We start from the raw sequence: 40,737 nt of genomic DNA on the forward strand, positions 1-40,737 counted from the left end.
TAGAGGGGAAGCCGCCTGTGCCCGCCTGGCGGCCCGTGGGCTCATGTGCCGTTGTGGCCTGATGAGGTTCTGACGGCGTGAGGAGGTGCGCTCGGGTGCCGTCGCGGCCGCCCCGGTGACCCGACCAACCGGCTCGCGCTATCGGTACGCCGCTGACGGCCGAATCGGGAGCCGTCGCCGAGCCCCGGTGGAGGCGCCCTGTCCAACGACGATCTCTGATGGTAGAAGTTGGCAGCGGCGTGTACTTGGGGGAAACGGCGTACCGGGGGGAGAGAAGTGGACGCATTACCGCAGGGCGGTGGCCAGAGGAGCGCGGACGGGGTGTCCGTGTCGCAGTATGTGCCGCCGCCGTCGGTCGTGCCGCACAACCAGTTCGACACCCGGACACCCCTGCAGCAGGTCTTCTACTGGACGCCGGAACAGTGGGAGCAGTTCACCTGCGAGTGGGTCCGCATGCGCAGGGGCGAGTTCGGCTACCTCGGCGTGGAAGTCCTGGGCGGGACCAACGACCGCGGCGCCGACGTCGTCGCCTTCATGAGCGAGCAGCGGCTGAACGGTGTCTGGCACTGCTACCAGTGCAAGCACTACACCGACGACCTCACGCTCGACGACGCGCTGCCCGAGATGATCAAACCGTTCGTGGCGACGCTGGAGACGAGCCGGACGCTCCCCGCCCGGTACATCTTCGTGGCACCTAAGATCCATCCTCGGCTCAAGGACATGGTGCTGACCCCGGCCGCGCTGAAGGACCGGTTTCTCACGTACCTGGACGGGCGGACCAAGCCGGTCGCCGCGTTGTCCCCACAGACCCGGGCGGCCGCGCGGGCGTTGGCGGAGAGCACGGACTTCTCGATGTTCTGGACCGTGAACCTGGACGAGGTCCTGGAGGTCTACAGCAAGTCGCCGCTGTTCGCCTCCCGCTTCAACCTGCCGCCCACCGGCAAGCCCCGCAAACTCCTTCCCCCTCCCGAGCCCCAGGTCAACGAAGCGCGCTACCTCCAGCAGCTCCTGGACGTTTACCAGGAGAGGTTCGGCGAGGACCTCGCCACCGTGCAGCACGCCTTCGAGCACCCCGATTCGGGAGAGCATCTTGGGCGGCAGCGAGTGGCGTTCTTCGACGCGGAGGCCCTACGCATGTATGCACGAGAGAGCATCGCGGGGGACACCTACGAGGAGCTACAGGACGACGTGCTGACCAACCTGATCGAGGTGGCCGCCATCGACTACCCCTCGGGATGGGATCGCCTCCAGCAGGTCCTCAAAGCTTCCGGGCAGATGACCCTCACCGGGTCGCCCCTGCTGCACCTGTTCCGCAACAGCCAGCGTCAGGGCATGTGCCACCAGCTGGCGAACGTCGACAAGCTGCACTGGTGCAAGGGAGGTTGCCGATGAACCCGCTCAACAGTCCGGTCGAAGTGGGGATGCGTACATTGGTCCTGCTGGCCCGCAGCCATCCTCACCCACTGGACCTCTCTTGGCTGGTGGTCCTGGACCACGCCATGCTGCACAGCAGCCAGTTCGACGGTCCTCCCAGCCTCCATCCACGCCTGCCCGCCCAGCCGGGCGAGCTCGGCATGAAGCGGCAGATGATGCAGGAAGGGCTGGAGGTGCTGCTGCGCGCCGGCCTGGCCACGGTCGAGGCGACCGAGGGTGGGATCGTCTACCAGGTGACCCCGCGCGGCTCGGGGTTCGTCGGCATCCTGGAGGCCCCGTACGTCGGCGAACTGCGTCAGCGCGCGCAGTGGGCCGTGGAGCAGTTCGCCTCGACCACGGACGCGGTGGCGGCCACACGCGACATAACGACCCGCTGGCACAACGAATTCACCACCGACATGCAGCACCTGGGGGTCGGCCGTGGCTGACTTCACCCTGACCCATCTGACGTACGCCGGTGCGGGCCTGCCGACGGCCAGCGTGGAGTTCGACCCCAAGTTCACGGTGGTCTACGGCTCCTCCAACACGGGCAAGACCTTCCTGGTCGACTCCATCGACTACATGCTCGGCGGTCATGTCCGTCCCTCGATCCCGCGCGCCGAAGGATACGGACAGATCCTGCTCGGCCTGCTGCTTCCCGACGGCAGGCCTCTCACACTGGTCCGCAAGCCCGGCGGCAAGAGCATTCACGTACACCAGGACGACCTGAGGGAGCTGTCCCACGCCACCCCCGACGCGATCGTCTCGGCCCGCAGGATCCGCAGCCGCCGTGACATCTCGCACTACCTGCTCAGCAAACTGGGACTGGACGACACCTACGTTCGCACCAACGAGGGCGGGAACACCGAACTGCTCAAACTTGCCGACCTGACCCACCTCACTGTGGTCACCGACACCCGCATGATCGATCCGAATCCGCCCTCGCAGCGCACCCGCGGCACCGCGGCCAGGACCACCGCACGCTCGGTCATGAAACTGATGCTGACCGGAGAGGACGAGCCCCCGGCGACCAAACTCCCCAATGCTGCTCAACGGCGCGTTCAGCGGGGCAAGATCAACCTGATCGATTCGCTGGCACTGGACCTGCACGCCAAACTCTCCCGCGACCAGACCCCCGACGAGCTGCGAGATCAGCTGGCCCGGTTAGAGGACAGCCTCAACGATATGGCCCGCTCGCTGGCCGGTGAGTCCGAGCAGCAGGCCCGCGCCGTCGCCGCCCGTGCACACCTGGCCGAGACGGACGCCGAGCTGGAGGCACGCCTGGGTGAGGTACTCGACCTGCTGGGGCGATTCGACACCCTGCGTCAGCAGTACGAAACAGACCTCGCTCGTCTGGAGATGGTCAGCGAGGCGGGCAATCTGCTGGGCTACTTCCAGGTCGGCCGCTGCGTCTTCTGCGGGGCGGACCCCGAACACCAGCAGGCTCAGCACGGCCATCAGGAGACCACCCAGCTGCACGAGGCCGTGCTCGTCGAGTCCGCCAAGACGCACTCTCTTCTCGCCGACCTCCGGCTGACCATTGAGGGGCTGGAGGGCCAGCGCGACGAGCTGGCCGAACGCCGCACCGCCCTGAGCGCGCAGGCGGCCGAGGCCGACCGGGCCCTGGCACAGATCGAAGCCCGACTGGCCCCTCTCCGCGAGGGGCTGGAGGACACTGTCGACGAGCGACTGCGTGTCGAACGCGACTTGGAACTGCGGGCCCGGCTCGATGAACTGGAAGAGCACCGCTCCCAGCTGGTGGCCCAGGGCGCCCTGCCGTCCAAGCGGCGGGAATCCCTGATCGCGGGCAGAATCCTGTCGTCGTTCGACGAGCTCTTCCAACGCACCCTGGATTCCTGGCGGATCCCCGACGTGGAAGGCGCTGGCTACGACCCCTACAGCGGGGACGTCAGTGCCGGCGGAACGGCGCGCGCCGGCCACGGCCGGGGCATGCGCGCTCTGCTGCACGCCGCGTTCTCCATCGCCCTGGCCCGCTACTGCCTGGACCGCAGACTCCCGCATCTCGGCTTCCTCGTCCTGGACTCGCCCCTGGTGACGTACAAAGAGCCGGACTTTGACGCCGACCGCATCCCCCCGAACGTGATCGACCATTTCTACCGCTCATTCCTGGCCTTCCCCGGCCAGGCCATCGTCGTCGAGAACGCGACGCCGCCCCCAGACGTCCTCGAGCATGCACGGATCGTCACTTTCAGCGGCAGCGGAGCTCGCCCCGGCTTTTTTCCCGCGCGTCCCAGCACCGCCAACCGGACCTGAGACGCACCGAACCCGCAGGGAGTGAAGCCCCGAATGGCCCGGCATGCCGATACCGTGCTGACCGGCTGGCCCCGAGGTGGAACGGCGGCATACCAGGTGCCCTCAGCGCCGCGAAGCCGTCACGGGCTTTCTGCCGACCACCACGCACGGAGAACAACGGGCAACCACCCGAGCGGCACGCTCACGGTAGCGGCCCTGGGTCCGGGGCCTTTCAGGCATCGGACCTTAGGCCGTCGCCCCGCGGTTGGAACCTCCACGCCTCCGTTGCTGCGGGGATGGGCGACCTCACCAACGGCCGACTCGCCCCCCTCGGCGGTGCTAAATGTTCCCTCTCGCTTGCGGGGGATCCTGAGGGCATGTGTCAGGCAACAAGCAGGTGGTCCATGAAGGACAAGTAGCGACCCACGTCTGCGGCCCCCTGTTCTCCAGACTTCGTTATGTCTCATGAGACACGAAAGGCCCTAGACGGGCCCATTGAGCGGCTGCGTAGCGCCCTGTACGCGGCCCTGTCGGGCGACTGCGTAACGACATGATCGCCAGGACCGCCCCGTGCGATGCGATCAGAGCTCCTGAGACACGTGGGCAATTCCGTATGATCGAGCGATAGGCAGATCGCTCCTGTGTTGCATTTTCGCAAGGGGCTCAGCAACGGGTAGGGCGGGGCCGCGGTGCCACGATCGGACGTTCTTGGGGTCTCCGCTGCCGATGCGGATCAGGCGGCAGCTGCACGCGGCTACGAGGTTTCCCCGTTCATGACGCGGACGGCCCAAGCCGCCGATGCGGTCTGCCCGTGGCAGCTGATCGGCTTTGCCGATGACGGTGGAACCGAGCGCGCCGCTGTGGCCTGGATCATCGCGGACGCGCTGATGTCCAATCGTGCCGGGCATTCACGCGCCTATCAGTGGTGGCGGGATGCAGTGCTTGCGGCCAAGCCGCTGTCGGGCGATGAAGCCCGCCTGGTCAAGCCCTTTGTGCAGCCGGTGTTCGGGCTGCCTCCCACGGGCACGGACGCCGACGATCACGTGCCCGGCCATGTCGGGGAGTGGCTGTGGTACCTGCTGACCCGCGAGGAGGACGTGACCGGCCATGAGCTGGCCCTGCTGGAGCCGCCCAGCTGGAGTGTGACCGAGGGAGGCGCGGACGGATTCGCCGTCCACCGGATCGCGGCCGCAACCGATACATCGTTGATCTTCAAATTGTGGGAGATCAAGAAATTCACGGGCAGCGGCTCGGTCAGCGGCACGATCACGTCGGCCGCAACCCAGCTGGCCCGGCGTGGAGAGGAGTACGTCGCGAAGATCTCGTGGGCGAACTCCGCCCTCCCCGGAGATCTCGGCCTGCTCATGAGCGAGCTGACCGAACTGTGGATGCGCGCCGATCCCCGCGGCGGGGCCGGCGTGAGCGTGTCGACCAATACGGCCAGTACACCAAAGCGCTCCGCCTTCTCCCAAGTGCCTACCTATCTCCCTAATCTGGTGCACCCAGGTCAGCTGCGCGGGTTGATCGTCGCGGTCGAGGACTTTGCCGCATTCGCCTCCCAGGTGAGGGGGTACCTATGGAGCGCACTCTGAACCTGCCCGCGCTGCGCGACGCACTCGGACCGCCCCAGCCCGATGCCCTGCCCAGCCCGGAGCAGCTGATCCGCCTCATCGCCGATATCGAGGTCGGGGCGATCATGAACCGCTTCGTCATCGACGACCAGGTGCTGACCACGGCCTGGTATCTCCACGGCGTGTGTGCCCTGTCCGAGGCGGCCGAGCTGTACACGCCCACCCGTCAGCGACACGCGTTCGCGGTGAGTGCCCACATCTTTGATCTCGCGCTCGCCGGTACGGCGCGAGCGCCCGCAGAGCAGCTCTCGCTCGCCTTTGCCGCGCAGGTGGGCTACCGGCGCGCCGGCCAGGACCCAAATGCGACGGCCGTCTTTCGCCGCGTGAGCCATCTGTGCCATGGCCGGGCCGAGCTGGCAGGGGTGGATCTCGGCGGTGAACCGCAGGTCACGGTCCGAGACTTCATCGAAACGCTGGCTCTTGAGGCGGGGGTCGCCTTCCTCGGTCTGCAGACCACCGCCGTGCGCACCCTGGTGCGCTACTGGCGGGACGAGCTTGCGTACCTTGCCGAAGAACTGCAGGAACCCGACCTGAGTGGAACGCTGTTCGGCCCGGCCGCAGCGGTGGTCGACGCGGTGGCTGCCATGGCCAACTTCCTTACCTACGGCGCCCGGAACCGGCTGGCCAGGGCCGAGACCGCCTTGCGCAGCGTGCTCAGCGGTGAGGCCGGCTCGGGCGACCTCAACGCCCGGTGGGTCGCGGCCCATCTTCTGCACTTGATCGGAGACCTTGCCGACGGCAGCCTGCACAGCCTTCTGCCCCCGGGTACCCCGCGTGCGGTGGCGCAGGCTTTCACCCTGACATCCCCGCCGGTGCTCACGCTGTGGCCGCCGCAGCGTGAACTGCTCACGCGGCCGGCCGCCAACCCGCTCGATCCCGCAACGGACCGCCTCCTGGTCAGCGTCCCCACCAGCGCTGGCAAGAGCCTCGTCTCGCAGCTCATCATGTGCACCCATCTGGCGACCGTGCCCGGTCGCGTGATCTATGTGTCACCCCTGCGGAGCCTGAGCCGTGAAATGCGCCGCTCGCTGCGCGACCGGCTGCGTGTCCTGGACCGCGAACTCGGCGTGGACACCCCGGACTTTCCCCTCTGGGGAGAGCCCGTCGCCGAGCAGGACGACGACGAGGCGGACATCGACGTGGTCACCCCCGAGCGCCTCATGCACGCCCTGCGCCACGACCCGCAGAACGCGCTGCGCGACGTGACGCTCATCGTGATCGACGAAGCCCACCACCTGGCCCAGGACCAGCGTGGATTCCTCCTCGAAGGCCTGCTGGCCTTCTGCCAGGCTCACCCCGACGCCCCGCGGCTGGTCCTGTTGTCGGCAGCCATCGGCAACGGCGCGGCGCTGGCTCAATGGCTCGACCCCGACGAGCCGGACGTCCTGTTCACCTCCCCATGGCGAGGACCGCGGCGCCTGCACGGACTGCTCACCACCAACCCCCTGTGGGATCAGAAGACAACCGTTGCCAGGCGGTCGAAGACCAAGCCCTGGACGACCCGGGTGCCCGTCTCGGTGCGCATCAGCATCCGTCCCGCACAAGCCGCGCGCATCGCCGAACTGACGACCAGCCACGACGACCCGCTCGGCGAACTCGTCTTCGGCCAGAGCGATCCGAAGGACTGGTCCTCCAAGGACGCAAGGAGCACCCCCGCCTACAAGATGTTCGCCCGCGCCGCGAACTACCTTCTGCCCGCGGGCCCGATGCTCGTGGTGACCAGCACCCGTCAGCTGGCACAGAACACCGCCCGGGCCATGGCAGACCATCTGCCCGAGCACGAGCCGGCCCACCCCCTGGCCGAGGAGCTCAGCGCCCAGCTCGGCGAAGCCCACCCGCTCATCGCTTGCACCCGTCACGGCGTCGCCTTCCACCATGCGGCCCTGCCCACCGACGTGCTGGAGGCTATCGAGGGTGCCCTGCGCAACGACTGCATCCGGGCCGTGGTCAGCACCACCACCCTCACCGACGGCGTCAACCTGCCGGTCCGCACCGTCGTCATCACCGCCGCCCTGAGCGAGGACCAGCGTTCACAGGCCAACGGCGTGCCGGGGCTGGACGCCGCGAAGCTGCTCAACGCCGTCGGTCGCGCCGGCCGCGCGGGCCAGGAAAGCGAAGGGTGGATCCTCCTCGCCCTCAACCGCAAGATAGACGCGAGCGACCACGACCTGTTTACGCCCACGGAGGCGGACCTGGAGGTCCAGTCCGCGCTGACCACCGAGCGGGCCCTGAACGCCCTTGCCGCAGCCGAGGAACTCATAGCCCAGAGCGCAGACGGCGTCCTGGCCGTCGCGCAGTCTCTGGCCAGCGACTTCATCTCCTACGTGTGGTTCGTGCTGGACGCCGATGAACAGCTCGCGGCAGGCAACCCGCTGCAGGCCATCGCCCGGCTCCTGGCCATGCAACAGCTCCCCGACGACCTCAAAACCCGATGGCAACACCTGGCGGAGCAGACCCACCAGCGGTACCTGACCACCTCGCCCACCGCACGCCGCCGGTGGACCACGACCGGCACCAGTCTCAAGAGCTCCCAGATGCTCGACCGGCTCGCCGGACAGCTTGCCGAACGCGTCCTGCGTGATATTGATCCGGAGTCGGTGAGCGCGTGGGACATCATCGAGCCCGACATCCTCACCCTGGCCCAAACGCTGCAGGTTCTGGACGAGGAGCGCGCCTTCGACGTTCTCCTTGAGCTACCCGAAAGACGCCAGGCCTGGGTCTTTCACGACCGGCGTGCCCCGCGTGGGCGCATCCGGGTGCAGGTCGATCTCCAGGAGGCGATGCACGCCTGGATCGACGGCACGCCCATCCCCGAACTCGCCCGCCAGTGGCTTCCCCAGGCCCCCGCCGACTGGGCCCTGGAGCAGACCGTTGCCAACATCAGCGAGACCTTCGAGCACTATCTGTCCTGGACGCTCGGGGCGCTCATCCATCTCACCAACGATCACCTGACCAAAGAGTCGGCTCCCGTGCGCCTGCGTCCCGACACCGCCTGGTGTCTGCGCTACGGCGTTGACACCGAGCAGGCCCTTCACCTTCTCACCTCGGGCATCCACTCACGCACCCTCGCGCACGCCATCGGCCGCCGGGCCGAGGTGGAAGGCGTCGCCCCCACCGGTCTTCGCCGGTGGCTCGCGGACCAGCACATCACCCAGTGGCGCACGCTGTATCAGGCAATTGATCTGGAAATCGACGACCTCATCGAATACGTCCGCACGCGCAGGCGAAGCCTGCTACGCGCCCTGCTGCAGGACTCCTCGGTGGAACTGGCCGTGGACGCGTACGACCGCGACGCCTACCTGCCATGGGAGGCGTTCGAATCCGAGGTGAGCCTGCACTGGCCCGAGTCCGGCCCCGCCGAAGAGATCGAAATCACCGACGCACCGGGAAATTCCCGTGGCCGGGTACGCGCCGGAGACCACGCCGACCTGGTTGCAGTGCTCCGCAGCGGACTGCCGCTCGCCTTCACGCTCCAAGGAGATCAACTCTCCATCTCCCAAGCGGATGTTGAATAGCAGCCAGTGCAGTCACCCGTCTTCCTGCGGCACTTTGGGGTGTCCGCTGGGTCAGCGAGCCTTCCTGCCTGGTGAGTTGACTGCACTGACTCAGTTGACGGGCTCGACTCAGCGAGTCACGGGCCCCTCGGTGTGGCCCGGTGATGCTGGAGACCATCGCCCACCGGGCCACACCCGACGGATCAGCTTTCGTCGTCGTCCGAAATCTTCACCAGGGAGTGCGGCGCGGTCTTGAGCGCGCAGCCCCGGATGTGTTCGGGCAGAGCGCTGAAGGCCTGTGGGTCGTCGGGATAGTTGTTGTAGAGCACGGCGAGGAAGGCTTCCAGGGTGTCCTCGCGGTCCGGCTCCGCCCATCCGGTGCGCTCTGCGATGCGGCGCCCGACGCGATGGCTGATGCCGGAGTGCTGCGTGCCGTCGACCATCTCGTTCCTTCCGATCAGACCGTCCAGGTGTTCCTTGGCCTTCGGGGTGACGAACGCCTCGACGTCCTTGTAGGTGCGGGCCTGGACGTAGGTGCGGATCCGGTCGGGGGAGATGCGATTGTCCTGCAGGTGCGCCACGGTCGTGCCGATCATCAGGTGGAAGTGCTCCAGCGCGTCGGTCAGCCGGTACAGCGCGATTCGTGCCCATTCCGCGTAGGTGTCCGCGTGGTAGCCGTGCATCAACACCTCGCAGAAGTAGCGGTTGATCTCGCTGATGTGGTGGCGCACGAGCAGCGGGAGTTCCGCGGGCAGCGGATCGTCCGCCTTGAGCTTGTCGGGCACGAACTCCTCGTGCTCGACGCGATCGAGGTGCTCCAGACGTTCACGCCGGACGTCGGCGAGATGCGCGGCATACCGGCGGCCGTCCGCCTCGCGGCGGGCCTTCGCCGCCTGCTTGTCACGGTGGTTGGGGTTCATGATGCTCGTATCCCTTCACGCCGCGCACACTGTCCCGTGACCTGGTGCGCGTCGAGGTACGAGCCGGCACCGGTGATCTGCGTCGCTGCCCTGCCACTTTCGGCGCTTGACCGTGTGTCCTGCTCACGGGGCAGAACACACTGGAACCGGGGCCGACGCAGACGGCGGCCCGCATCTGAGCAACGAGCCAGAGCTCCGGGTGTCACGCCCGCGCAGCAAGAGCCCTGCCGGTGGGATGACAGCGCGTCCGATCGGGTGCGGGCGGCGCGGTTTGGAATGTCGGACACCGATCCGCGCTACGAGGCGGCGTAGCGTCCCGCTCGACGCAGCCGCGGAGACCGGCTGCCGGTCGAAGGGCCCACCCCGGACGGGCCCGCCACGGGCCAAAGGGTGCGATACCCAGTCTCCTCGCGAGAGCACCACACCCATGACGGCTTCCCCCTTGTGCTGACCCGGGCAGCGAACACCCACAGGGAGAACTGCCATGCCCTACGTCCGCGACAAGGCCCACCGCACCGCCTGTCGCCAGCTGCTCGGCCTGTCACACAACGATCTCACCCTGGTCCTCGACCACAGCGGCCGCATCGTCCTGGACACCCCGGATGAGGGGCAGCGGGCCTTCCAGGCGATGCTGCACACCTGCCTGTTCAGCCACGACCGAGAGCATCCCTTTGACCGCATGGAGGGCCGGAGCTTTCCCGACCTTCTGCTCTATTTCGACGGCCTCATGCCCCGGCCGGATCGCCTCGTCCTTCGGATGAGCTGCGCCGCCCGCATCGCCCGCTTCCTGCTGCCCACCCAGCGCACCGACGAGGACGGCACGATGGAGCTCACCGGCCTGCCCGGGCTGAGGCTGGAGTCCGTCGGCAAGCGCAGCCTCGTCCTGCGCCATCTGCCGACCGGATCGCTCCTCGAACTCTGTGACACGAGCGGTCAGTTGGGCCGATGGGACCTTGCTCTGTTGGACGAGCCGTTCGAGCGACAGCTCCTCAAGAACGCCCCACTACTCACGCCCACCGAGACGAACCTCGCCCACTACTGGACCCCCGCTGCCTGCACACCTCTGCGCAGTGCCCTGCTGACACGGGCGTATCTGTGGTGGGGCTGCTGGGGCCATGAAGGCGCCACCACCCCGGCCCACCGGCCTGATGGCCGATACTGCGTGCGCTGGGCCAAGGGCCGCACCACCAACGAGATCGGCACGCTGCTCACGGACTCGCCCATCGCCATCACCGGCTCCACCTACACCCCACCGGCTGCCCGAGGCGACCGGGGGGTGCTGCGCCTGGGTGACGGCCTTGTCGAGCTCGACGGCCCCGGCACACGCCCAGACGGCAGGTAGCCGACCCGGTCGGTGCCTCGCCTATCCTTCGCCTGCTCGGGGCCCACGGGTACTGGCAAGGACCCGGCCCCGCAGGTACCTGCCGCCGGACCGTGTGTCGTCTGCGGCCTGGCGCCCGGAACCGTCCGCTCATGAACCAGCTGGAGTTCAGGATCGAGGGCGAGGCGCGATCTGCAGCGCCGTCAGGGTGCTCAGAGCGGTTGCGGTGTAGGGGCACAGGAACACTGGATCGCGCAGCACATCCCGCTCGGGGAGGTGTCCGGTGTGGAGCTTCTTCGGCGCGGTGATCCAGCCGAGCAGGGGAACGTGGCTGGCGTCCATGTCGGCGGACACGGCGTCAAAGAAGTCCGGGTCGGCGGCGCGGGCATCGCCCGGACCGCAGCAGATCAGGCCGTGTACCGGCATGTTGTACTGGTACGGCATGTCCTCGCAGTCGTAGAAGGCCTGCAGATGGCGCTCGCGCAGGAGGGCCGCACTCTGCCGGGGATGCAGCGGCACCTCCCGCGGGACCCTGCCGGAGTCGCCCGCCCGCAGTCGGCGTTCGAGACGGGGCAAGTCCTCGGTGTGGGAGATGGCCAGGAGGGCCTGCGCTGTGGAATGCGGCCGCCACCAACCGGTGTTCAGCGACGGCGGGATACGCACGATGATGTCGAAGTCGCCGCGTACGCGGCCCAGGAGACTCTGCACGGGCTCGTCGATGTAGACGCACTCCACGAGGTGTCCGTGCTCCCGTCCCCGTTCATGCCGCCACAGCTCAACGGAATGCGTGCCCGGCGACGCCGCAGCAGGGCTGACCGCCTGGCCCCCGCCCAGACGCTCACGGCGGACACTTCTGAGGTGGGCCTCACCCATGCGCGTGATCATCACGCGCAGCCCTGCATGCGCCCAGGCCGCGGCGATGGCACCGATGCTGTGGACGGGAAGCGTCACATCGGTGGTGACGAACTGGAGGACCAGCGCCTGGGCGGGTTCGGCAGTACGGCGCCGACGCAGCGCGGCGGTGTATTTGGCGCCATGTCGGGCTTCACCACGTGCGTGCTGAGCATTGGTTGACGACTTGATCGGCATGGCGTTCTCCCGCTGGCAGAGCCACGCCTCTGCCAGCACAACGTCAGGCCGAAATGTCAGGGGGATGCGCGGGCATCGTAAGGCCTTGACCGTCGGCATCCACCCGGCCGCGTGGTGCCGGTGGGGACAGTGAGCGGCAGTACGCGCCTGGCCGCGAGTGAGAAGCTGTTGTCTTTCCGGGCTTGAGGACTTCGTTTCGGCTGGTCAGGCATAGGCTGGTGCCCTTGTGGGAGTGGTGACCTGTCGTGTCGCCGTTCCCGTGGAGGTCGTGGATGCCGTCGGTCGTGGGGCTGCTTGAACAGCGCGAGCTCGTTGCTCGGCGTCGGGTGGACGAGCTGCGGGAGGAGGCCGACCGGATCCAGGCGGAGCTGGCCCTGGCCGAGCGGGACTGGAAGGAATGGGCCATCGCCCGCTCGCGGGTCGGAGAGGTGCTGGACCCGGTCGAGGAGACCGAGCAGGGCCACGACCAGGTCGGCCGGACGGCGCCGAGGGCCGGCGGACGGGGCGAGCAGACGTCGTCAGGGGCGGGAGCCGCGAAGCCCAGGTCACAGGTTCCGGTATGGCGTGAGGGGCTGGACCGGTCGGTGCTGTCGGTGGACTATCAGCGCATTCTTGAGGCCCTCGGGGACCGGCACCGGCTCCATCAAGGGCCGCTGACCTGCCAGGAATTGGCCGTGATGTTCGGCCTGGACGCGGTGCCGGCCAAGGTGGAGGCGCTGCGGTCGGAAGGCGAAACGCCTGGTTGCGCGGGGCTGGCTGGCCGAGCGGCAGGCGGGCCGGTTCACCCTCGCCCAGGGCCCGGCCGGGCAAGGCGGCGCGTCATGAGCAGGGTCATCGACCAGTAGACCATTGCTTCGGCGCTGGTGGTGCGGCGTTCGAAGTCGCGCACCAGACGGCGGGTGCGCATCAGGTGGGCGAAGAGGCGCTCGACGATCCACCGTTTGGGCAGCACCACGAATCCGCGCATGTCGTCGCTGCGTTTGACGATCGCCAGGACCAGCGCGAACGCGGCCAGGCAGTGCTCGACGAGGCTGCCGGTGTAGCCGCCGTCGGCCCAGACCAGTTCCAGCCGGTGGTGCACATCGGCGACCTGCCCGAGCAGCACCTGGGCGGCGATGCGGTCGCCGGTGTCCGCGGCGGTGACCATCACACCCAGCAACAGGCCGAACGTGTCGACCACGACGTGCCGCTTGCGGCCGTTGACGAGTTTGCCGCCGTCGAAGCCCCGGCTGTCCGCCCCGACGACGGCGTCCGCCTTGACCGACTGCGAGTCGATCACACCGGCCGTCGCTGCCGCGTCGCGGCCCAGCATTTCGCGGACCTGTCCGCGCAGCCGGTCATGGAACTCCCTGACCAGGCCGTGATCGCGCCATCGGCGGAAGAACGCATACACCCGGTCCCAGGGCGGGAAGTCCGCGGGCATGGCCCGCCACTTGATGCCGTTGTCCACGAGATACCGGATCGCATCGAGTACCGCCCGGTGGCAGTACGCCTCCGGCCGGCCGCCGCGGCCCCGCAGCCAGGACGGCACCGGCAGCAACGGCCGGACCCGGGCCCACTCCGCGTCCGTCATGTCCGAGGGATACCGCCGAACACGTTCCGGATGATCGGCCGCGTTCCCGAACCGGTGAGCGGCACAATCACACTCCGGTGCAACCGAGTTGAACTCCACCGGCGCGAGCACGTACAACTGCGGCAACAGGGTCTCCTGGATCTCGGTTGGCTTCGCAACCCCGAGCTACCAAGAGGCCCTGTACTCATGCGCGCAGCCAGCTTCGACCACCCGAACGAGACTCCCGTTCGACGCACACACCTCAAGATCGGCACGACAACAGCCACTAAGACTTCGTGAGGGCCTGCCACCGGAAACGCCGGGGGCAGATGGAGCTGACCGTCTGCGCTGGGGATTTCGTGTACGAGCTCGGCGGTCAGGGCCCCTCGCCGGCTACCCCGGCCTGTCAGACGGCATGAGGATGTCAGCACACGGCGAAGCGAGAGTGCCGGTGATACCGCCTTCTCCGCTCCGGGCCTGCGCGGTGCCAGCCCGGAGCGGAGAAGAGGGGAGCGGGAGGACTCAGTTCCAGGTGATGAGGACAGCGCCGTCCTGGCCGGCCTGGCCAGCCTCGCCGCCGGAGCCCGAGGCGCCGGCTTCGCCGTCGACGCCACGGCCGCCGGCGCTGCCATTGCCACCCTGGCCTTGCGGGCTGCCCGGCGTAGTGTTGGCGCCACGGCCGCCCTTACCGCCGTCCCCGCCCTTGCCGAAGCTCATGCCCTGGGCGTGATGGCCGGGTGCACCGGCGGTCGTGCTGGCAGTGCCGGCTGTGCCGGGCAGTCCGCCCGGACCGGCACCGCTGCTGGTGGCTTTACGGCCGTTGGCCCCATCCTCTCCGGCCCCTCCGTTGTTGCCGGTGGGACCGTGTGCACCCTTCACGACCGTGACCGCGCCGACGCTGTAGTTGGTGTTGCAATGGCCCACGCGCCGCTTGCCCTGGTCGCCGGGTGCGGCGCCTCCTGCCCCGCCCTTGCCGCCCGCGCCGCCGTCTCCGCCGCTGCCATGCGAGGAGCCGTAGCTGCCGGCGTTGCGCTCGGTTGGCCCCTTACTACCGCCGCCCCCGCTGTTCCCGTCAAAGGCGGGCACGTTCCAGTAGCCGTTGCTGACCACGGAGTACCCCGTAGGGTCGAGGAGATCGCGGGTGGCGCCGTCCTTGCCGTTGCTGCCGGGGCGACCGGCTGTCCCGTCGCTGCCGGAGTTGTCATATGCGCCGCCAGCGCCACCCGCGCCGCCGGCACCGCCTTGCTCACCGCCTCCACCGGCCCGGCCCGTCCCCACCCAGATCTTCAACTGGTGGCCGCCATCGCCTTGCAGTTTGAGGGTGCAGCTGACGAAGGAACCGGCATCGCCGCCCCCACCGCTGCCGCCCCCACCGCCGCCGCCTCCACCGCCGCCCCCACCGCCGGCGTGGTGCCTGCCTCCGCCTCCGCCTCCACCGCCGCCTGCGCCTCCGGTGCCGCTGCCGCCGGCACCGCCGCCGCCCCCACCGCCGGGCCCCCAGACATAGACGGTGACCGCGGTCATCCCGTCCGGAACCGCGAACGTGTGCTGGCCAGGTTTCGTGAAGAGCTCGCTGCCCGCGGCGTGCGCGGGAGGACTGACCACCCCGGTCAGCGCCAAGGCCATGCCGGTACTGACCGCGATGCTCCTGATCCGATGGCTGGACATCTTCACAGGCCACCCCCCATTCCTGCGTCATGGAACGCTCTGTTCCGCTGCCATTACAGAGGGCGCTGTGAGCTGCGGGAACGGCAGGCGGGCGAGGTTCACTCGATGGAGCACATGGGCGGCTGTCATAAGCCAAGCCGATGTCTATATCCGGCCAAGCGGCATGACCGGAGCCGAAGCCCTGGTGGTAAGGACGGCTATTCGTGAGGGGCGAATAGGCCGCCGCCTGAGGCCCGGCGCCGATCCGCTCGGAGGGACGAGCTGACGAGGCCAGCATCACCCTTCTGTTCCCGGGCCCGGCTAGGGTTCGGGCTGTGCGCAACGGAGCATCGGCCCCAACGACATCGCAGGCCATCAAGAGCATCAGGATCGTGTCACCCCATCAGGGACGGCATGCCCGAATAGCTCGCCTCAGCTGGGCGAAGGATCCCCAGTCCGACGATGCGAGCCTCTACATCGAGCCGTACATAGGCGCCGGCTGGAGCGCAATGGGGCATTCCGCCGCCGAGCTCGCCCCGAGCGCGACGACAAGCCTGACCGCGCAGCGGGTCTATCCCAACGCGAAGTTCGGCGATGCCCAGCTCTCGTTGCACCACAGCGGGCAGACCCACGTCTATGCCGGCCCGCATCGTCGGGAGTTCCGCCTTCCACCGGTGCAGGGTGCCCGTCTCGACGACCCAGCGGGCGGCCACGTTGCCACCATCAGCTGGGCGACCTTGGACGGACTCCCAATGCCTGACCGCCCGCTGGTCTTCACCGGGCCGAATATCGACCTGGTGGTGCCGGCTGACCCGCACGCCGCCAGGATGTCCGTCGTCCTCTACTCCGGGACCGACCAGGACGCGATGGAGGGCCGGCATTCGTTTCTCAAGAACAATCCGCTGCTGCGGATGGACCGCCTGGGGATGCCCACTCCGTTGCACTTCGGCTTCCGCTGCCGTGTCATTCCCGGCCAGCGCCAGGACCCCCCGGGAGTATTTGTTGCTGGCGGATGGGGGCCTGGTGCCTCACAGGAGGACGCCGTGCCTACCGCGGCGGTGTGGGTCGGCCTGTAGGTGAGCCCTGCACCAGGGCATCGCATGCTGCATGGCGGGACGAATTTCCTTGAAATGGCTGGTACTGGCAGTGATTCAGGAGAGACGAGTAGCTTTCCGGCATGTGGATCAGGCTCGGCGTGGCCGGTAAGACGAGGATGCTGGATAAGGTGTCGATGCATTTCCTTGCGCCAGTTGGTCAGCCTGCTCTCCCTATTCCCGATGGTCTTTCCCACCGTCACCACCCGTGTGGTGGTTTCGAGCGGTAATCACTTTCCCCGCGGTGCCAGGGTAGACGGCGGGCTGGTGGGTCGACTGGTGGGTACTTGTGAGTGGGGGCGGCAGCACCGGTTCTGTATGGGTGTACAACACAGTGGCGAAGATGCTGGTACCGGTTTCTTTACTTGAGGAACAGTTGCAGACCACCAAACCGCAGTCAGGAGAATGAGACCGGCTGCTACTACGAGAAGAGTTGCAACCTTGTATAGAGTGAATCGGAGGGGGATCTTATTCGGCTTCCCCGTGGTCTGCCCGCCGTTCTTCAGAAACTCGCGTCTTGCCAGCGCGTAGTCAGCCGCGCTCCATGACAAGCCAAGGAAGAGGCCGGCAAGTACCGCACAGGTCACGAATGCTGCCCGCAAGTAGCGAGAGCTTTCAGTAAAGGAATCCTTGGCGATGTCTCCAAAGAGAATTAGCCCACCCAGGGTGCCAAATGCGCCCAACGCCAGTGCAGCCAGGCGTTTGTCCGCGAACTGCTTGGCATCCTGCTGAGGAGCGGCCATCACGCCTCAACCTTGAGGCCAGAAGTGCCACGCACTGTTCATGAAACCCACAAAGAAGTCCACCGCATCTTTGACCTCAGACCAATCAAGCTCGGGTTCTCGGAATTGCACTCGCGCCCCCGCCGCAATTGCCACGTTGGCAATGAAGAGCTCAACTGCGTGGTCTGGGGCGCCCTCCCTGCCCCGTTTTTGGTCGACGGCACGCACCGCCAACTCGATCGTTGGGTAAATCTCCTCAGCGGCAACTTCAAATCCGACCCGGCTGAGAAATTCCAAGCCGCCTTGAAGTCCGCGAGCCACTGGTTCTCTCCCCGAGAATGCCTCGGACATCACTCCTCCAGCGCTTTATATTACTTCTCTCCCTTGAACCTTCTGTTCCAGCCTATGCATGCGGCACAGGGTTTCACGATCGACACAAGGAGTTGCGTCCGATTGGATGTCCACCTGGGATGTGCCTGTCCCATGCGAACGGCGGGCAATGCTGCCTGTTCGAGTCTGCACTTGGGATCGCTCTCGCTGTCGGTAGCTACAGGTGTTTATGAGGAGTTGAGTAGCCCCTGGGGCGTCGTAGCCGGGGGGTGATGCCGATAATGACGGCTATTCGCCAGGTGTGAGTGGTCCGTCAGGATGTTTCAGAGGGGCGTAGGCGAGGTAGTCGGTGCCAGCGCGCTCCGCGTAGCGACTCGCTGTCTTCGGGCTGATACCCAAGGCGTCCGCGAGGACAGATGGCGGGGCCTCGCGGACCATCTGCAGCCAGGAGCGTGACCGGGTGGCCAGGGGGCGGATTCCAAGGGCGCGGAGTCTGTTCGAGACGCTGTAGATGTGCATCGGGCGGCCGGGCATGAAGCCGGGGAACAGCAGTTGAGAGGTCGGGTTCGCAGCAGTGTTGAGGCCGGGGCGGGCCGCCAGATGGACGCGAATCACGGTTGCTGCCGGCTCGGGGACGTTCAACCATTCAGAACCGAAGGTGACCTGGAGCCCGTCGGGGCCATCGCGTAGTTGGTCGGTGCGAAGTTTGACGATTTGTGCGAGCGGCTGACCGAAGAGTACGAGCATTAGGCCGATAGCTCGGTGGGAGGCGGGCAGGGTGTCATGGAGCAAGAGTGTCCGCAGAGCGGTTAGGTGCTCTTCCTCGCTGGTCAGCGGGCTGTTTCGGTTCGTTGTGACTGGAACGGCGATGTGGCGGACGAGCCGTTGTCTGATGGCCCAGTAGAGGAAGTTGTTGGCGTGCTGGCGGGTGGTGGTGCCAGCACCGAACCACGCGTCAACGTCATGTTGCGTGCACTCGCGGAGCTGGCGTCCTCGTTGACCGAGCCAGTCGAGGAACTGGATGGCGACGGTGGTGTGTTGCTTCGCCCGGAGGAAGGCGCCCGCGGTCACGGGCGCCGTGCGGGACTGATCTTCCAGCCGCCGCTTCAGGTGCCAGCGTATGTAGCGTTCGATGAGCCGACGGTGGCCGACGTCCTCGATCGCGTTGAGCTTGGGTATGGTCCAGAGGTTGAAGGCCGCAAGGTGCTCGTCCCGTGGGGGCAAGCAGCCATGAGTGACTAGCAGGCCGCGGATGTATTGGACCGTCCGTGAAGAGGGCAGGCCGTCGAGGGCCTGGTGGCTGAGGTCAACGGTGCCGTGGGCCAGGGATCGCAATAGCTCCCGGACACGGGGGTTCTGGTAGAGCCAGGTACAGCCGCTGTTGGGGCGTGGCATGTCGATGATGGCCCGGGCCAGCGGTTGCAGGAGTTCGGGAATGGAGCCGTCCGGGCCAGCGAGGAGGGTGTGGACGGCGTCGCTGAGCAAGCATCGCCAGCACACGGCTTGGTCAGTGGTCATGGCCTCTTGGCCGCAGCGTTTGCACCGGACATCGAGGGGGACGTCGCAGCATCGGACGCAAACGGGCTGACCCGCCGTGTCGAGGCCAGGGAGGATTCCCTGGTGGTCACACTGAGCGCAGGTGCCCTGCCGCAGGCGTGCGGCTCGGACACAGTAGAGACAGACGGTTCCCTCGGGCCACTTCGCGGAGCGCGGGTAGCACTGGCCGCATCGGACGCAGGCGGGCCACCGGCTCGGGTCGGAGACGTGCTTGCGTGGCCGGGCCACGGTCAGTCCTCCAGGATGCGGGCCCGCTCGGGCCTGAAGTCCGGCTTGAGGTCGATGACGGCGGCCTCATCAGCGGTCCACTTGCGTCGGTCGGCCTCGACGTAGGGCTCGATGAGGTCCCCGGGTGAGCAGGCGAGGATGTCGCAGAGGGCGGCGAGGACGGGTAGGGAGAGCCGTTCAGGACGGTCGGTGACCAGTCGGTAGACCTGGGCGGTGGACAGGTTGACGCCACGCTCGCGCAGGAGCGGGATCAGCTCGGTGGTCTTCCAAATGTTGTGGGCGGCCATGATCCGCCGCAGGTGCCAGTGGTAGCTCAGCCGTCGGACCATCAGATGCCCTCCTTGCCGGTGGCGTCGAGTGCCCGGCCGATCGTCCCGTCAAGCACCCGGCGCAGGGTGCGGGTGCGGAAGTCGGAGGACACTGAGGTGTAGAGCGAGGTGGTGGAGGCGTAGGAGTGCCCGACCTGCTGCTGGACGAACAGCGGGTCGTAGCCGGCCTCGATGAGGTGCGTGACGTAGGAGTGCCGCAAGCAGTGCAGGCTGAGTTCGGCGGGCAGACCAAGCGCGTCCCGGTAGGTTGCGAAGCGGTCGCTAAGGGCGCCCATGTCCAGCTGGCGGGAGCGCTCGCTCGGCCACAAGGCTGTGCTTCCCGCGGCCGTGTCAAACAGCTCCCGGTAGCCGTCGAGCCACTGCTGCATGACCTTCACCGACCAGGGAAAGACGGTGAGGACGCTGCGGCGCTTGGGCGCGGAGCCTTTGGATGCTTTGCCCCAACGGACGTAGACGACGCCCAGGTCGCCGAACTCGGGGGCGTGCGGGTTGCGGCCGAAGTCGGCCAGTTCCAGTTTGATCACTTCGCGGCGGCGCAGTCCCCATGCATAGGCGGCCTTCAATGCCACCGCGTCGCGCATGGCGGTCAGCCAGCCCTTGCGGCCTGAAGCCCGGGCGGCGGCCACCTGGTCGTCCGCGTAGTCGAAGAGCCGCTGCAGTTCTGCCTTGGTAAGCGCTCGGCGTTGCGGCCTGCCCTCATAGTCGGCGGCGTGGACCGCGGTGTTCCACTCGAAGAACACCTGGGCGGGGTGGGTTCCGAACAGCCGCTCGCTGACGGTCGTCCACTGATAGCGGGGGTCGGCCGCGTACTCCAGGAAGAGGCGCACGTGACCCTGGTAGCTGCGAATGGTGGACAGGGCCCGGTCCTGGCCATCGCTGCGGAGGTGGGCGGTGAACTCCTCGACATCCTGAGGCCGCCAGGTCCACGGCCACTCATTGGTGAACCGCTGGAAGCGGCGTACCGCCGCCAAGCGATCCTCAACTGTGGTCTTGGCCAGGCTCCGGGCCAGTTGCTGATCACGCCAACCCGCGAGCATGGCCTCGAAGGCCTGTGCTTCCGGGTGCAGTAGCGGTGTACCGCCCACCACGAACAGCGACGGCGCTGCACCAGGCACATTCCAAGACGAACCGCTCACCACCAGCCCCCAATACGCCGCGAGTAGAGCGAACGAATCGTTCATTAGATGAGAACGAGCGGGGGCACGGGCAGGTCACGCTGCCTGCTGGAGCACGCTGACCTCAAGCTTCAGCCGGCCGCCAACTCGGCCATCAACCGGAACTCGCCTGCTCACCAGCGCCCTCGCCCGGGAGACCGAGTTCTCGCAGCAGATGCAACTCACGGCCGTTTCTCTCGGATACAGCCGCATATCCGCGCCGAGTTGCCGCCAGGGGGCGAGGCGCGACCGTCAAGTAACAACCCGAGAGCCGCCGCCCAGCACCATGCAACCGAAGGTCTTGCCCTCGCACGGATGGTCAACCTCGGTGCCCCCGGCCGCGATCACCCGATCGGGACTCCCGTTCGACGAACACCGCTCAAGATCGGAAAGACAACAGCCACTGACACCGTAGCGGCAGATGTGCCGTCCACCGGGGATGCGTGATCAGCAGGCGCGGCGCGCGCCAGCGCTGCGTCGTCTTCGGCGGTCTGCCGGGTGAGGCTGCGGCGTGCACCGGGGAGTTGGGGCTCACGGTTCAGGCCGGGTTGTCGGGGTGCTGGTTGATCCAGGCCAGGCCGATGGGGTCCAGGTGGTGGCGGGCCCGGGTGACGGCGACGTACGCCAGGCGGGCTTCTGCCTCATCGACGGGCTGGGGAACGGGGTGGCCCTGGGCGTCGACCTCATCGGTGTCGGCGGGCGGCGTGAAGTCGGGTGCGATGCGTACCCGGGCCCATTCCCGGCCCTTGGCCTTGTGGGCGGTGGAGACGGTGACTTCGGCCGCGTCTTCGGGAACGAGTCGGTCGACGGTTTGCAGGATGGCCTCCGGGCCGTGCTCGTCGACGAGGTTGGCGAAGGGCTGCAGGTCGCTGCCGGCGGGGTCGTGCTCGGCGTAGTCGCGCAGCGCCGTCCAGGTGGTGAACAGCACGAGTTCGGGGTGGTGGGCGCGGCGTCCCTGGATGAGGTCGCGGGCGGCCCATGCCAGGGCGCGCAGGGAGTCACCCCCGCCGACCAGCGCCGTTGCGATGCCGGCGGCGATGAGTGCGAGGACCTCGGTCATCGCGCCGATGTTGGTCCGACACAGGACTGCATCCGGGCGCCCGGCGCCGGATCCGATCGTGGTGGGAATGTCGGATGTCCCGGTCAGCCGGATGGGAGCGTTGCTGAGGGTGAGCCAGCGGTTGGCCTCCGTGGCGAGCGTGGGGCCGAAGCGGAAGGAGCGGGTGAGCGTGAGGTGCTGGCCGGTGAATCGCGCCATCACATCCCGGGCGCCGCGCCAGCCGTAGATGGCCTGTGCCGAGTCACCGACCATGACGATCTGAGTGCGGTCCTGCTGGGCCAGGACGATCTGCTCGAGGACGGGGTTGGTGTCCTGGGCCTCGTCCAGCAGGAGGAAGTCGCCGTGCAGGACGGGCTCGGTCAGGGCCCACATCTTCAGGTAATGGTCGTGCTCGAAACGGACCGCGCCGCCGTAGGGGTCCTGAAGATCGGTCCACGCCTTCGCCGCGTACGGCAGGATCAGGTCGGCCAGTTCCGCATGGTCCTCGTCGTCCAGGCCCCGCAGGCGCGGAACGTGATGGTGGGCCAGTTGCATGTCGGCCGACTGGCAAAAGCGGGTGACCGTCCGCAGCGTGGCGTTGGACAGCGTGGCCGGCATCAGCCCCGCCCGGCCGATGTAGGCCGGGGTGTTAAGGCCCAGGTCCTGCCCGATCCGCCAGCCAGGCCGCCTAGGAGCATTCAGGCGGCCGCGGAAGCGGTGGCCGAGCGCGGCGTAGGCCAGCGAGTGGGCCGTCTTGCACTGGACCGCCGAGGGAAAGCGGGCGGCGGCGTCCAGGGCGATGGCCCGGTTGAAGGCGAGGTATCGCCCACGCCGCAGCGGCATCTGTTCCGTGAGGAAGACGAGCGTGGACGTCTTGCCTGTGCCTGCGCCGGCCTGGATGGCGAGATGGCCACCGCTGCGGAACGCCTCCAGGGCGGCGGTCTGTTCGTCGGTCGGGGAAAAGGGCATGGAACAGATCTCTCCGGAAGCTCGAAGCCCACGCCACAGACACGTGGGCGCAGGGAAAGGGCCGCACCCTGGGCAGGTGCCGGAGTCAAAAAGTGCCAACGCATCCGCCCGTGTCTTACGTACGCGCCGCCCGGTCCGCCCGATGCGGTGACAAGACGGCGACAAGAATCCGAATCCAGGACGCATGCACGAGAGTGCCATCACGTTCGGGTGGCCGACGGGCGGCTGTGCTCAGGCGTCGGACATCGGAGGTTCGTGTCCCGCGCACAGCGGATCCAGGAGCTCGCCCAGCGGGATGGAGAAGGCGTGGGCGAGAGCGTGCCAAGTGGCGAGCGTGCCGATCGTGCGGCCCTGCTCGATCTCGATCAGCGTCCGGCGGGACAGACCGCTGTGCGCAGCGAGCTCGTCATAGCTCCACCTGCGCTGCGCACGCAGGCGAGCGAGAGAGTGCCTGAGTGCCGTCGGGTCGGGCTCCGGCGGCGGGATGATCGTCACGGATCTATCCGACGGTGCAGACCCCTGCCCCGACAGTGCAGACCTCTGCCCTGTTTGCGTCGGTACGGACTGGCTCCGGTAGGGCAGGGGTCTGCACTACGGTGTCTGCGCCCGGAGCCGCCCGGACGCAGGGTCGGCGGCTGACTGCTCACGGCTTGGAGGACCGATGTCCATGGCCCTGTCCGCACGCGCCTGGACCGTCACGATCAGCAGTTCGGCGGGGCGGCCCGTGCTGACGTGCAGTGCCTGCCCGCAGTCGTTCGTGGCCGTGGGGGCTGATGGGGTCGTGCAGGTCCGCCGGCATCTTGCGGGCCACCTCGTCGAGTCCCGGCTGCCGGCGTACTTGCGTACCTGCCAGTGCCGGGAGAAGGCCTGTGTGTGGCACGGGCGCCAGGGGCCCTGTTCCGGTCCTCTGCGGCTCCTGCTGATCCGGGCGGACCGCGGCCTCACCTGGCACCTTGCGGATGCCTGCGCTGCGTGCGCCGCCGCGATCCCCTGCGCCGCCACCGTCCCCGAACCCCCGCAGGACGCGGCCGTCCGCCATGTGCGGGCGCCCTCGGGTGAGGCAGTTGCGGACCTCACGTGTGAGCCCGTCGAGTGGGTGGAGGCGCTGTGAGACGGAGGCCGTGTTCGCCCGGCGCGTCTGCAGACACCCCGCCGCGGTGCTGGCTCTGGCCCGGGAGGGGCGGGTGGCCAGGGTGTGGGAGAGAGAGGTTCACGTTCGTCTGCCCGCGGGAGCGTGATCAGGCCAGAATCGGCAGGTGCCTTCAGGTGCTGCCGTGCTCCCCTAGCCTTGAGGGCTGATCATCGCCGTCGTGGCCAGGCCGCCTGGCGCGCCAAACTGGAAGGGGTGCACGGGCATGGACGGGGGACGCGGCGCGGCGCGGGGGTTTCACTACCAGTACCTGCGCACCCTGGAGCGGCTGGTTGCGGTGATCGACGATCCGGAGGTTGCGTGCGTCCGGGTGGAGGGCCCGCCGCCCGGTGACACGGTGGTGGACAAGGTCGATTTCGATGTGGTGGGCGCGGACGGGACGGTGCGTGAGGCGGTTCAGGTCAAGAGCCGGGTCGCGGGTGGTTCCATGAGCGGTGCTCTGGCGCTGGGCGTCCTGTTGGACATGCTCAACGGCAGTCAGGAGGCGGGCCGATACTGCCTGCTGACCAATGCCCGCCCGGGGGCCAGGGGGGACCGCCTCGAAGAAGTCCTGTCCGCAAGGTTCGAACCGCACATGCTGCTCGACACCCTGCTGGAACTCTTCCACGACGCGCCCCAGCGCCGCGACCAGCTGACGAGGCTGAGCGCCGACGGCCTTGCCCGGCTGGCTCGCTGCCGCCTCGAGTTCGACGCGCGCGATGACAGCGAGATCCTCGAAGAACTGCGTAACTGTCTGCGCGGCATCCGCAATCGCGCGCATCAAGGGCTGGGGGACGCATCAGCCGGGCTGCTCACCGGATACCTCATCTCCGAGATCCATGGCCGCGCGGCCGATATGACCGGCGAGTCGGCAGCCTTCTCCCTGGCCGAGCTGCGCAGCCTGATCCTTGTTGATGCGCAGACGTTGGCGCAGTCGATCGGAACCCGCGACTGGGGCACCATCGCGGGAAAGATCCCGGCTATCCCCGACGTGCGTCGGCCTCGCCTCATCGAGCCGCTGCTCGCCGCTTTCCCCGCCACGCACAAGCAGCCGACGCGACGGGCAACCCTCGTGGGACCGTCGGGAATCGGCAAGTCCAGCGCCGCTGCCCTCTACATCGCCGAGCGGGCCGACGCCTACGACTTCATCGGCTGGATCGACTGCGAGACGACAGCCTCAACCCATGGCTCGTTCCTGCGGGTACTGGACGCGCTGGACCCCAACGCCGCCGCTCGCCCTGAAGCCCGGCCCGAACAAACGCAGCAGGCGGTGCAGCGCGCCCTGGGCCGACTGCCCGGCCGCTGGCTGCTGGTCTTCGACAACGTGGCCGTGATGCGGCAGGCCGAGCCGTGGGTACCCACAGCGAGCCGGGGCGATGTCATCGTCACCACGCTGAACGCGGCCACCAACCTGGGCCCCGGCGAGGTCGTACACGTATCGGCCATGGAACGCCCCGAATCCGTCCAGCTCCTGACCCGACGTCTTCACCTGGACGATGCCGACGAGGCCCCGTGGCAGGGCGCACTGGACCGGCTGGCACGCGAACTGGGCGACTGGCCCCTGGCCCTGGAGCTCGGCGCCGGCTACCTCTATACATGCGGGCTCGGACTCGACCAGGTCGACCACTACCTCAAGGCCCTCAAGCTGCGCTCCTACGCGGATGAGGAGATGGTGCCGCTCGGCTATCCCCGAAGCCTCGCGGCCGCCCACACCATGTGCATCGAACAGATCGAGGCACGGATCCGGCCCGGCACGGTCCTCGATGTCGCCGCCGTGGCCGTGCAGATGTTCTATGCGGCCGCCTACCTGGCCTCCCAGCAGATCCCCGCGCATCTCCTCCTCGCCGCGGCGATCAGCAGGGTCGAGGACCTCGACGCCAAGCACCGCGGCCCCGTGCTCATTCCCCCGGAGACGGTGAACATCGGTGAGGCGCTGCGCGAGCTGGCCCGCTTCTCACTCATCAAGAACGATCTCCCCTTGCCGCCCTCGTACGGCGAGACGATGCCCGGGGCCGACCGCTCTCTGTCCGTCAATACGGTCAGTCAGGAGCTAATGCGAGAACGCCTGTCGAGGCACCCGGCGCAGGCCACAGCGGTCGATCAACTGGCCGGGCACATGGAGCGCTGGCTCACTGGCCCCGTGCAGCTGGGCGAGTTGGAGCGGGTACGCGTCATGCAGTCGCACGCCGAGATGCTCCTGGAACACATCGACCGCCTCGACCTGCCGAGCGAACGCGCGGCCCTCATCTGTGGAAACCTTGCCGCGCCCTACTACCTGCAGGGGGACGTGGTGCGAGCCGAGGAGCTTTACCTGCGAGAGCTCGACTTCCTGGCGAGAGCTGGCTCGGACAATGACGCACTCGTCGTTCAAACACGGTTTGCTTTGGCTGTCATGCGCATCCAGGTTTATGAGCTCGGCAATGACAGACGCCCGACGCTGAAGACCACACTGGAAGAGGCGGTAGCTCATCTGGAGTTCGTCCTCTACCAGGCGCAGTCATGGGTGTTCGAGTATCCCAAGGCCGCCATGAAACTCGCCATCGACTCGCGGCTGCTGCTCCAGGGATCGAGCGTCCCGGAGGCCCTGTCGCCACGGCTCGCGCTCCTCGCCGAGGCCTTCACGGACCTGGAGTCGAGAATCGAGCCGACTCCCTACGCCGCGCAATACGGAGCACTGGAGCAGGCAGAGGACTGCTTGCGCAACAACCGCCACGCCGAAGCGGAATCGTACTGCCGAGGGCTGCTGGATCAGGGGGTATCGGGGCCACTCGAAGTGGAGACCCGGCGCCGCCTCGTCGAAGCCCTGGCCGGGCAGGCGAAGTGGGACGAGGCGATTAGCGAAGTCACCTACTGGCAGGACGATGCGATGGCGCCACGACTCTTCCGGCACGCCATCGTCGATCTGATACGCAATGTCTGCGTCAGCTGCGCCGAGGCCTTCGCCGAGGGTGATGCCGGCTCGCTGCGACTCTTGGACCACGTGGTTGACTGGCCCCATCTTGATGAATTCATCGTCATGGGATCCGACGCCGACAACCGCGCCATCACCAGCGCCCGCGCGCTGCGCGACCTGATCCGCAAGGCACTTGGGGGATAGACCGGTCGCATCGCCCGGATCGCCGAGCGGCTTGGCACCCGCCGGACCATCGCCACCGGACTGACCGTCATGGCCCTGGGCTGCGTGATCCTCAGCCTGGTGCCAGCCTCTACGCCCGTCTGGCCCCTGGCCCTGCTTCTGATCCCGGTCGGCGTCGCCGACCGCTGTTCATGCCGCCGACCACCGCCCTGCTGCTATTTAGAGGTCATCTCGATGTAGGTGCCAGCGGTGGTTAGATCCTGTCCGCTGGTGCGGAACACCACTGAGTTGAGCGGGTCTTCAAAGTTGAGCGGTGCGGAGGTGCCCGCGGGCTCGGCGGGTGGTGACGCAGCGTGTGTGTAGGCGCTGGTTGGCTGGGTTGTGGAAGCCGTGGGCAGCCCTGGCGACGAGCTTGATCACGCGGTTGATGCCGTCGCTCTTGGCGTTGCTGTGGCCGGTGGTGATGAACGCTTCGATCTCGGACCACCAGCGGTCGACCGTGACGGCGAGCTGGCGGACCTCAGGGATGTCGGAGTCCGCGCACCAGGTCCTGGTTTTTCAGTGACTTCAGGTAAACGTATGCATCATTGTGAACCACCAAGAGCGCGTTGAGGGCCTCCAAGATCCCCGCACGGCTGACCAGAGTCGCTTCGACCACGCGCTCACGGAGATCCCTCCGGGCCGCAGATGGGGAGCGCATCGTCTCTGCTATCTGGACACCCTCAGTACCCTGCTCGATGTCAGTCGCAACGTGAATTAGCTAGCGCTGACACTCTTTGGTAGCCATCATCACGTGGGAATACGGCACTCGGTGCCGAAGCCAGTGCTCGTGCTGGGTATGGGCCTGGTGCTGCGACTGCTGCATCGCTGCTCGTTCCGCTCGTTCCGCTCCTTCCCGAGCACCGCGGACAGCCGCAACTCCGCCAACGGCCGCACCGCCCAAGGCTCCGACCAAGCCGACGGCAGCCGCGATTACTGCAGCCCAATCCGCGTCCATATCCATCCCCTTGGCTCCCACCCTGCAAATCCCATCGTGGCGGCTTCCTCTGGCGTGTGACCAGTCGCAAGAACGAACGGAGACAGCGTGAGCCCTGACCGCTACGTCCGGTCCTGCGCCCTTGAGTCAGCTGTCCGGCAAGCCGCTAACAGGTCGCTCACCACGGTACGTAATCAGCGGTGGTCGGCGGCGCCCCCTACAGTTCGAAGGATAAGCGGCTAGCGTTCAGTCGCCACTGCGAGACATCCATCACAAACGCACAGGATGAAGGTGAATGAATCGGACTTGCGTGGCATGGAGTGCCTGACGCCAACTGGCCTTTCCCTTGGAATCCAGGGTTCCCCCCGGGTGGCTGACACTCGATGCCGCCGGAAAGGGTGACTCTCTGTCAGGGCTCTCCCGTAACCTGAATGTCATAAGGCCGCCTTCGAAGTGAAGGCGGCCCGGACAGCTCACGTGCGGGTACCAGCCGCCGCGAGCCAGGAATTCAAGGGAGTTCTACCTTGTCCAACTTGGACACTACCGTGCCCCCCGACGATGGGGCCAGTGGGGGGTCTAGTCCTTTCGACCGGATCATGCTCTTGGATCACAAGGGCGAGGAACGCTGGTCCGCACGCGACCTCCAGCAGCTCATGGGCTACGAGCGCTGGGAGCGCTTCGAAGATGTCATACGGCGGGCCCAGGAGACGATCACCGCCACGGGTCTGGATCCGCTCGATCACTTTCGCGGTGCCGTGCGACTGATGCCGGGCGGTCGCTGGGGCAAGCAGAGCGTGGCCGACTATCGCCTCACGCGCTTCGGGGCGTACCACGTCGCACTGGCCGGCGACGGGCGGAAGCCGGAGGTCGCTGCGGCCAAGACCTACTTCGCGGTCAAAACTCGCGAGGCAGAGGCGGCGCAGCAGTCGGTCCCGGACGTCTCCAGCTCTGAGGGCGTCCTGGCCCTGGCGGAGAGGTACGTAGAGGCTGCACGCGAACTCGTCACCACGAAGAAGGAGCTTGCTATCGCGGCCCCCAAAGCAGGCAGGTGGGACGCGTTCTGCAATTCCGACGGCTTGATCGACATGGGCTGCGCGGCGAAGGCCCTGACGAAGATCACAGGCGGACTCGGCCGGACGAAGTTCATGGAGCTCCTGCGGCGGAGGGATATCCACTTCCTCCAGGTGCAGAACCCGCGGCTGCCCTACGAGGACCACATCAAAGCCGGGCGAGCGGAAGTGAAGCTAGTCCAAGCGGGATACCAGTGGGTGGAGCAGACTTTCTTCACCCCGAAGGGCCTGGACTGGCTCGTCAACAGGCTGGGAGGCGAAGCCCTTCCAGCCGCCTAGGGGCACGACGGGCACCCGCCGTCGAGGCGGGCGCCTGTTCGGTCGCTTAATGGCAACTCACGGGTACCTCATATGAATTACCCGACAAGTCTTCCATCGGGTGTAACGTTGTGTCACCAGATGTGCTACTGGGGGCTAACGGTCGGTCGATAGTCATGTGTGCCCTCGACGGACGGGACTCCGCCGAGGGCAAGACCAGAGGGGAACTGGCCTCCCGTGGTGCAGAGTTACCGTAGAGCGCCCGTGTGCGCCCGCCTCAGATACGCCAGGCAGCCATGATGCCGACGGGCTTCGGGACCGCGAGTGTCGGCCAGCTGCCGCGCCTTCACGTCTATGTTGACGAGACTGGCGACCGGGGCTTCAGTGACAAGTCCCGAGGGAAGTCCCCGTTCTTCGCCATGACGGCGCTAATCGTGCCGCAGGAGGAGGAATGGTTCGTCAAGGTAACCGCTGGAGGCCTGCGCAGCGTTGTACACAGCGGCCCACCCGAAGCCCGGCACAAGCCGCTCCACTGGGTGGAGCACTTCAAAGCGAAAAGGCCGGAGAGACGCCGCCAGGCGGCGCTCGCTCTGTCTCGCATGCGCAGCGTCATGGTCATCCATGTCATCGCCCACAAAGAGACCATGCACAAAGACTGGGGCATGAGCCAGAGCAAGGAGCTGTTCTACAACTACACAACTCGTCTTCTCCTGGAGCGCGTTGCTCTGGCGGCACGCGAATGGCCTGGAGGGAGGCGGCTCGCTGTCGTGCGTCTCGGAGCGGTCAAGCACATGAATCACTCCACATCTGAGAGCCACCTCGACTACGTCCGCCGGGGAAACTGCGAGACCTACCAGGTTCCATGGTCTTTGATCAAATGGCCTCCCACTTGGGAATCCACCGAACGCGACGGCATTCAGCTCGCCGATCTGCACGCCGGCCTTCTCAACGCCGCGCTCTCCGGAGATCCTCGTGACACGTCCTGCGCTGAGAACCTCCTGCTGTGCAAACATCAGCTGCGACGCTCGTATGATGGACGGATCATGGGCCGTGGAGTGAAGGTCATCGGAGACGATTCCTTCGTCACCGGACGGATCTGGTGGCCAGCGTGGCAACGGCCGTGACCAATAAGAAGCCCCTGAGGGGACTCCCGGGGGCCACAACCACCTCTGTGGGTGGAGGGATCCAGTTTCCTGGTTCCGACCTTCTTCCCGGCAGCCCTCCCAAGGGCTTCTAACCCCACCCTAGCGCACGGGGAGATACGTTGCCCACAAGCATGCACATCAGGATAAAGCTGTTCACTAACGGGCATCCTGTGACGTCCCTCTTTGCCATTCCTAAGGCATGGGGAACCAAGCATCCCCACAGCCGACCCACCCCACATCGATGATGTCGATGCCGTCCAGGTAGGCAGAGAACATCACCCAGGAGCGGGAGCCGAATCGCACAGCGGCATCCCATCCACCTGGGTCCGGCCACGCATCTAGCCGGACGAGCGCTGCCGCGATCGTCTCCATGACTTCTTGCCGTCCGGCGTCGGGCAATGTGGCCAGCGCGTCCTCCACCTGGACCGCCAACTCGACTCTGTACGTCATTGCGCACCCCCGTGCTTGTGATCAGTCAGGGCAGCACCGTACGGCCCGGCGGCGGGAGGTGTGCGGGCCTGTGGATAACCGGCCCGTGCCCGGATGCCGCAGGGCCTCGGGGCTCATCAGCCCCTTCAGCCCCTTCAGCCCCTTTGCCCCCGTGAGACACGCAGCTCACGGACCTGTGATCAGGTATTTCACCAGGACGGGACCGTGGCGGTGAGAAAGGGCTCAGGGGCATCCCAGGGCCCCGACCCTCCAGCCAGCCTCGTGCCGGGTGTCCGCGTCGAGCGTGCCGTGGCCGTCGATGGCCTTTGGGCTCGCGGCGTGGACAGCATGGCGGTGTGGGTCGAAGTGGGAGAACTGCGGCCACTCGGTGAGCTGACCAGCTCCGGTGCCGTCGTGTTCGGCGGTCACGACTACCACGGCCGGCTCGTAGACCATCCCGAGTATGGCTGCACTGTCAGTGCGCTGTGGTCCACTGAATCGTTGTGCGGGAACAGCAACTGACCGAGGGGGTCGTGTGGTTGGAGAGGGTGCGCGAGGCAGGGCGCGGGCAGGGCTCAGCGGCAAGCTCGCCGAGTTCCGTGGACATCTTGCGGACGCGTGTGCGGCGTTGAGGATGTCCATGCCTCACGGCATCAGCGAGGACGAGCATGAGCGTCTGCTGGAGAGGCGCAAGAAGCTGCAGTTCGCTTCACTCGCCGTAGCGGCGGTCATCGGAGGCGCTGGGTTCATCGGCTTCTTCGTCTGGCTGGGCGCCTGGCTGAACGATCACTGGGGGATATATGCCGTCCTGCCGCAGGCAGGACTGATGCTCGTGGTCTTCTTCGGGGCGGCGGCAGAGCAGCGCCGCAGGTGGGAAGAGCGTCGAGCGCAAGGGCTGCGGATGCAGCTGTCCGAACTGGACGAGTCGGACCACCGGGCCTTCGAATACGCGGTACGCGATCTGATGCGGCGGGACGGATTCACGGCCGAGCGAGTCGGCGGTGCCGGTGACGATGCCTGCGACGTGCGCGCCGTGGATGCCGATGGTCGGGTCTGGGCCATCCAGTGCAAGCACCGGCGCGATGGCTGGGCAGGTAGAGCCACGGGGGTCGGCGTGCTGCAACAGGTCAACGGGACCGCGGCGCCGGTCCATGGCGCCCAGGTCGCCGTGGTGGTCACCAACGGACGCTTCAGTGGACCTGCTGTGCACTGGGCCGAGCGGCATGGGATTCGGCTGATGGACCGTCACTGCCTGGAGCTGTGGAGCCGGGAGGGACAGCCGCTGTGGGAAGCCCTCGGGGGCATCAAGCGCCCCCGGCGTCTGCCCAGTCAGGCGCGTCGTCCTTGACTGGTCGGGACAACGCGCCCGTACAGGGCGTACAGCTGAGACTCATACTGCCCAGGGCCCCGCAGCCTGGCTGTTGAGCGCCTTGCCCGTCCGATGAGGGGAGGCAGGGTCTCGGCGTCGGTGCGGGAGAAGACTAGGTCGCTCATTTCCGTGACGGGCCCATGCCAGCGCACGGCAGGTGCGGGCCTGCGCAGGGCGGCCGGGTAGCTGGCTGCGGCGTAGTCGTTGGCCAGCCGGTAGACGTGGAAGCCCTGCTCGCGCAGGGGTGCAAGCACATCGTCGGTCTGCTGACCCTGCTTGGCCAGCATCTGGGGGGTGACCTCAATAACCAGCTCGGCTTCGGGCCGTAGCCGGTGCAGGACGGGGGTCAGCCCGCGCACGGCCGCCGCTTCGCCGCCCTCGATATCGATCTTGATCAGGCGGGCGGCGGCGAGTTCGTCATCGGTGACGAGGTTCGGCAGTGTCGCGGCCTCCGTCTCGAAGGAGGAGACGACGGTTCGCGGGCGGACGGCAGTGGTGCCGCCGAGGTTGGTGGAACGCTCCAGGTAGTACGTCATCCTCCCCGGGGTGTCAGACACGGCGGCGTTCACGGTGCGGACGTTGGTGCATCCGTTGGCCTCGATGTTCCCCTTCAGGGCCTGGTGGAAGGCAGGGGAGGCTTCGATCGCGACGACGCGGCCGGTGGGTCCGGTGAGCTGGGAGGCCAGCACCGTGAAGTAGCCCGTGTGTGCGCCGACGTCGATGACGAGGTCGCCCGGGGTGATGCGATGGCGCATCCATGCGGTCAGGTGCGGCTCCCAGGTGCCGAACAGCCAGAGGTAGCGCTGAATGACATCGCTGGTCGTCACGGGGAAGACGGTGCCGGTGCGGGTGAGGGCGGTCGTGGTGAGCGGGTGGTGTTTGAGGTATTCGCTCAGGTGTCCGGCCAGCCAGGGCTTGCCGAGGGCGGGTGCGTGCCGCACGTAGGCGCGCAGGGCCTTGAGCATGAGCGGAGGGATCACGGCAGTCTCCTGGAGGTGGGGCGTGGCTGTTCGGCCGCGCTCTGGAGCGGGAGGGTGGCAGGCTGGGTTTCAGGAGTCAGTTCTTGGGGTGTGAGAGGAGAGCGCGGGTGAAGGCGGTGGACGCCGGCCAGGCGGCCGACCGTGGGCGGGAGTCCGGGCCGGTTGTGTATCTGCTGGTCGGGCTGACCGGGTCGGGCAAGACCACGTACGCGAGGCGGCGGCTGGAGCCGGCTGGGGTGGTGCGACTGTCGGTGGACGAGGAGGTTCACGCCCGGCACGGCCGCTATGGCGTGGACTATCCGGAGCGGGACTACTTCGCTCTGGAGGCGCCGGTGGTCGCCGAGGTCCGTGAGCGCCTGGTGGAGCTGGTTGCGGCTGGCCGGGACGCGGTGCTGGACCACGGGCTGTGGCTTCGCTCGGCCCGCGAGGAGTGGAAGAAGCTCGTCGAGGAGGCGGGCGGTCACCCGCGGCTGCTGTACTTCCCGGTCGAGCGGGCCGAACTGCTGCGGCGTCTTGAGGAACGCAACCTGCGTGCGGACGCCAATGCGCTGACCGTCACGGAGTCGGCGCTCGACGACTTCTACGCCCGGTTCGAGCCGCCTGAGGGCGAGGGCGAGGAGGTCATCGCGCCCGGCTGGTTCTGACCCGTTCCCGGCGTCGGGGGACGCCAGGTGGTGACCAGCCGTGTCGCCTTGGCCGCCCACCAGTCGGGGACGGTCTGGAGTGAGACGGGCCTGAAGTCCAGGTGCGGGGAGTCGACCGCGATCCGGCCGCCGTGGCGGTGAAGGTGCTGGAGCATGCGGCGGGCCTCGGCGAGCCGGGCTGGGGAGGCGGTCTTCCAGGTGCCGTCCGCCGAGTGCACGGCTCGCCGCTCGATGTCCTGTCGTACGCCGTCGCGCCACTTGAAGTGGTGTACGGCGACCGGCGGCCGGTTGGCGGGGCGGTGGCCCTCGGCGCGGTGGTTGCCGGAGGCCACCACGACGCTGGAGTGCGCGAGCACGATCTTGCGGGGGTCGCCGCGCAGGAGCTGGTGGGTGAGGAAGGCGCCGAGCGGATACGTCGCGTCCAGGCCGGTCTGCGGGTCCCAGCTGGTCAAGGAGCCGTAGGTGGCGACGCGGTCGAGCATCAGGCCGCCCACCACGCGGTGCCCGGCGTGCTCGGCCTGGGCGATCATTTCGTCCAGGGGGGCGGGGTACTGGTGGAACTCGTCGGCGTCGGCGAGCAGGTGCCAGCCGGGCCCAGCCTGCTGCCGCAGGGTGTCCCTGAGCTCGCCGTTCGAGTGCTCGTGCCACGGGCCGGTACTGGTGGCGGCGGGCGCGATGCCCAGCTCGCGGCTGGCGGCCTGGAGTTCGTGCTGGTGCTGGTCGGGGACGTGCTCGGGGAAGTGGAAGGCGATGAGGAACCTTTCGATGCCCAGGAGCCGGTAGTGGCGGACCCAGGCGGCCAGCAGCGGCACTTCGACAGGGCCGATGACGGCGACCAGCGGCGGGGGCGTGATCAGCATCGTGACTCCTTCATACGCAGGGAGGCGAAGGTGTGGGTGAGGAAGTCGGCCTGCTCGGCGGCCGTCCACATGCCCAGCAGGCGCGGCGCCTCGGGGCCAGGCCGCTCGGGTGGCTGGCGGATGACGGTGTGCAGGGCCTTCGTGAGGGCGTCCGGGGAGCCGGCGGGGAAGGCCAGGGCCCAGGGCTGGCCGCGAAGCAGGCCCGTGAGGGAGCCATCGTGGTCGGAGACGATCAGGGGGACACCGAGGCGGGCGGCGTCCATCACGAGCCCGGATTCCTTGCCGACGCCAGGGTGCCGGGCGACCAGGGCGGCATCGGCGGCGGCATAGACCAGCCGCAGCACGCTGTCTGCGACAGGGCCGGGCACAGTGTGCAGATGCAGGTCGGGGAGACCCCGCCACCGCTCAAGAACGGCTTCGTCGAGAGGAGCTCCGGTGACCACGAGGTGCAGCGGTTCCTTCAGCCGGGCCAGGGCGGCATCGATGACGGCGATGTCCTTGTAGGGCCACCAGCCGCCCACCAGGCACACCACGGCTTCGGCGGCGCGGATGTCGAAGGCCGTCCGGCCACCCTCGCGTTCGGCTTCGGTCAGGCGGCGGCCGTCGTCGACCGCGAAGGCCCGCACCACCGCAGGCAGCTCGGGGAAGGCCGCCGCCATCTGATCGCCCACCGCCCGTGTCGGGCACACCGCGATCACGCGCCGCTCGCCGCGGCGGGCAAGGCGCCTGAGGAGCCGTAGGGGAGCGTCCTCGGTGGTGACCTGTTCGTGAACGAACCGCAGATGCGGCAAGCCGCCGAGGAGGGCGGTGGCCCCGTGCAGGGCCTCGCTCGCGGTCAGGATCACCGTCGCATCGGCGCCGGGCTGGAGGCGGCGGGCGGTCCGCAGGGCCGATGCCTCGGCCAGGCAGCGGGCGATGAGGGTGATCTGGTGCGGCAGCCGCCGTAGGCAGCGAGGCCAGCGGCGCGAGCGGAAGATGCGCTTCCCGGCGGTGGAGAGCCCGGCCACGAGGCGGGAGGCGTTCAGTAGGACTGCCGCCGCCCGCCCCGCCGGTGCGGTCACCAGCCGGGCCTCGGCCTGGCGCAGGGCCGTGGCCGTCTCGCGGGCGATCCCGTGCGGGGCGATGACAAGGCTGCCCGGCCGGGCCTGGGCCAGCGCGATCAGCGTGCGCTGGTGATGGCCGCCCAGCCGGTTCGCGTATGGCTCGATGAGCACGAGCGGACCCGTCATCCCGAGACCGCCTGGTCTCCGTGGGCGTCGGTGAAGCGGTCCCGCAGCCAGGTGGGGTCGTTGAGGTGATCGAACAGTTTGGGAGCGCGGGCGGCCCCGCGGGCGAAGGCGATGCCCTCGTTGGCTCCGGCAGCGGCGTAGGCGGCGAACTCCCCATCGCGGCTCGCGGTCCATGCCTCCAACCGTTCGCGGGCGTCGTCGTCGGCCATGCCGTACTCGCTGCCGCGGGCGAGCATCGCGCACTCGCGGAAACCGGCCTTCCAGGCGTGGAAGGGGCTCTGGTTGAACCGGGTGACGCCCGCGCTCTGCCCAGCGAACTCGATGCGGCCCGGGAGGGCGGCGAGCACGTCGACCGCCTCGCCCATCTCGCGCAGGGCACTGCGGCGGATCAGCTTCAGTCCGCCATAGCCGTAGGTGAGGCCGTTGACCGGGTTGACCGCCTGCCACACCCGCATGGACACGCCTTCGTCCAGCGGCTCGACCGTGGCGGGGTCGAAGCCGGTGTCGATGGCGAAGTCGCCGTCGGCGAGGAAGAACTGCTCGCGGTCTACGACTTCGGCACACAGCCGGTAGGCCCGGCGCATTCCGTGCACGCCGTGCAGGCGCTTGACCGTGCCGCCGAGGGTTCTTTGCAGGCGGGCGTGAAGGGAGTTGGTCATCGGCTCGTCGTAGGAGAGGAACACCGCATCGAACACGGTCGTCACGAGATGGCCTCCAGGTAGCGGGCGGCGACCAGGGCGGGGGTGAAGTCGGCGGTGGAGGCGTAAGCGCGCTTGGCGTGCAGGGCGTGAAACTCGTCGTCGGTGGCGAGGCGTTCGGCCAGGGCGACGGCCTCGGCCGGGCTGTCGAAGCACAGCTCGGTGTCGATGTGCTCGGCGAGCCAGCCCAGGCGCGGGGAGATGACTGGCAGGCCCATGCCCTGGCAGTCGATGACACTCATGGACCAGGGGCAGCCGGGGCGGAAAGGGGCGATGCCGAAGCGGGCGCCGGCGAGCAGGTTCTTGTAGCGGACGCGGTCACCCCGGTCGGAGACGATCTGGACGTGCGGCAGCGCGGCAAGCTGGTCGCGCATCTTCTCCGGGCTGTCGTCCAGGCCCGTGCGTTCGGCCCGGCGCCGGCCGAACAGGTCCATCACCCGCAGCCGCAGACGGCCGGAGGCGACCAGGTCACGAGCCAGGTGCACGAACTGCTCGGTGCCGTAGTGCGCGTACAGCCGGTGGTTGTAGATCCCGATCGCCCCGGCCGCGGAGACGGGCTGGGTGGCGGCAGGAGCGCGGACCAGACTGTCATCGCGCGGCGCGGGCACCACCCGCAGCTTCTCCCCGAGGTCCACGCTCATCCGGGCGGCGGCGGCCGAGGTCCAGGAGGCGGCCGTGGGGGAGTGGACCATCACCCGGTCGCAGGCGGCCAGCCCGGCGGCGAACGCCAGCAGCACCGGACGCCCGAGACCTGCGTCGTTCAGGGACGGATCCAGCAGGAGCTGACCGCCGCTGGTGAAGGAGAACGGCAGGTAGTGGCAGTACCCGGCCAGCAGTGCGTCCGATCCGGCCTCCAGCAGGGCCGTGCGGATCGCTGGGGCCTCCTCGATCTGGTTGGCCACCACCGCGTCCGGCCTCGTCTCCCGGATCAGGGTCACCAGTTCGTCGATGTCCGCGGAGAAGCGGGCCCGGTACTTCGTTCCCGGCACCTTCGTCCGATGGAAACCGCAGCGGGCATCCCCGGCCGCCGCCGGGGCCGCGACGGTCACCTCGGCCCCGGCGTCCGCCAGGGCCGGGGCGAGGAGGTCCGCGAAGATCCACCCCGAGTCGGCCGAAAGCCGGTCAGGGTTGGAGATGTTGAGCAGATATAGCACGCGCATGCGTCGCCTCCCTCACGTTGCCCGGAGGGTCGATCCGGGCCGGTGAGGGAAGGAAACCTGCGACGCGGGCCGTGACGGGATGATGAACTTGGATCACTCACGGTTCATTCATGCTCACCACCAAGTGACGCGGGGGCGGCCTTTGATGGGCACGCAAGACGACGAGACCACCGTCGAGCAGGCCGCCGAGGACTACGCGGCCGAAGTGGCGCGGTGGCGGGAAGTACGCGGCATGTCCAAGCGGGCGTTGGCGCTTGCCATGGGCTTCGACCCGTCCTACGTCAGCCACGTGGAGTCGGGCCGCCACAAGCCCAGCGAGGAGTTCTCGCGCCTTGCGGACGAGGCCCTGAACGCCGGGAAGTCGATCTGGCGGCGCTGGTGCGACTACGAGCAGGCGAAGGCCCGTGCCCGGCGTCCGGCGGCCACGCCGCCCGCCCAGCGCAGGCCCGAGCAGCCGTACGCGACCGGATCGGCCCTCATCGTCGAACACGACGCGGCACGGCTTCACTACGACGGCAGCAAGTACCGGCTGACCATGCGCCGCCGACTGCGGAACACCGGTGATGAGCCGGTGACCCGCTACCTGATCCGGATCTCCGTGGACCGCTACCCCGGCGACCCGGAACGCTCCAACGCCCACTACCGGGCCCACCCGCTGACCTGGAACGAACTCGCCCTCACCGCTACCTGCCGGGGCGAGGCAATGAGCTGGCAGGTGAAACACGACCGCGACGCCTTCAAGGAAGTCTGGCTGGTGTTCGACAACGAACACGGCCGCTTCCCGCTCTACCCGGGCGAGTCCGTGTGGATCGAGTACGCCTACACCGTCGGCGACGACAAGTGGGGCAACTGGTTCCAGCGGGCCGTACGCCTGCCCACCGAACAGCTCGAAGTCCAGCTCGCCTTCCCCGCTACCCTCGACCCGGTTGTGTGGGGCACCGAGACGTCCATGACCGCCGAAGCCTCTCCGCTGCGGACGCCGCCCGTCCGCAGTGACGACGGTGAGCTACGGCAATTCACGTGGATCACGACCGCACCCGCCCTGCACGCTCGGTACCGTCTGGAATGGCGGTTTCGGGCACGGCCCGAACGCAACATGAATCAAGGGGAGTTCAGGTGATCGACGTGCGGCCCAGCCAGCAGATGCGAGACCTCGGTGTCGTCCAGCACGGCGCCGGCATTCTCGCCGAACCGGCCCGCGCCTTCGATCTGCCCGCCGAGCGCGACGAGGCCGATCGCATCACGGACGAGCTGTTCGCCGCCATGGATCGGATCGGACAGGTCCACCCCTTCGCCAAGGGCATGGGTATCGCTGCCCCTCAGATCGGCATCGCGCGGGCCGCCGCCGTCGTCCAGCCCCCGGGCGACGCCCCGGCCATCATCCTGCTCAACCCGCGTATCACCGCTCGCTCGGACGAGGTGGATGAGCAGTACGAGGGCTGCCTGAGCTTCTTCGACGTCCGCGGCCTCGTCCCCCGCCCCCTGAAGATCACCGTCGAAGCCACGGCCCTGACCGGCGAGACGGTGACCACCGCGTACGAACGCGGCCTTGCCCGCCTCATCCACCACGAGATCGACCACCTCGACGGCCTCCTCTACACCGCCCGGATGCGCGCCGGAGTCGCCCCGATCCCCGTGGAGGAGTACAGGCAGACCGGCCGAGCCTGGGTCTACGACGGCTCCTGACGGTGGTGGGGCTCCGGTACCGAGTCCCACCACCGTCTACACATCCACGGCCGTAGCCGCCCGGCGACACCGCGGCCGGCATGCTCACCCCTCCCGAAATGGCGAAACGCACATCAGCTCACGTACCGCCCTCTGAAGTACGCGCGCGTGGCGGATGAGTGCGCGGGCTGCATGCTGCCAGACCCACCAGGGCTGAGCCGCTGCACCGGCCGACGCCGCCTGGCTAGCCCGACAAGTCACCTCACGTCACAGCGGGATTCGCGCCCAGACGATCTTTCCGGGGGGAGGCGATGGGCTCCATCCCCAGGAGGAACTGAGTGCAGCGATGACATGAAGGCCTCGTCCCGCTTCGGAGAGGGGGGCAAGGGATTGGGTTCGCGGTGGCTTGGGGCTGGGGTCGGCAACGGCGCAGATGAGTTCTTCGGTGTACAGGATGATGGCCAGCCACACGGGACCTGAGCCCGGAGTGCGGCTGTGCTGTAGGGCGTTGGTGCTGAGTTCGCTCACGACGAGGGTTGCGCTGTCAACGGGTGCGGGTAGTTGCCACTGGCTGAGGCAGTGCTGCAGGAAGCGCCGGGCTTGTCTCACGCTGCGGGGGTGCGGGTCAAGCAGGTGGGCGGCGAATCCGGCCGGGCTGATGCCTAGTTCGAGCCCGCGCATCCAATCACTCGTTCGATAGCCCCGAACTGGCCATTCCGTGCCAGCGTGGGGGCTGGTGGCGGGATCGACATTGCCCCTGTCAGGTGCGGAATCGCCGTCTGGTGCTGTCATGGCTGTTCATGCCCCCCGGTGAGGCGTTCTCTTCGAACACATCGGATCCCTCGTGTGGCTGAGAGTAGTGTCTCCGGCCCATCCCCCGTGCAATTGCAGACAGGGGCGTGCGCCCTGTGGCTGGGGTGGAGATTGGATCCAGCGAGCGAGGGGAACGGCTGATGGAGCGGGTGGAAAACGGCGTGGCGGCGCATCTGATCCCGGGGGTGACGTGGATGAAGAGCCAGCACAGCAACGGTGCGGGCGACTGCGCCGAGGTGGCTCCCCTGCCTGACGGCGGCATGGCGATCAGGAACTCCCGATTCCCGCAGGGCCCGGCACTGATTTACACCCGGAAGGAGGTGGTGGCGTTCTTCGCCGGGGTCAAGGACGGTGAGTTCGATTTCGTGATCGACTGAAAATTTACCAGGAAGTCGATCTTCCGATTCGGCTGCTCCCTGAGGCGGGATACTGGCGCTCTGCGATATGCCTACAGAGGAGTGCATCATGGGAGCAGCCGAGCCGGACCCGCCTAA

The 40,737-nt window shown here is 67.8% G+C and carries 34 protein-coding genes and 2 pseudogenes; 17 read left to right on the forward strand and 19 right to left on the reverse strand.

Annotation, left to right across the window (positions count from 1 at the left end; translation table 11 throughout):
• Positions 1-321 precede the first annotated feature (321 nt).
• The 5 genes from AQI88_RS29650 to AQI88_RS29670 all read left to right on the forward strand — a co-directional run bounded on the left by AQI88_RS29650 (position 322) and on the right by AQI88_RS29670 (position 8,812).
• Positions 322-1,392 (forward strand): ABC-three component system protein, encoded by a 1,071-nt coding sequence (locus AQI88_RS29650; protein WP_079057875.1) that lies wholly within the window; start codon positions 322-324, stop codon positions 1,390-1,392.
• The gene (locus AQI88_RS29655) at positions 1,389-1,862 is read left to right on the forward strand and encodes an ABC-three component system middle component 2 (protein WP_067004979.1); all 474 of its coding nucleotides are present in this window, start codon (positions 1,389-1,391) and stop codon (positions 1,860-1,862) included. The genes AQI88_RS29650 and AQI88_RS29655 overlap by 4 nt, the downstream gene beginning before the upstream one ends.
• The gene (locus AQI88_RS29660) at positions 1,855-3,687 is read left to right on the forward strand and encodes an SMC family protein (protein WP_067004981.1); all 1,833 of its coding nucleotides are present in this window, start codon (positions 1,855-1,857) and stop codon (positions 3,685-3,687) included. The genes AQI88_RS29655 and AQI88_RS29660 overlap by 8 nt, the downstream gene beginning before the upstream one ends.
• A gap of 752 nt (positions 3,688-4,439) precedes the next feature.
• Positions 4,440-5,258 carry a hypothetical protein gene (locus AQI88_RS29665; RefSeq protein WP_079057876.1) on the forward strand — a complete coding sequence of 273 codons (819 nt, stop codon included), beginning with the start codon at positions 4,440-4,442 and terminating at the stop codon, positions 5,256-5,258.
• On the forward strand, positions 5,243-8,812 hold the full coding sequence (locus AQI88_RS29670; protein WP_067004982.1) for a DEAD/DEAH box helicase: 3,570 nt from the start codon (positions 5,243-5,245) through the stop codon (positions 8,810-8,812). Before AQI88_RS29665 ends, AQI88_RS29670 begins: the two co-directional genes overlap by 16 nt.
• Positions 8,813-8,994: 182 nt before the next feature.
• On the opposite strand, the gene AQI88_RS29675 is transcribed toward AQI88_RS29670, so the two are convergent.
• Complete coding sequence (locus tag AQI88_RS29675) at positions 8,995-9,711, reverse strand: hypothetical protein (protein ID WP_067004984.1); 717 nt, start codon at positions 9,709-9,711, stop codon at positions 8,995-8,997.
• Between the two features lie 484 nt (positions 9,712-10,195).
• Between AQI88_RS29675 and AQI88_RS29680 the strand changes: the two genes are divergently transcribed.
• Complete coding sequence (locus tag AQI88_RS29680) at positions 10,196-11,053, forward strand: hypothetical protein (protein WP_067004986.1); 858 nt, start codon at positions 10,196-10,198, stop codon at positions 11,051-11,053.
• A 147-nt stretch (positions 11,054-11,200) separates the two neighbouring features.
• On the opposite strand, the gene AQI88_RS29685 is transcribed toward AQI88_RS29680, so the two are convergent.
• Positions 11,201-12,160, reverse strand: a complete 960-nt coding sequence (locus AQI88_RS29685; RefSeq protein ID WP_159050425.1) for a hypothetical protein — start codon at positions 12,158-12,160, stop codon at positions 11,201-11,203.
• 233 nt (positions 12,161-12,393) lie between these two features.
• Between AQI88_RS29685 and AQI88_RS29690 the strand changes: the two are divergent.
• Positions 12,394-12,946 (forward strand): annotated as a pseudogene (locus AQI88_RS29690) (hypothetical protein).
• Here AQI88_RS29690 and AQI88_RS29695 read toward each other — a convergent pair.
• On the reverse strand, positions 12,903-13,694 hold the full coding sequence (locus AQI88_RS29695; protein ID WP_067004990.1) for an IS5 family transposase: 792 nt from the start codon (positions 13,692-13,694) through the stop codon (positions 12,903-12,905). The pseudogene AQI88_RS29690 and the gene AQI88_RS29695 sit on opposite strands and share 44 nt — an antisense overlap.
• A 501-nt stretch (positions 13,695-14,195) precedes the next feature.
• Positions 14,196-15,347, reverse strand: a complete 1,152-nt coding sequence (locus AQI88_RS46140; protein ID WP_067004992.1) for a hypothetical protein — start codon at positions 15,345-15,347, stop codon at positions 14,196-14,198.
• A gap of 308 nt (positions 15,348-15,655) precedes the next feature.
• Between AQI88_RS46140 and AQI88_RS29705 the strand changes: the two genes are divergently transcribed.
• Entirely contained in the window at positions 15,656-16,396 is a 741-nt protein-coding gene (locus AQI88_RS29705; RefSeq protein WP_159050426.1) for a hypothetical protein, read from the forward strand.
• A gap of 767 nt (positions 16,397-17,163) precedes the next feature.
• Here the strand turns inward: AQI88_RS29705 and AQI88_RS46145 are convergent.
• The 6 genes from AQI88_RS46145 to AQI88_RS29730 form a co-directional block, all read right to left on the reverse strand.
• Positions 17,164-17,487 (reverse strand): hypothetical protein, encoded by a 324-nt coding sequence (locus AQI88_RS46145; protein WP_159050427.1) that lies wholly within the window; start codon positions 17,485-17,487, stop codon positions 17,164-17,166.
• Positions 17,488-17,754: 267 nt separating this feature from the next.
• Positions 17,755-18,984, reverse strand: a complete 1,230-nt coding sequence (locus AQI88_RS29710; RefSeq protein ID WP_067004995.1) for a hypothetical protein — start codon at positions 18,982-18,984, stop codon at positions 17,755-17,757.
• A 269-nt stretch (positions 18,985-19,253) separates the two neighbouring features.
• Entirely contained in the window at positions 19,254-19,580 is a 327-nt protein-coding gene (locus tag AQI88_RS29715) for a helix-turn-helix domain-containing protein (RefSeq protein WP_067004997.1), read from the reverse strand.
• Entirely contained in the window at positions 19,580-20,761 is a 1,182-nt protein-coding gene (locus tag AQI88_RS29720; protein ID WP_208615935.1) for a tyrosine-type recombinase/integrase, read from the reverse strand. The genes AQI88_RS29715 and AQI88_RS29720 overlap by 1 nt, the downstream gene beginning before the upstream one ends.
• 511 nt (positions 20,762-21,272) lie before the next feature.
• A complete protein-coding gene (locus AQI88_RS29725; protein WP_067004999.1) occupies positions 21,273-22,742 on the reverse strand; it encodes a UvrD-helicase domain-containing protein in 1,470 nt (489 codons plus the stop codon).
• A gap of 231 nt (positions 22,743-22,973) precedes the next feature.
• Complete coding sequence (locus tag AQI88_RS29730) at positions 22,974-23,237, reverse strand: helix-turn-helix transcriptional regulator (protein WP_067005001.1); 264 nt, start codon at positions 23,235-23,237, stop codon at positions 22,974-22,976.
• Between the two features lie 172 nt (positions 23,238-23,409).
• Between AQI88_RS29730 and AQI88_RS29735 the strand changes: the two genes are divergently transcribed.
• Together AQI88_RS29735 and AQI88_RS29740 are read left to right on the forward strand one after the other, a co-directional pair.
• On the forward strand, positions 23,410-23,853 hold the full coding sequence (locus tag AQI88_RS29735) for a hypothetical protein (protein ID WP_159050428.1): 444 nt from the start codon (positions 23,410-23,412) through the stop codon (positions 23,851-23,853).
• Positions 23,854-24,097: 244 nt separating this feature from the next.
• A complete protein-coding gene (locus AQI88_RS29740; RefSeq protein ID WP_067005005.1) occupies positions 24,098-26,968 on the forward strand; it encodes a hypothetical protein in 2,871 nt (956 codons plus the stop codon).
• Positions 26,969-27,247: 279 nt separating this feature from the next.
• Here AQI88_RS29740 and AQI88_RS49135 read toward each other — a convergent pair.
• Positions 27,248-27,484: pseudogene (locus AQI88_RS49135) on the reverse strand (transposase); the annotation flags it as partial.
• 972 nt (positions 27,485-28,456) lie between these two features.
• On the opposite strand from AQI88_RS49135, the gene AQI88_RS29750 reads away from it, so the two are divergent.
• Together AQI88_RS29750 and AQI88_RS29755 are read left to right on the forward strand one after the other, a co-directional pair.
• Entirely contained in the window at positions 28,457-29,272 is an 816-nt protein-coding gene (locus AQI88_RS29750; protein WP_159050429.1) for a phage antirepressor KilAC domain-containing protein, read from the forward strand.
• A 275-nt stretch (positions 29,273-29,547) separates the two neighbouring features.
• Positions 29,548-30,375, forward strand: a complete 828-nt coding sequence (locus AQI88_RS29755; protein WP_067005011.1) for a DUF3800 domain-containing protein — start codon at positions 29,548-29,550, stop codon at positions 30,373-30,375.
• A gap of 213 nt (positions 30,376-30,588) precedes the next feature.
• Here AQI88_RS29755 and AQI88_RS29760 read toward each other — a convergent pair whose 3' ends face one another.
• Both AQI88_RS29760 and AQI88_RS29765 read right to left on the reverse strand, forming a co-directional pair.
• Positions 30,589-30,846, reverse strand: coding sequence for a hypothetical protein (locus AQI88_RS29760; RefSeq protein ID WP_067005012.1), 258 nt, complete (start codon positions 30,844-30,846; stop codon positions 30,589-30,591).
• A gap of 222 nt (positions 30,847-31,068) precedes the next feature.
• Complete coding sequence (locus AQI88_RS29765; RefSeq protein ID WP_067005014.1) at positions 31,069-31,281, reverse strand: hypothetical protein; 213 nt, start codon at positions 31,279-31,281, stop codon at positions 31,069-31,071.
• Between the two features lie 184 nt (positions 31,282-31,465).
• On the opposite strand from AQI88_RS29765, the gene AQI88_RS29770 reads away from it, so the two are divergent.
• Positions 31,466-32,173 (forward strand): restriction endonuclease, encoded by a 708-nt coding sequence (locus AQI88_RS29770; RefSeq protein ID WP_067005016.1) that lies wholly within the window; start codon positions 31,466-31,468, stop codon positions 32,171-32,173.
• On the opposite strand, the gene AQI88_RS29775 is transcribed toward AQI88_RS29770, so the two are convergent.
• Complete coding sequence (locus tag AQI88_RS29775) at positions 32,155-33,174, reverse strand: FkbM family methyltransferase (RefSeq protein ID WP_067005018.1); 1,020 nt, start codon at positions 33,172-33,174, stop codon at positions 32,155-32,157. The genes AQI88_RS29770 and AQI88_RS29775 overlap by 19 nt on opposite strands.
• Positions 33,175-33,281: 107 nt before the next feature.
• On the opposite strand from AQI88_RS29775, the gene AQI88_RS29780 reads away from it, so the two are divergent.
• The gene (locus AQI88_RS29780) at positions 33,282-33,818 is read left to right on the forward strand and encodes a P-loop nucleotide/nucleoside kinase family protein (RefSeq protein WP_244184384.1); all 537 of its coding nucleotides are present in this window, start codon (positions 33,282-33,284) and stop codon (positions 33,816-33,818) included.
• On the opposite strand, the gene AQI88_RS29785 is transcribed toward AQI88_RS29780, so the two are convergent.
• From AQI88_RS29785 to AQI88_RS29800, 4 genes are read right to left on the reverse strand one after another with little or no spacing between them, the layout of a single operon-like run.
• The gene (locus AQI88_RS29785; RefSeq protein ID WP_067005020.1) at positions 33,755-34,678 is read right to left on the reverse strand and encodes a glycosyltransferase family 2 protein; all 924 of its coding nucleotides are present in this window, start codon (positions 34,676-34,678) and stop codon (positions 33,755-33,757) included. The genes AQI88_RS29780 and AQI88_RS29785 overlap by 64 nt on opposite strands.
• Positions 34,672-35,907 carry a glycosyltransferase gene (locus tag AQI88_RS29790; protein WP_067005022.1) on the reverse strand — a complete coding sequence of 412 codons (1,236 nt, stop codon included), beginning with the start codon at positions 35,905-35,907 and terminating at the stop codon, positions 34,672-34,674. The genes AQI88_RS29785 and AQI88_RS29790 overlap by 7 nt, the downstream gene beginning before the upstream one ends.
• On the reverse strand, positions 35,904-36,611 hold the full coding sequence (locus AQI88_RS29795) for a hypothetical protein (protein WP_244184386.1): 708 nt from the start codon (positions 36,609-36,611) through the stop codon (positions 35,904-35,906). Before AQI88_RS29795 ends, AQI88_RS29790 begins: the two co-directional genes overlap by 4 nt.
• On the reverse strand, positions 36,608-37,765 hold the full coding sequence (locus AQI88_RS29800; protein WP_067005024.1) for a glycosyltransferase: 1,158 nt from the start codon (positions 37,763-37,765) through the stop codon (positions 36,608-36,610). Before AQI88_RS29800 ends, AQI88_RS29795 begins: the two co-directional genes overlap by 4 nt.
• 145 nt (positions 37,766-37,910) lie before the next feature.
• Between AQI88_RS29800 and AQI88_RS47140 the strand changes: the two genes are divergently transcribed.
• Both AQI88_RS47140 and AQI88_RS47145 read left to right on the forward strand, forming a co-directional pair.
• Positions 37,911-38,885 (forward strand): helix-turn-helix domain-containing protein, encoded by a 975-nt coding sequence (locus AQI88_RS47140; RefSeq protein WP_067005026.1) that lies wholly within the window; start codon positions 37,911-37,913, stop codon positions 38,883-38,885.
• Positions 38,882-39,451: a peptide deformylase gene (locus AQI88_RS47145; protein ID WP_067005028.1), complete on the forward strand. Its 570-nt coding sequence runs from the start codon at positions 38,882-38,884 to the stop codon at positions 39,449-39,451. The genes AQI88_RS47140 and AQI88_RS47145 overlap by 4 nt, the downstream gene beginning before the upstream one ends.
• Positions 39,452-39,697: 246 nt before the next feature.
• Here AQI88_RS47145 and AQI88_RS49140 read toward each other — a convergent pair whose 3' ends face one another.
• Entirely contained in the window at positions 39,698-40,222 is a 525-nt protein-coding gene (locus tag AQI88_RS49140; protein ID WP_079057879.1) for an ATP-binding protein, read from the reverse strand.
• Positions 40,223-40,383: 161 nt separating this feature from the next.
• Between AQI88_RS49140 and AQI88_RS29815 the strand changes: the two genes are divergently transcribed.
• A complete protein-coding gene (locus AQI88_RS29815; RefSeq protein WP_067005030.1) occupies positions 40,384-40,620 on the forward strand; it encodes a DUF397 domain-containing protein in 237 nt (78 codons plus the stop codon).
• The last annotated feature ends 117 nt before the right edge of the window (positions 40,621-40,737 follow it).

The organism is Streptomyces cellostaticus (assembly GCF_001513965.1).
In the GTDB taxonomy this organism is placed as follows: Bacteria; Actinomycetota; Actinomycetes; order Streptomycetales; family Streptomycetaceae; genus Streptomyces; species Streptomyces cellostaticus.

Coding starts and splice junctions, on each gene's coding strand:
- AQI88_RS29740 (WP_067005005.1), top strand. CDS start 24,098: ATGGACGGGGGACGCGGCGCGGCGCGGGGGTTTCACTACCAGTACCTG.
- AQI88_RS29655 (WP_067004979.1), top strand. CDS start 1,389: ATGAACCCGCTCAACAGTCCGGTCGAAGTGGGGATGCGTACATTGGTC.
- AQI88_RS47140 (WP_067005026.1), top strand. CDS start 37,911: ATGGGCACGCAAGACGACGAGACCACCGTCGAGCAGGCCGCCGAGGAC.
- AQI88_RS46145 (WP_159050427.1), bottom strand. CDS start 17,487: ATGTCCGAGGCATTCTCGGGGAGAGAACCAGTGGCTCGCGGACTTCAA.
- AQI88_RS29695 (WP_067004990.1), bottom strand. CDS start 13,694: ATGACGGACGCGGAGTGGGCCCGGGTCCGGCCGTTGCTGCCGGTGCCG.
- AQI88_RS29785 (WP_067005020.1), bottom strand. CDS start 34,678: ATGCTGATCACGCCCCCGCCGCTGGTCGCCGTCATCGGCCCTGTCGAA.
- AQI88_RS29675 (WP_067004984.1), bottom strand. CDS start 9,711: ATGAACCCCAACCACCGTGACAAGCAGGCGGCGAAGGCCCGCCGCGAG.
- AQI88_RS29715 (WP_067004997.1), bottom strand. CDS start 19,580: ATGGTCCGACGGCTGAGCTACCACTGGCACCTGCGGCGGATCATGGCC.
- AQI88_RS29765 (WP_067005014.1), bottom strand. CDS start 31,281: ATGGTCTACGAGCCGGCCGTGGTAGTCGTGACCGCCGAACACGACGGC.
- AQI88_RS29790 (WP_067005022.1), bottom strand. CDS start 35,907: ATGACGGGTCCGCTCGTGCTCATCGAGCCATACGCGAACCGGCTGGGC.
- AQI88_RS29710 (WP_067004995.1), bottom strand. CDS start 18,984: ATGACCACTGACCAAGCCGTGTGCTGGCGATGCTTGCTCAGCGACGCC.
- AQI88_RS29735 (WP_159050428.1), top strand. CDS start 23,410: ATGGCCCTGTCCGCACGCGCCTGGACCGTCACGATCAGCAGTTCGGCG.
- AQI88_RS49140 (WP_079057879.1), bottom strand. CDS start 40,222: ATGACAGCACCAGACGGCGATTCCGCACCTGACAGGGGCAATGTCGAT.
- AQI88_RS29800 (WP_067005024.1), bottom strand. CDS start 37,765: ATGCGCGTGCTATATCTGCTCAACATCTCCAACCCTGACCGGCTTTCG.
- AQI88_RS29770 (WP_067005016.1), top strand. CDS start 31,466: ATGCCTCACGGCATCAGCGAGGACGAGCATGAGCGTCTGCTGGAGAGG.
- AQI88_RS29665 (WP_079057876.1), top strand. CDS start 4,440: ATGACGCGGACGGCCCAAGCCGCCGATGCGGTCTGCCCGTGGCAGCTG.
- AQI88_RS29670 (WP_067004982.1), top strand. CDS start 5,243: ATGGAGCGCACTCTGAACCTGCCCGCGCTGCGCGACGCACTCGGACCG.
- AQI88_RS29760 (WP_067005012.1), bottom strand. CDS start 30,846: ATGACGTACAGAGTCGAGTTGGCGGTCCAGGTGGAGGACGCGCTGGCC.
- AQI88_RS29755 (WP_067005011.1), top strand. CDS start 29,548: ATGATGCCGACGGGCTTCGGGACCGCGAGTGTCGGCCAGCTGCCGCGC.
- AQI88_RS29815 (WP_067005030.1), top strand. CDS start 40,384: ATGGAGCGGGTGGAAAACGGCGTGGCGGCGCATCTGATCCCGGGGGTG.
- AQI88_RS29725 (WP_067004999.1), bottom strand. CDS start 22,742: ATGCCCTTTTCCCCGACCGACGAACAGACCGCCGCCCTGGAGGCGTTC.
- AQI88_RS29680 (WP_067004986.1), top strand. CDS start 10,196: ATGCCCTACGTCCGCGACAAGGCCCACCGCACCGCCTGTCGCCAGCTG.
- AQI88_RS29720 (WP_208615935.1), bottom strand. CDS start 20,761: ATGAACGATTCGTTCGCTCTACTCGCGGCGTATTGGGGGCTGGTGGTG.